The sequence below is a fragment of the Methylobacter sp. sgz302048 genome (assembly GCF_052162025.1).
Taxonomy (GTDB): Bacteria; Pseudomonadota; Gammaproteobacteria; order Methylococcales; family Methylomonadaceae; genus Methylobacter.
Genome location: NZ_CP197401.1, coordinates 3,999,254 through 4,056,924, shown reverse-complemented (window position 1 = coordinate 4,056,924; position 57,671 = coordinate 3,999,254). Strand labels below are relative to the sequence as shown.

Annotated in this window: 52 protein-coding genes and 1 other RNA gene (2 of these 53 running past the window's edge); 36 read left to right on the top strand and 17 right to left on the bottom strand. The window is 51.9% G+C overall.

Annotated features, from left to right (window positions below; genetic code table 11):
- Window positions 1-244, top strand: the final stretch of a protein-coding gene (locus ACTNE6_RS18175) for a CPBP family intramembrane glutamic endopeptidase (RefSeq protein ID WP_331821019.1). The gene continues 344 nt to the left of window position 1, outside the view; only the last 244 of its 588 coding nucleotides appear in the window; the start codon falls outside the window, past its left edge; it ends in the stop codon at window positions 242-244.
- Here the strand turns inward: ACTNE6_RS18175 and ACTNE6_RS18170 are convergent.
- Genes ACTNE6_RS18170 through ACTNE6_RS18160 form a run of 3 tightly spaced genes read right to left on the bottom strand, consistent with a single transcriptional unit; the run spans window position 207 to window position 7,949 of the window.
- Entirely contained in the window at window positions 207-2,420 is a 2,214-nt protein-coding gene (locus ACTNE6_RS18170) for an EAL domain-containing protein (protein WP_442497747.1), read from the bottom strand. The two genes, ACTNE6_RS18175 and ACTNE6_RS18170, sit on opposite strands and share 38 nt — an antisense overlap.
- 5 nt (window positions 2,421-2,425) lie before the next feature.
- Window positions 2,426-2,830 (bottom strand): response regulator, encoded by a 405-nt coding sequence (locus tag ACTNE6_RS18165; protein ID WP_194968133.1) that lies wholly within the window; start codon window positions 2,828-2,830, stop codon window positions 2,426-2,428.
- Entirely contained in the window at window positions 2,823-7,949 is a 5,127-nt protein-coding gene (locus ACTNE6_RS18160; RefSeq protein ID WP_442497746.1) for an AAA family ATPase, read from the bottom strand. Before ACTNE6_RS18160 ends, ACTNE6_RS18165 begins: the two co-directional genes overlap by 8 nt.
- 143 nt (window positions 7,950-8,092) lie before the next feature.
- On the opposite strand from ACTNE6_RS18160, the gene ACTNE6_RS18155 reads away from it, so the two are divergent.
- On the top strand, window positions 8,093-8,569 hold the full coding sequence (locus ACTNE6_RS18155; RefSeq protein ID WP_442497745.1) for a hypothetical protein: 477 nt from the start codon (window positions 8,093-8,095) through the stop codon (window positions 8,567-8,569).
- A gap of 250 nt (window positions 8,570-8,819) precedes the next feature.
- Here the strand turns inward: ACTNE6_RS18155 and speD are convergent, their stop codons facing one another.
- Entirely contained in the window at window positions 8,820-9,626 is an 807-nt protein-coding gene (gene speD / locus ACTNE6_RS18150) for an adenosylmethionine decarboxylase (protein ID WP_194968136.1), read from the bottom strand.
- Window positions 9,627-9,631: 5 nt separating this feature from the next.
- Window positions 9,632-10,051, bottom strand: a complete 420-nt coding sequence (locus ACTNE6_RS18145) for an OsmC family protein (protein ID WP_442497744.1) — start codon at window positions 10,049-10,051, stop codon at window positions 9,632-9,634.
- A 141-nt stretch (window positions 10,052-10,192) separates the two neighbouring features.
- Here ACTNE6_RS18145 and crp point away from each other — a divergent pair, with 141 nt between their 5' ends.
- Window positions 10,193-10,846 (top strand): cAMP-activated global transcriptional regulator CRP, encoded by a 654-nt coding sequence (gene crp, locus ACTNE6_RS18140; protein WP_194968138.1) that lies wholly within the window; start codon window positions 10,193-10,195, stop codon window positions 10,844-10,846.
- Between the two features lie 47 nt (window positions 10,847-10,893).
- On the opposite strand, the gene ACTNE6_RS18135 is transcribed toward crp, so the two are convergent.
- Window positions 10,894-11,838 (bottom strand): peptidoglycan DD-metalloendopeptidase family protein, encoded by a 945-nt coding sequence (locus ACTNE6_RS18135; protein WP_442497743.1) that lies wholly within the window; start codon window positions 11,836-11,838, stop codon window positions 10,894-10,896.
- A gap of 558 nt (window positions 11,839-12,396) precedes the next feature.
- Between ACTNE6_RS18135 and ACTNE6_RS18130 the strand changes: the two genes are divergently transcribed.
- The 22 genes from ACTNE6_RS18130 (at window position 12,397) to ilvA (ending at window position 36,813) form a co-directional block, all read left to right on the top strand.
- Window positions 12,397-13,296 carry a winged helix-turn-helix domain-containing protein gene (locus tag ACTNE6_RS18130; protein ID WP_442497742.1) on the top strand — a complete coding sequence of 300 codons (900 nt, stop codon included), beginning with the start codon at window positions 12,397-12,399 and terminating at the stop codon, window positions 13,294-13,296.
- Window positions 13,297-14,450: 1,154 nt separating this feature from the next.
- Complete coding sequence (locus tag ACTNE6_RS18125) at window positions 14,451-14,822, top strand: hypothetical protein (RefSeq protein WP_194968141.1); 372 nt, start codon at window positions 14,451-14,453, stop codon at window positions 14,820-14,822.
- A gap of 109 nt (window positions 14,823-14,931) precedes the next feature.
- Entirely contained in the window at window positions 14,932-15,297 is a 366-nt protein-coding gene (locus tag ACTNE6_RS18120; RefSeq protein WP_228778826.1) for a hypothetical protein, read from the top strand.
- 25 nt (window positions 15,298-15,322) lie between these two features.
- A complete protein-coding gene (locus ACTNE6_RS18115) occupies window positions 15,323-16,015 on the top strand; it encodes a C39 family peptidase (RefSeq protein WP_442497741.1) in 693 nt (230 codons plus the stop codon).
- Between the two features lie 24 nt (window positions 16,016-16,039).
- Window positions 16,040-16,513 (top strand): hypothetical protein, encoded by a 474-nt coding sequence (locus ACTNE6_RS18110; RefSeq protein ID WP_442497740.1) that lies wholly within the window; start codon window positions 16,040-16,042, stop codon window positions 16,511-16,513.
- A gap of 490 nt (window positions 16,514-17,003) precedes the next feature.
- On the top strand, window positions 17,004-18,332 hold the full coding sequence (locus ACTNE6_RS18105; protein ID WP_442497739.1) for a transporter: 1,329 nt from the start codon (window positions 17,004-17,006) through the stop codon (window positions 18,330-18,332).
- Between the two features lie 270 nt (window positions 18,333-18,602).
- Window positions 18,603-21,473 (top strand): bifunctional [glutamate--ammonia ligase]-adenylyl-L-tyrosine phosphorylase/[glutamate--ammonia-ligase] adenylyltransferase, encoded by a 2,871-nt coding sequence (gene glnE, locus ACTNE6_RS18100; RefSeq protein WP_442497738.1) that lies wholly within the window; start codon window positions 18,603-18,605, stop codon window positions 21,471-21,473.
- 40 nt (window positions 21,474-21,513) lie between these two features.
- The gene (locus ACTNE6_RS18095) at window positions 21,514-22,437 is read left to right on the top strand and encodes a branched-chain amino acid transaminase (protein WP_194968144.1); all 924 of its coding nucleotides are present in this window, start codon (window positions 21,514-21,516) and stop codon (window positions 22,435-22,437) included.
- A gap of 49 nt (window positions 22,438-22,486) precedes the next feature.
- A complete protein-coding gene (gene waaF, locus ACTNE6_RS18090) occupies window positions 22,487-23,449 on the top strand; it encodes a lipopolysaccharide heptosyltransferase II (protein WP_194968300.1) in 963 nt (320 codons plus the stop codon).
- Window positions 23,450-23,461: 12 nt separating this feature from the next.
- Window positions 23,462-24,460 (top strand): lipopolysaccharide heptosyltransferase I, encoded by a 999-nt coding sequence (gene waaC, locus ACTNE6_RS18085; RefSeq protein ID WP_442497737.1) that lies wholly within the window; start codon window positions 23,462-23,464, stop codon window positions 24,458-24,460.
- 155 nt (window positions 24,461-24,615) lie between these two features.
- A complete protein-coding gene (gene gspE / locus ACTNE6_RS18080) occupies window positions 24,616-26,319 on the top strand; it encodes a type II secretion system ATPase GspE (RefSeq protein WP_442497736.1) in 1,704 nt (567 codons plus the stop codon).
- Window position 26,320: 1 nt separating this feature from the next.
- Window positions 26,321-27,538: a type II secretion system F family protein gene (locus ACTNE6_RS18075; protein ID WP_194968147.1), complete on the top strand. Its 1,218-nt coding sequence runs from the start codon at window positions 26,321-26,323 to the stop codon at window positions 27,536-27,538.
- Between the two features lie 17 nt (window positions 27,539-27,555).
- Window positions 27,556-27,984: a type II secretion system major pseudopilin GspG gene (gene gspG, locus ACTNE6_RS18070; RefSeq protein WP_442497735.1), complete on the top strand. Its 429-nt coding sequence runs from the start codon at window positions 27,556-27,558 to the stop codon at window positions 27,982-27,984.
- Window positions 27,981-28,517 carry a GspH/FimT family pseudopilin gene (locus ACTNE6_RS18065; RefSeq protein ID WP_442497734.1) on the top strand — a complete coding sequence of 179 codons (537 nt, stop codon included), beginning with the start codon at window positions 27,981-27,983 and terminating at the stop codon, window positions 28,515-28,517. The genes gspG and ACTNE6_RS18065 overlap by 4 nt, the downstream gene beginning before the upstream one ends.
- Window positions 28,492-28,908 (top strand): type IV pilus modification PilV family protein, encoded by a 417-nt coding sequence (locus ACTNE6_RS18060; RefSeq protein WP_442497733.1) that lies wholly within the window; start codon window positions 28,492-28,494, stop codon window positions 28,906-28,908. Before ACTNE6_RS18065 ends, ACTNE6_RS18060 begins: the two co-directional genes overlap by 26 nt.
- On the top strand, window positions 28,905-29,654 hold the full coding sequence (locus ACTNE6_RS18055) for a prepilin-type N-terminal cleavage/methylation domain-containing protein (protein ID WP_434484622.1): 750 nt from the start codon (window positions 28,905-28,907) through the stop codon (window positions 29,652-29,654). Before ACTNE6_RS18060 ends, ACTNE6_RS18055 begins: the two co-directional genes overlap by 4 nt.
- Window positions 29,651-30,724: a general secretion pathway protein GspK gene (locus ACTNE6_RS18050; RefSeq protein ID WP_442497732.1), complete on the top strand. Its 1,074-nt coding sequence runs from the start codon at window positions 29,651-29,653 to the stop codon at window positions 30,722-30,724. The genes ACTNE6_RS18055 and ACTNE6_RS18050 overlap by 4 nt, the downstream gene beginning before the upstream one ends.
- Window positions 30,699-31,811, top strand: coding sequence for a PilN domain-containing protein (locus ACTNE6_RS18045; protein ID WP_194968151.1), 1,113 nt, complete (start codon window positions 30,699-30,701; stop codon window positions 31,809-31,811). Before ACTNE6_RS18050 ends, ACTNE6_RS18045 begins: the two co-directional genes overlap by 26 nt.
- Window positions 31,798-32,379 carry a type II secretion system protein GspM gene (gspM, locus tag ACTNE6_RS18040; protein WP_194968152.1) on the top strand — a complete coding sequence of 194 codons (582 nt, stop codon included), beginning with the start codon at window positions 31,798-31,800 and terminating at the stop codon, window positions 32,377-32,379. The genes ACTNE6_RS18045 and gspM overlap by 14 nt, the downstream gene beginning before the upstream one ends.
- Window positions 32,376-32,978, top strand: coding sequence for a hypothetical protein (locus ACTNE6_RS18035; protein WP_194968153.1), 603 nt, complete (start codon window positions 32,376-32,378; stop codon window positions 32,976-32,978). Before gspM ends, ACTNE6_RS18035 begins: the two co-directional genes overlap by 4 nt.
- A complete protein-coding gene (gspD, locus tag ACTNE6_RS18030; protein ID WP_442497731.1) occupies window positions 32,968-35,172 on the top strand; it encodes a type II secretion system secretin GspD in 2,205 nt (734 codons plus the stop codon). Before ACTNE6_RS18035 ends, gspD begins: the two co-directional genes overlap by 11 nt.
- A gap of 78 nt (window positions 35,173-35,250) precedes the next feature.
- A complete protein-coding gene (ilvA, locus tag ACTNE6_RS18025; protein ID WP_442497730.1) occupies window positions 35,251-36,813 on the top strand; it encodes a threonine ammonia-lyase, biosynthetic in 1,563 nt (520 codons plus the stop codon).
- Window positions 36,814-36,856: 43 nt separating this feature from the next.
- On the opposite strand, the gene ACTNE6_RS18020 is transcribed toward ilvA, so the two are convergent.
- The 4 genes from ACTNE6_RS18020 to ACTNE6_RS18005 all read right to left on the bottom strand — a co-directional run bounded on the left by ACTNE6_RS18020 (window position 36,857) and on the right by ACTNE6_RS18005 (window position 38,061).
- Window positions 36,857-37,315 (bottom strand): EVE domain-containing protein, encoded by a 459-nt coding sequence (locus tag ACTNE6_RS18020; RefSeq protein ID WP_442497729.1) that lies wholly within the window; start codon window positions 37,313-37,315, stop codon window positions 36,857-36,859.
- A 21-nt stretch (window positions 37,316-37,336) separates the two neighbouring features.
- Window positions 37,337-37,516, bottom strand: a non-coding RNA gene (ssrS, locus tag ACTNE6_RS18015) — 6S RNA.
- Between the two features lie 12 nt (window positions 37,517-37,528).
- Window positions 37,529-37,837 (bottom strand): cell division protein ZapA, encoded by a 309-nt coding sequence (locus ACTNE6_RS18010; RefSeq protein ID WP_434484615.1) that lies wholly within the window; start codon window positions 37,835-37,837, stop codon window positions 37,529-37,531.
- Window positions 37,834-38,061 carry a TIGR02449 family protein gene (locus ACTNE6_RS18005; RefSeq protein WP_194968158.1) on the bottom strand — a complete coding sequence of 76 codons (228 nt, stop codon included), beginning with the start codon at window positions 38,059-38,061 and terminating at the stop codon, window positions 37,834-37,836. Before ACTNE6_RS18005 ends, ACTNE6_RS18010 begins: the two co-directional genes overlap by 4 nt.
- A 188-nt stretch (window positions 38,062-38,249) precedes the next feature.
- Between ACTNE6_RS18005 and ACTNE6_RS18000 the strand changes: the two genes are divergently transcribed.
- From ACTNE6_RS18000 to ACTNE6_RS17980, 5 genes are all read left to right on the top strand, one after another.
- A complete protein-coding gene (locus ACTNE6_RS18000) occupies window positions 38,250-38,771 on the top strand; it encodes a UPF0149 family protein (protein ID WP_442497728.1) in 522 nt (173 codons plus the stop codon).
- A gap of 16 nt (window positions 38,772-38,787) precedes the next feature.
- The gene (pepP, locus tag ACTNE6_RS17995) at window positions 38,788-40,098 is read left to right on the top strand and encodes a Xaa-Pro aminopeptidase (protein ID WP_194968160.1); all 1,311 of its coding nucleotides are present in this window, start codon (window positions 38,788-38,790) and stop codon (window positions 40,096-40,098) included.
- Window positions 40,098-41,309: a 2-octaprenyl-6-methoxyphenyl hydroxylase gene (ubiH, locus tag ACTNE6_RS17990; RefSeq protein WP_442497727.1), complete on the top strand. Its 1,212-nt coding sequence runs from the start codon at window positions 40,098-40,100 to the stop codon at window positions 41,307-41,309. Before pepP ends, ubiH begins: the two co-directional genes overlap by 1 nt.
- Window positions 41,310-41,311: 2 nt before the next feature.
- A complete protein-coding gene (locus ACTNE6_RS17985; RefSeq protein WP_442497726.1) occupies window positions 41,312-42,547 on the top strand; it encodes a UbiH/UbiF/VisC/COQ6 family ubiquinone biosynthesis hydroxylase in 1,236 nt (411 codons plus the stop codon).
- Between the two features lie 163 nt (window positions 42,548-42,710).
- Entirely contained in the window at window positions 42,711-43,163 is a 453-nt protein-coding gene (locus tag ACTNE6_RS17980; protein ID WP_442497725.1) for a hypothetical protein, read from the top strand.
- A 37-nt stretch (window positions 43,164-43,200) separates the two neighbouring features.
- Here the strand turns inward: ACTNE6_RS17980 and ACTNE6_RS17975 are convergent, their stop codons facing one another.
- Window positions 43,201-44,550, bottom strand: a complete 1,350-nt coding sequence (locus ACTNE6_RS17975) for a sigma-54-dependent transcriptional regulator (protein WP_442497724.1) — start codon at window positions 44,548-44,550, stop codon at window positions 43,201-43,203.
- Window positions 44,547-46,175, bottom strand: a complete 1,629-nt coding sequence (locus tag ACTNE6_RS17970) for a sensor histidine kinase (protein ID WP_442497723.1) — start codon at window positions 46,173-46,175, stop codon at window positions 44,547-44,549. Before ACTNE6_RS17970 ends, ACTNE6_RS17975 begins: the two co-directional genes overlap by 4 nt.
- A gap of 157 nt (window positions 46,176-46,332) precedes the next feature.
- Between ACTNE6_RS17970 and sucC the strand changes: the two genes are divergently transcribed.
- From sucC to ACTNE6_RS17945, 5 genes are all read left to right on the top strand, one after another.
- Window positions 46,333-47,499, top strand: a complete 1,167-nt coding sequence (gene sucC, locus ACTNE6_RS17965) for an ADP-forming succinate--CoA ligase subunit beta (RefSeq protein WP_442497722.1) — start codon at window positions 46,333-46,335, stop codon at window positions 47,497-47,499.
- Window positions 47,496-48,365 (top strand): succinate--CoA ligase subunit alpha, encoded by an 870-nt coding sequence (gene sucD / locus ACTNE6_RS17960; RefSeq protein WP_442497721.1) that lies wholly within the window; start codon window positions 47,496-47,498, stop codon window positions 48,363-48,365. Before sucC ends, sucD begins: the two co-directional genes overlap by 4 nt.
- 52 nt (window positions 48,366-48,417) lie before the next feature.
- Window positions 48,418-49,215 carry a ceramidase domain-containing protein gene (locus ACTNE6_RS17955; RefSeq protein WP_442497720.1) on the top strand — a complete coding sequence of 266 codons (798 nt, stop codon included), beginning with the start codon at window positions 48,418-48,420 and terminating at the stop codon, window positions 49,213-49,215.
- Between the two features lie 102 nt (window positions 49,216-49,317).
- On the top strand, window positions 49,318-50,928 hold the full coding sequence (locus tag ACTNE6_RS17950) for an NAD+ synthase (RefSeq protein ID WP_442497719.1): 1,611 nt from the start codon (window positions 49,318-49,320) through the stop codon (window positions 50,926-50,928).
- A gap of 114 nt (window positions 50,929-51,042) precedes the next feature.
- A complete protein-coding gene (locus ACTNE6_RS17945; protein WP_442497718.1) occupies window positions 51,043-51,918 on the top strand; it encodes a M28 family peptidase in 876 nt (291 codons plus the stop codon).
- 41 nt (window positions 51,919-51,959) lie between these two features.
- On the opposite strand, the gene mgtE is transcribed toward ACTNE6_RS17945, so the two are convergent.
- Window positions 51,960-53,411 carry a magnesium transporter gene (gene mgtE / locus ACTNE6_RS17940; RefSeq protein ID WP_442497717.1) on the bottom strand — a complete coding sequence of 484 codons (1,452 nt, stop codon included), beginning with the start codon at window positions 53,409-53,411 and terminating at the stop codon, window positions 51,960-51,962.
- Window positions 53,412-53,747: 336 nt separating this feature from the next.
- Between mgtE and ACTNE6_RS17935 the strand changes: the two genes are divergently transcribed.
- Entirely contained in the window at window positions 53,748-53,945 is a 198-nt protein-coding gene (locus tag ACTNE6_RS17935) for a BON domain-containing protein (RefSeq protein ID WP_442497716.1), read from the top strand.
- Window positions 53,946-53,976: 31 nt separating this feature from the next.
- On the opposite strand, the gene ACTNE6_RS17930 is transcribed toward ACTNE6_RS17935, so the two are convergent.
- The 4 genes from ACTNE6_RS17930 to ACTNE6_RS17915 form a co-directional block, all read right to left on the bottom strand.
- A complete protein-coding gene (locus ACTNE6_RS17930) occupies window positions 53,977-55,020 on the bottom strand; it encodes an MJ1255/VC2487 family glycosyltransferase (protein WP_442497715.1) in 1,044 nt (347 codons plus the stop codon).
- Entirely contained in the window at window positions 55,017-55,541 is a 525-nt protein-coding gene (locus ACTNE6_RS17925) for a phosphatase PAP2 family protein (protein ID WP_442497714.1), read from the bottom strand. The genes ACTNE6_RS17930 and ACTNE6_RS17925 overlap by 4 nt, the downstream gene beginning before the upstream one ends.
- A 292-nt stretch (window positions 55,542-55,833) precedes the next feature.
- Window positions 55,834-56,652, bottom strand: a complete 819-nt coding sequence (locus tag ACTNE6_RS17920) for a general secretion pathway protein GspB (RefSeq protein WP_442497713.1) — start codon at window positions 56,650-56,652, stop codon at window positions 55,834-55,836.
- A gap of 1 nt (window position 56,653) precedes the next feature.
- On the bottom strand, window positions 56,654-57,671 hold the 3' portion of the coding sequence (locus ACTNE6_RS17915; RefSeq protein ID WP_442497712.1) for an AAA family ATPase. The gene runs 617 nt beyond the window's last position; 1,018 of the gene's 1,635 nt are visible here — the last part of the coding sequence; the start codon falls outside the window, past its right edge — the gene reads right to left on this strand; it ends in the stop codon at window positions 56,654-56,656.

Here is a 57,671-nt window from a genome sequence, read left to right as displayed (position 1 = left end):
TCAGCCCTGGATAGAGTCGTCGTGGGGCATGACCGCGGGGTTGATCGGCAGCAATATCATTTTCGGGCTGGTGCATGCCGTGACGCCGCTTTATGCGCTGTTGGCGGCGTTGGTGGGGCTTTATCTGGGCTGGTCTCTCGATTACGGCGGCGACAGAAACCTGGTGACGCCGATCATCATTCACGGGCTCTATGATTTTCTGGCTTTTATGGCGCTGATTCGCGCGTATAAGGGGCGTCAATAGTCACATCGATAAAAGATTCGGCGATATACGGGGTCTCCAGCGGGACGGGCTGGCTGATCCAGTAGCCTTGTGCGTAATCAATGCCTAAGGCTGCGATTTTGTCATAAACATCCTTGTTTTCGACAAACTCGGCGATCGTTTGCTTGCCCATCAGATGGCCGATCTCATTGATGGACTTGACCATGGCCAGATCGATTTCATCGTTGCAGATATCCTGGACAAAAATGCCGTCAATCTTCAAATAATCGACCGGCAGGTTTTTCAGATAAGCAAATGAAGACAGGCCGCTGCCGAAATCATCCAGCGCAAACTGGCAGCCGCTTTCCTTTAGCGTGGTAATGAACGTGGTCGCCATGTTCAGATTGGAAATCGCCGCCGTTTCGGTGATCTCAAAACAGAACTTATGGGCCGGCAGGGCGTAATAATCCAGCTGCCGCGTGATGGAGCCCAGAATGCCCTCGCTGCCCAGGGTATGGCCGGACAGGTTGATCGTGCACAGCGACAGCTGGGCCAGTTGATCGGGGTTATCGGCAAGCCAAGCGAACGTCTTCGCGATAATGTACTGATCGATTTTCGGCATCAAGCCGTAGCGTTCGGCGGCCGGAATGAACGCGCCGGGCGGGATCAGTGCGTTATTGTCTTCTATTCTGACCAGGATTTCGTAATGCTCGCCATCCTGTTCGCGGGTGCTTTTGATGTGGTGTTTATAGATCCGGAAATGATCTTTATCGAGCGCTTCATTGAGCTTGGCGATCCAGTGCATTTGCCCGGAGCGTTGCAGGATTTCCTCGGAGTTCTTCTGATACACATAAACGCGGTTGCGCCCCGCATCCTTGGCTGCATAGCAGCAGGCATCGGCGATCATGAGCAGGTCGTTGAGCGAGTGGAATTCCTCGTCGATAGCGATTAAGCCGATGCTGACGCCGATGCGGAAACTTTGGCGCTCCCAGCTGAACCGGTAATTGGCGATGATTTCGCGCAGCGAGTTAGCCAGCCGCTCGCCTTGTTCGATCGTGCAGTGCTCCATCAGGATGCCGAATTCATCGCCGCCCAGCCTCGCCAGCGTGTCGCGTACTCTGACTTCATGTTGCAGCAAGGTCGTGACCTGCTTGAGCAGTTCATCGCCGGCGGTATGGCCGCAGGTGTCATTGATGATCTTGAACTGGTCCAAATCCAGATAACAGAAGGCAAAATCGCCTTCGCCGTGGTTTCTCGCTTTCAGAACACGGTTGAGCCGGACTTCAAATTCACGGCGGTTCACGAGTCCTGTCAAGGGATCGTGCGCGGCCTGGTAGGCGAGTTCTTTCGACAGGCGCCGCGATGCCGTGACATCGCTGAATACGAGGACAACGCCTTGTATCTGGCGGTCCTTGTCAAGGATCGGGGCGGCGGAATCCTGAATCGAGTATTCAATGCCGTAGCGGTTGATCAGCAGCGTATCGTGGCTGACGAATTCGGTCTCATGGGTGGCCAGAACGCGAAAGACCGGATTGGGCAACGGTTTCCGCGTGATGTCATTGTAGATATTGAAGACTTCGTCGATGACGCGGCCTCTGGCTTCAGCTACGCGCCAGCCGGTCAATTTCTCGGCAACCGGGTTCAGGAATTCGATAATGCCGTTTCTGGAGGTGGTGATGACGGCGTCGCCTATGGACTTTAACGTAATCAGCGCGCGTTCTTTTTCCCGCCTTAGTTGCTCTTCAGCCTGCTGGCGATCGTTGATTTCCTGGCGCAGTTCAACCGTGCGTTCCGAGACCAGGTTCTCGAGCCGGTTGCGGTAGTCATCCAGCTCCTTTTCAGCCGCCTTGGCTTTTAAAACATTATTGATGGTGACCGATATCAGTTTCAGATACTGGCCGCTAAGATCCTTGGTCAGATAATCGGCGGCCCCCATCTTGAGCGCCCTGACGGCAATATCCTCGCCGCCGCTGCCGGTCACGAAAATGACCGAGGTCGTCTCGGGGATGAAGGCAAACAGGTCGAAGGCCGTGCCGTCTCCCAGGCCGTGATCGGCCAGGATGATCTCATAGTCGTTTTTTTGCAGAGCCTCGATCGCTTCTGCCACGGAGCCGGCAATGTCATAGTCATAAGGCAGATGCTCGCGTTTGACAAAGCGCTCGAAGCTCATCTGGTCGGTCAGGTCATCTTCGACTAATAACAGTTTTATGTCCGCCATGAGACTTATTTTTTTAGGGTCCAGTAGGAACTGAGTACCTGAATTGCGTCGATGAACTGATCGTACTCGACAGGTTTCAGAATATAGCCGGAAATCCCGAGGTCAAAGCTCTGGTTGACATCCTGCTGCTCCAGCGAGGAGGTCAGCATCACCACGGGGATGTTTTTGAAGGCGGGATGGCTCTTCAGTTGCTTCAGGCATTCGTGACCATTCATTTTGGGCATATTGATGTCCAGCAGGATCATGCAGGGCAGCTCTTCGTCCGAAGTTTCCAGATAATGCAAGGCTTCTTCACCATTATGGACCGTAACCAGTTTGTTGACGACGCCGAGTTTTTTTAGACCGCGCTTCACGGTCATGATGTCGACTTGATCATCTTCAACGAGCAAGATGGGTTGCATGCTATTCATATTCTTTTCTTTTAGGTATGGTAAAAATAAACGAGCTTCCTTTTCCTACTTCCGACTCAAGCCAGATTTTGCCGCCCCATGTCGTGACAATTTTCTCTATCACACTTAAACCAATACCTGTGCTTTCTGACTGGTCTTTAGGTTTTAAAGTTTGAAATAATTGAAATATTTTTTCCTGATATTTTTTATCGATGCCGGGACCGTTGTCGGTTACCGAAAATTGCCAGTCATGATCTTGTTCCATGCAGGTGACCGAGATAATACCTTTGTCCTTATCGTTATATTTGATGGCATTATCTAACAAGTTTTGAAAAACCTGAAACAGTCTCAGTCTTTCGCCGATGATGACCGGCAAATCGGCTTGAATATGCACTTCGATGTGCTCGGGCGGAGCGATCAGGCTGATTACTTCGGCCAGCAATTGCGAACAATCGATTCGCTCCTCGGGCTCCGCAACCCGGCCGACCCTGGAGTATTGCAGAATGCCGTCAATCATGTCGTGCATGCGTCTGGCTCGATCGCGCAGCAGGGCCATTTGCTCGCGGCCGTCTTCGTCAAAAGCGTCGGCGTAATCCTCGCAGATCCAGCCTGAGAGCTGGTTGATGGCCCGCAATGGCGCTTTCAGATCATGAGATACGACGTAGGCGAAATGCTTTAATTCTTCATTGGCGCTATTCAACGAGGCCGTGCGTTCTTCAACGCGCTGCTCCAGATCCGCGTTCAGGGATTGTATCTGTACCTGGCTGCGCTTCATTTCCTCAATCAGCAGGGTATTTTCCAGCGCGATCGCCGCTTGCGCGGTCAATAATCGGGTCAGTTCGATTTGTTCGCGCGTGAATGCGGAGGTGATCAGGTTGTTTTCCAGGTACAAGACACCCAGGGCATGCTGTTGCTTCAATAACGGCGCGCACAGTATCGATTTAAGGTGTTGATGTTGTACCGTATTGTCGGCTATGAAATCGCCTTCGCTGGTAGCATTGTCGATAACCAGCATTTCAGTGGTGCGAAAGACGTAGTTGACAATGGCCATGCTTAAGGTATCAGTGCTCAGGTTTGGGTCGCCTCGAAGTTGTACATCGACGAAACCATGTTTGATGCCTTTGGCCAATACAACCAGGTCTTGCGGTTCAGCGATGAGCAGATAGCCGGTTTTGGCCCCAAGCCGCTCCATGATCGATTGCAGAATGGCGCTTAGCAAGCCGTTCAGGTCCTGCTGTTGCGTGATGGTGCGTGTCGCCAGCAGCAAATAATTGACATCGAGCATCTGCGCGAGCGAGGTATCGGCGGACAGGCCTTCATCGGGCTGAAAGGTAATGGCGTAGTTTTCTATCAGCTGCCTGACTTTGACTTCCGCGCCGCAGTCATGGTAATGGCCCACTGCCCGGTTTAAATAGTAAGTGGCGTAGCTATGCTGGGTCTCTATCAGTATCTGGCCCAGCCGCTCATTCAGGAAGCCTTCCAACAAGGTGAAATGCTGTGGTTTGCACAGGTCGATCGCATCGAGACAGTGGCGGCGCGTTTCGCTGAAATCGCCGGCATGATTGGCCTGCTCCATCAGCATGAAGGTCAGGTAAGGCTTTAAGATCGGCCCTAGCGCGGCCCAGGTTTGCACCTGTTCCAGGCAGAGATCCAGCATCTCTTGCTCTTCGGCTGGAATGACCTTATGAAGTCTGAGTCCGTTGACATAGCGAAATACATACCACAGGCGATTGAGGATGTTGTCGCTCAGGCCGCGCAGATAAGGTTCCGCCTGATGCAGGTAGTCTGCCGCCTGTTCGTAATTGCCCAGGTAATGACTGCTGATGCCTTTCAGGGAGTAATAACCGCCTATCGAAACGACGTGTTTGTCGCTCTCCCATTTGTTGAGCTTGGCGGCTATGACCTGTTCACTGAAGGGCGTCCGCCCCGTATTCATCATATCCGCCCAGCCGGCCAGCGCGCTTTCGGCCAGCCCCAGGGACAAGGATAAATTGAATTTGTTGGAAAAATGGATGCATTCTTCGGCCACGTCGATCACTTGCCGCAAGTGAGCGCCTTGATGGATCAAATGCCAGATATACGGGCCGTAGGACAGGCCTGCATTGTATAAGTCGCCGCAGTTTTTGCCGCGGTGAATGTTTTTCTGGCACTGCTCGATAATATAAGCCGAATCGCTGCGGTTATGCATATTGGTCCATAAAATGCCGTTAATGCCTTTGGTTGCGCCAAACGTGTCGGGATAGCGGTGCGCCAGCGCCAGCCCCAGGTCTTCATAGCGGAAAGACAGCTCATACTGACCTTGGCGCTGCAGATACAAACCCACCATCGAGAAACCGTAAATGACCGATTCATCAACGCCGCCCGCCAGACAGTTCTGCGTCGATTGAATGGCCGACAAATAAAGCTGCGGCACCATGCCGGCCAGATAATAATCGGGGATCAGCTCGCTGTAGATGCCGGTTTCAATTTGAGTAGCTCTATCACTGCTGGGTTCAATATCGAGGATTTTCTGCCAGATATCCGTATCGCCCTGATGGATCTGTTTGATGATCGCGGCCGCCCGCTCCAGCGCTAGCTCATCATTTTCGGGAATGGCGCGGTTGAAATAGGCCAGGCCGCGATTGCCCAGGGCGATGGCCTGCTCGAATTTGCCCATCGAGGATAGGCCGGTCGTCTGTTCATATAAACAGTCGATGCGGTCGATATCGCTTTTTGCACGACTGATCAATGTATTAAGGATCTGCTCCGATTCCGGCTGGTTGCCCAGCGCCATTTCCGTCCTGGCCAGATATTTGTGCAGCGAGAACAAACAGCCATAATCGGTATCCCAGCTTTCTTTAGGGTAAAGACTCTTGCTTTGATGGAAAAAATAGTTGGCGTTGTCCATCGCCAGTGCTTTCATGGCTGCGATGCCGGCGTAGTAATTGAACTTCGCCTCTTCAATACGGCTTTCGGTGCTTTGATCGGGCTCCCGGCCGTTAGCCAGGTGTTCGACAATGGCGAACAGATTGTGCAGGGTCTCAAGGTCGGCGTTTTCGGGAATGGCGCTGATGAGCGCCTTGGCAATCTGTAAATGTACGCGCTGTTTCTTATCGGCATCAAGAAAGCTGGCGGCCGCCGCCTGGACCTGGTCGTGGAAAAACAGCAGCTGGTCCTTCTCCCTGAGTAAAATGTTGCTGTTGAATGCCGGCGTCAAGGCATGATAAAGAACCGGCAGCGTCATGGCCGTTGTCAACGCCAGATCGGATGCATCAAACCGCGCCCCAAGGCTGGCGGCAATGCTCAATAGTTCTCGAACGCGCTCCGGTAGCTTGGCAATTTTGTCCTTGAACAAGTCCAGCGCCGAATCGGGAATGGCGGTATGGCGCAGTTGTTCGTCATCCCATGTCCAGGCGCCGTTCTCAGTCAGGTGCAAATGCTTGTAGGTATGCAGCCAGCGCAGACTTTCATTGACGAACAGCGGATTGCCGGCCGAGGTCTGGTAGATGATTTTCGATAAGTCTTCGGTTCTGGACGGATAGGTGTTCAGGATATACGCGGTCATCTGGTTGACCTCGTTAAGCCCCAGCGCATCCAGACGGATTTCCTGCAGCGGCCGGCGCGCCTGTTTGACTCTGTGTATCAGGCGCATCAGCCGATGACTGCTGTCGACTTCGTTGTGCCGGTAGGCGCCTATCCAGAACAGGTATGGATAGTCCGTGGCATTGTCGAAAATCCGCTCGAGCAGATCGAACGTGGCGCCGTCGCACCACTGCAAGTCATCGATAAACAGGGTTAAGGGATGCTCTTTTGAAATCAGGCTGGCCAGGAATTTTTCGGCCGTGTCATTGAACCGGTTGCGCGCTTCAATCGGCGGCAGATCCGGCACTTCAGGCTGAGGGCCGATGATCAGATGCAGTTCGGGAACCAGATCGGTGATCAGCCGGCCGTTATCGCCCAGTTGCTCGCTGATGCGCTGGCGCCAATAAGCGATGCGCTCCCTGTCTTCGGTCAGGAAAGTTTTTATCAAATGGCTGAAAGCCTGGGTCAGCGTGCTGTAAGGGATGTGCTTTTTGAACTGGTCGAACTTGCCGGACGTGAAATAGCCGGCATGGGCAACGATTGGCAGCTGCAATTCCTGAATCAGCCGCGTTTTGCCGATGCCGGACAAGCCTGAAATCAGCGATGCGCGGAACACGCCGGCACAGACTTTGCTGTACTCGTCGAGCAGTTGTTTTTTTTGCGTCTCACGGCCGACCATTAACGAAGGAATCGTAATGCGGTTGCTGTAATCCTTCTGCTTCAGGATGAAACTGTTGATGTTCCGGTTTTGCTGTATTCCCCGTAAACAGTATTTCAGGTCCACTATCAAGCCGGCCGCGGTTTGGTAACGTTTTTCGGGCGCTTTTTCCAATAGCAGGGCGACGATTTTGCTGATGATTTCGGGGACGGCCGGGTTTAATTCGTGCGCGAATGCCGGTGTTTCCGCAAGGTGTGAGTGAATGATGGCAATCGGGTCCTCGAACAGGAAAGGCGGTTTGCCGGTCAGGCATTCGAAGAACAGCATGCCCAGCGAATACAGATCGGTCGTATAATTGACTGAATGCTTGATCCTGCCGGTTTGTTCGGGCGATAGATACGGCAGCGTCTGTACGCGAAAATGATCTTCATAGATAAAATGGCTGAGCTGGTTAATATCCAGCACCCTGATGTCATCGATGATCTGGACGGCCAGCGTTTCCGGTTCGATCAATATGTTCGTCGGTTTTATGCTCTTGTGTATATGTCCGGCCTTGTGGATGGCTTCCAATTGCTCGGCGATGGCGATGATAATGTTAAGTGTCGTCGTCAGATCGGGAGCGGCATGGGTTTCCAGCCAGCGGCTCAATGGCTGGGCCTCAATATACGGCTGTATCAGGCACAGGGTGTCGATAGCGGGATGATAGAGTTCGGGAATAATGCTGCGAGGCAGTTCAAGTTCGCTGAGCTGGTTGATCTGCTGGCGTATGTAGGAGGCTGCATCTTCGTTGCAAAATTGCGGCCTGATTTTCTTAACAGCCAGCAGTTTGTCCTGATCATCCAGGGCATACGCTTTGAACACGTCGGCATGCATGCTCTCGCCCAGTTTATCGAGGATTTTATAATTTAATAATGTTTTCATTGCAGCGGACTTAGCCAGAAAAATTACGTATAGGGACTATAGCACTTTTTCTGGAATGTAAGCGTGTGTTAGATACAAATGTAAGCCTATGTAGTAGGGTTTGCTATCATATTTGCCATTTATTGACCTAATCGGGAAACAAAATGCTGGACCGAGTTGAACGCGAAAAATCAAAATCCGATCTTATCCTGCCTTGGACGGTAGTCGCCATCATGTTTGCCATGCTGGTGGCTTATATCGTTGTCTGTCATAGCTTCGGAGAACAACTGCAACAGCCTCTGCCGCAAAATCAACGGGAACTGATCAGAACGATTTTATATGCCGTCGCCATCATCACTTTTCCATTAACCAATCTGATACGGCATATTCAAGTGCGGCTGAATCAAACCATGCCCGGCGATGATTCTAGCAAAAACCGTTATCTGCTAACTGTTATCGTTTCAATGGCATTGATTGAAAGTGTGGGAATCTTCGGTTTCGTCATGTTCATGCTGGGCGATGATTTCAATACGTTGTATATATTTACCGGCCTGTCGGCATTGGGCATGTTCTTGTACCGGCCGAAACCGGATGAGTACTATGCCATTATTGAGGAAAGAAACGCGCGAAAACATCAATAATTTACCGGCTGATACGGCGCGCCTGTACTAAATGCGGCTTATGTCTTTTTCGGCACGCTGGCCTAATGCTTCAGATGGCGGCTTTTAAATTCAAACAATATGAGTCAAGCATAACGGTCATGTCCGTTATTTCTGATATTTGAGCGGGGCTGGCCAGGATTAGTTCCATGCGATGGTTAATGAGGCGCATGGAGCATGGGAGGGGATGGCGCTAGCCGGCAAGGGCAATCGCCCTTGCCGGCCATCGGAATTATGGCTTGATTTCGTCGTAGTTGCGCTGGAAATTGTGGCCGTAAAAGATTTCGAACATCTCTTTTTGCAGCTTTTCCTGGATCTCGGCTTTCTGATCGTCCGATAAATCGCTTTCCTTTTCGAACAAGTAATTTTCCAGTTCGGTTTCCTTCAGCATCATCTTGGTGTGGAAAATATTTTCCTGATAGACGTTCACATCTATCATCTGATAGCTTTCCAGCGTGTCTTTGGCAATATAGTTCTGGATCGACGTGATGTTGTGGTCGATATAATGTTTCTTGCCGGAAATGTCGCGCGTGAAGCCGCGTACTTTATAGTCCATGATGACGATATCGGACTCGAAGCTGTGGATCAGGTAATTGAGCGCTTTCAGCGGCGAGATCTGGCCGCAGGTCGACACGTCAATATCGGCGCGGAACGTACTGATGCCGTTATCCGGGTGGCTTTCCGGATAGGTATGTACGGTGATATGGCTTTTATCCAGATGCGCCAGCACGGTATCCGGCAATGGCCCTGGAGACTGGCTGTTCATGCTGGGCGGCGGCGGAAGGTCGCCTTCCGAAATCAGCATCGTCACACTGGCGCCTTGCGGTTCATAGTCCTGATGGGCAATATTGAGGATTTGCGCGCCGATGATTTCCGCAACATCTTTAAGGATTTGCGTCAGTCTATCGGCATTATAGGCTTCATCAATATACTCAATATAAGCCTGCTGCTGCTCGGCGGGGGCATAACATACATCGTATATATTGAAACTTAGAGACTTCGTTAAATTGTTAAAGCCTTGTAATTGCAACTTTTTCAAAATGGTTAAACCTCGATAACTTCAAAATCATGGGTGATTTCCACCTCCGCCTTGCTCAGCATGATGGATGCAGAACAATATTTCTCCGCAGACAGCTTAACTGCCCGCTCGACCGCCGATGGCTTTAAATCACGACCTTTTACAACGAAATGCAGATGAATTTTGCTGAACACGCTAGGTATGGCATCGACCCGTTCAGCGGAGATTTCCGCCACGCAATCAACGATGTCATGCTTGCCTTTCTGTAAAATCTGTACTACATCAAATGATGAGCAGCCGCCCACCCCCAGCAGGAGCATTTCCATTGGCCGTATGCCCATGTTGCGCCCGCCGTGATCAGGCGGGCCGTCCATGACTACAGCATGGCCGCTGCCGGATTCACCGACGAACATCACTCCGTCAACCCATTTGACTGTCGCTCGCATTTTTTTCCCCGGTTAAAAAAATGTGGCATAGAGTAGCATATAATATGCAATTGACAGAGCTTCAATGTTGATTTTTTTGTTAAAATCCTGCACTGTTATTAAAGGCGTACATACAACATGGATATTGAATGAGTTTTTAATATGACACTAATTTCCCAAGAAAACTCCAATAAAAGGGCGTTGGAGCAGTTTTTAAATCTTTGCCACAAAAAAAAGTACCAGAGCAAAGCCACGATTATCAGGCCTGGAGATCCGGGGGATCGGCTGTATTATATCGTGGAAGGATCGGTCAGTGTCTGCGTGGAAGATGACGATGGGCATGAGCTGATTCTGGCCTATCTTAACAAAAATGAATTTATAGGAGAGATTGGTGTTTTTAAGGGAGTAGAAACGAGGAAAGTCACTATTAAAACGCGCAGTGAATGCCGGTTGGCTGAAATAGGCTATGACCGTTTCCGCCTGGCGCTGAAAAAAGAACTGCTCGAGTATGCGCCTGATCTGCTTTTCATGTTAGGCGAACAATTATCAGGCCGGTTATTGGCCGCCAATCGCAAGTTCTGCGATTTAGCCTTCATGGATGTGGAAGGACGAATCGCCCGGACTCTGCTGGATCTTTGCAAGGAGCCCGATGCCATCACCCATCCCGATGGCATGCAGTTGCACATCACGCGTCAGGAAATCAGCCGCATCGTCGGCTGTTCAAGAGAAATGGCCGGGCGCGTGTTAAAAGAACTGGAGGATAAAGGACTGATCAGCGCGCACGGCAAAACGATTGTTGTGTTTGGTACGCGCTAAGGCGCGAACAAGCAAAGGCGGCTCGGCAGGCCGCCCTTGCAGCAAGATTATTTAGCCGCTACGGAGGCCGCAACGCCTTTAAGCCGGGCTCCGGCGACCGGCTCTTCAGCGTGCCCCATGCTGTTCAAAAAGACAAAAGGCACGGAAGCCAACGTCATGCCTTTATTAATCTGTATGGCAAAATGCAAATGCGGGCCGGAAGTAAAGCCGGTGTTGCCGGAATAACCGATCAATTGCCCGGCAGCCACTTTCAGGCCCGGATAGACCTGGGCTTTATCCTCTTCCAGATGGGCATAAACCGCCATGGAGCCATCAGTGTGCAAAATCCTGATGCTATTGGCTTTTGAGTTATAGGTTTCGTCAATGCCGCCTTTATAGAAGTCATTGTCGACTTCCATGACCATTCCTGCTTTGGCTGCGTAAACAGGCGTGCCTATCGGCATGGCGATATCGACGGCATATTTGTTCTGCGCATCGGTATGGCTGAAACTGCCGCCAAAGGCCTGCGAGATTTGAAACGAGGCATCAGGCGCAATCGGCGGTAAATAGCTTTCCCTAGCCGTGTACTGTGGCAGAGGGCTGCCGGGCGTGTAACGGTATTGAAGAGCATATCCCGAGGATTCTTTTTCATTGATGCCGCCTACTTCAAAAAGTGTATCCGATTCTCCCGGCGCAATAACAAAACGCTGAGGCAGTTCAGGCATCGCGCGGACGTTTTTCTGTTCGGCAAAATTGACTTCGACTTCCACGGGACCTGCATAATCGTTGCGAACATAATATTTTGGCTGTCGTCCTTCGCCGGACTTCAACAGCCAGACCCGCTGCTTGCTCGCCACCTTCATCTGCCTGACAGTTACCTGTTGGCTGGTCTTGGGCGGCTGATCAGTAAAATGCCACGTACCTTGCTCATCCTGAAATTTATAAAGTTTTTTGCCGGCGACATTAAATGAAATGAGCGCTGACAGTATTAAAATTGGTAATCTAAATCTCATTTTTTAGTCGGGGTCAAAGTCTATTCTCTGTCCATAAGAGTTCTGTAGTTTTTGTAAGTTTAAAAATGCAGGGTCCATGACTCAAACAGTGGTTCGACCTTCGCGGCCGCAAATACTTTATTGGCCTGAAAAATCAATAATTATATGTACTTATATCTGTTTTTTAACATAAAAATGTTGGGCATGAATAAGCAATAGTACTGATTATTTTGTTGATAAGTTTCAGCTATGATCGCTATACACAAGTATTCCCAGCTGAGTTCGGGTGAGCGCAAACATAACACATGCAAAGGATAGTTATGATGGAAATCAGAGTATTTTCTGAATTGGCATGTCGATTTTATTTTCGTACAAATTTGTTAATGATTCCCAGGCAAACAGGTTAATTGGGCCGTAGCGAATTGAGAGTCCAGCAAGTGCCGGGTTTATTTATGAGCATCTCTTTTTTTGCGTTGTTATTTGAAGCTTAGTAGTAGAGCGAAAGACATGTCAGTCTTTTTCCATAAGTATCTGAACTTAAAGATAGTGAAGTGGCTTTAACGAAACGTGAGATTAAATATGAATGCAAATTTGCAAATTTTGTTTATTAGTACGGATCATTATTATCGGGGCTTGCTGAAAGGCTACTGCCATGCGCAGCAATTTACTTTTCTTGAATTGGCCGATGCTGTAACCATCAATAAGGAAGTCTTTAGTAATCACTTGGATCTGATTATCCTGGATATGCAGTGGGCTGTATCTTCATTGAAAAAAGAAGACTGGTTAGTATTGCAAGCGATGAGCTTCGCTCACCAGATACCCGTGTGCGCATTAGGGGACAAGGACTATAGTGATGCACTTGAAAGTAAACCAGACTCATGGATAGAGGCTTTTTTTGATGAGCAGCTCATTGTTGAACAATTGGATGGCTATCTGCTGAAGAAATTCATCCAGCATGCTCATGTGCACAGTGAAAGAAGGACTCAGGAAAGGCGCTCCACGGCCGATCGAAGGGCATCTTATCGGGATGCATCAGGGCATCTGTTAGAGGCGGCACAATATGAACCGATGCCGAAAAATGGCAATGGCGATCACGGCACAACAGTCGGTCCTTTTCAAATTGATCGTCGATTTAAAACTGTCTCATTGTATGGGAAAAACATTGACCTTACCCGCAAGGAATTTGAATTGTTCGAGCTGCTGTCCAGGGATGTTGATCGCGTACTAATGGCCGAAGAAATCATTCAGCATCTCTGGCCTGGAAATAATCGCGCGACAAAGTCGGATCTTTATCAATACATGCACCTGCTGCGCAAAAAGATTGAAAAAGACCCTGATAACCCGCAATGGATTCTGACCGTCAAGGGCTTCGGATACAGGCTTGATGTGAGCTCTTCTGCTGAAACAAAAGCCCCGGAAGAAAATTATGACAATCTGGTCGCATGGCCAGGGACAGCCATTGCCCCTGTGGCCCAATAAAAACCTGCTGAAAATTAAATTGCACGGCCATAGCATGTGCTGCCAGCGCATTTATCTGTCTGATAGACTGGGCTCAGGATAAATATTAGCCTGCGATCGAGCATCATATTGCTCGAGAGACAGGCTGGATAATGAAGCGGGTTCGTCGACGACGCTAAATCATGTTCAATCCGGCAGAACCTTTCAAATAGGCCAGGCCTCACCCAGCGATCCTCGAGATCAAATTGCTTGCCCTTATCATTGATCGACTTCCTCTATTCCTTTCATTTACGGCAAAAAACAATTTAATTTCAACCACCTGTCTTCGAATTGAGGCGGGCTGACAATTTGGGGCGCAAGAACTCCTTAAGGGTACATCATGCTCAGCACAGCCTGCAATATATGAATGAGTGATAAAAGCGCTTATTTTTCAGATTGCAAAAATCATGGCGCTGATTGAGCTGAATATCGAACGAAAATGAACCATCAATCAAACGAACAATGAAACTGATTAGCCGCCCATTTTAAAATCCAGCTGATTTTTGTTTTTTATTTATTAAAAAACGGGCAAATTCGCGATATCTACCATTTTCCTTCTTATTATCATCAAAGAGAACTCCAAAACCGAAGAGACTCTCTGATCCTTAAATAAAACGCCGGAACAGGTCTATTAACTTGTTCGCTTCTTCCGGATATATAAGGTATTCGGTTTGCGCCAATCTTAAATTTAAATATCAAACAATAATGAACCTTTTATCAATGCATAAGTATTTTTTCAGATTATGAGTATTTTTTGAGATTGGTTTTATGGAAATTTAAGGTCAGCTTGATCAAAACTAAAGCCGTGGTTGAGCTGGTAACTTCGCCGGAGCAGCATCCGGTTTTTCTGGCTGATCCAAGTGCATCAGAGAAAGTCTGATGATTTTTTATCTCATATGGAGCTGGAACCCCATCCAATAAAAAACCTTAGCAGCAAGAAAAAGCTCAATTGCTTCAAGCGTTTCTTCAGGTTTTGGGTATTGTTTGAATCGGTTCTATGGAAATTTAAGGTTAGCGTGAATGAAATTAAAGTAGGTGTTGAGCTAGAGGGATTGCAAATGTCATTCTGATTTTTCTAGTTCATTCAAATACATCAGAAAAATCTGATGATCTTCTATCTCGTAAGGAGTCATGACATGAAACATTTCAATAAAAAAATCTTAACTGCAGGCATCCTGTTGGCTTTGGGCTCAGTTTCAAATGCATGGGCGGACCCTGCTCTTATTGGCGTGAAAGCGCAATTGCCTTCAGCCGGTGATGGTTCTGTTTCAGCTATAGACGGAAATGCAACCTCTAACTATAAGGTTAATGACTCAACCTTGGCCGGTTCTGTTACCGGTACAACTGCCATTTCTATAACTGCGCTTGCTTCTGTTACACCTAACAACAGCATAGCCGGTTCATTCGTTAGTACAGCCGGCATTAACCAGAGCGTACAAAACCTTGGCGACAACGCACTGGTTCAACAGCAGATTTCTGTTCAAGGCAACGTAAACGTCAATCGGTAAGAGGGCTGTTTAAGCTATAGCTTAGCTTCATTTAATGAAGCCTGCCGATGAGTGAATGGCTGCTTACCGGCTTTTACTGACACAGTGAAAATAACGGAATCAGGAGAATATGATGGACACGATTTTAAAGGGTGGCTTATTGACTCTCCTTGTCGTAATGATCTCAAGCCAGGCAGCGGTTGCCGGCTCTGCTGAAGACCGGAATGGGCTGGCTTTTTCGCAGGCCGAAACTGCAATGCAGGATGAATTGGACAATGAGCGTGGAAAGGGCGGTGTAGATTACCTAACACTTAATGGCATGAACCTGAAGGCGGAGTTAAGCGGCAACGAAGCCAATAATACGGTCACCGGTTACAATGTTATTGACAGTGGCGCATTTGCTAACGCTGTCGGCATAAACTCGGTTATTCAGAATACAGGCAATAATGTTCTTATTCAGGATGCGACTATCGTGAATGTGACAATCATGCCTTGAGCTTTTTTATTGAGAAGGATGCGGTATGAAACGATTGATCGTTATGTACATCTTTTTTATGCTGCCTGCGTTGAACAGTTATGCCGGATCTATCGATTTTAACGGTCTCGCGGGAGCCGGAAACTACAATATACCGGTGACGAGTTTTGCAGAGCGCCGGTTCAAGACCGTTTACAAGCAGCAATATGATTTCAGCTGCGGCTCGGCAACATTGGCAAGTTTGTTGACTTATCACTATGACGATGTGGTCGATGAACAAAGTGTATTTGCCGATATGTATAACAACGGCGATCAGCAGTTGATACAGAAGAAGGGATTTTCGTTATTGGATATGAAGTTTTATCTGGAGAGACGGGGCTATCAGGCTGACGGATATAAAATCAAACTGGATCAGTTGATCGCAGCCAAGGCCCCGGCAATTACTATTATCGACAATAAGGGCTATCTGCATTTCGTGATCATAAAAGGGCTCAATGAGCGTGAGGTTCTGGTTGGTGATCCAGCCGTAGGCGTGAAAACGATCCCTCGCGATGAGTTCGAGGACATGTGGGGCAACCGTATTCTCTTTGTAATCCATAATCAACCGAATAGGGCGGCGGCACGTTTTCAGGCTCAGGAAGATTGGGAACTTCAGATTAAAGCGCCATTAGGATCGGCAGTCGATCGAGCCAGCTTGGGGGAATTCAATCTGCTGCAGCCGGGGCATTGGGATTTTTAACAGCTTGATTCAGGAGTATTTAAGATGAAAGCTTACCGATTTAATCGTTACCGAAAACTCCCCGCAGCTGCAGTTTGGCTATTGATCGGCTTCACCTCTCAAGCGCCGGCATCTGATCTGACGGCAGAGGCGGACAGCCCACTTGCTAATTGGGAAGCCGCATCCGATGCCGAGCTGGCCGAATCACGCGGCGGCTTCACTTTGCCGAATGGCATGATGATTGATGTCAGTCTGGAAAAAACAATTTATCTGAATGGCAAGGAATCTTTTTCCTCTGTATTTCAGTTACCGAGCAACGTTGCGCTTTCTCAGAGCGGTTTACAAAACTTATCACAAGTATTGACTGATTCTGGGCTGCACTCTGTTATCCAGAATAATCTGGACAATCAGATCATCAACGCTATTACTGAGATTAACATCACCTTGCGAAACCTGCCCTCAAATATCTCAACACTTGTTCCCGGTCTGCCAAACACCATTTCACTCATCGCAAATTAATAACCGATGTTGCGCGGTTGCAGGGTCGAATTCACTTGTGCCCTTTAGGGTATTCGACCCGGAACACTCGAGATAGACAGGCATTGCGAATACCCGCAAGGGGCACAAGTAAATTCGCGCTTACACGGCATATCGAATTCTCCTGAAGCGCTTACCGTTGGCATTTCATCAGCCAATAAGTAAATCTACTTAGGTAATATCACTAATTGTTCGTCTATATATTGTTCGTCAATATGTAATGAAATATAAAAAGAAAAACATATTTTAATAATAATAACTATTTAAAAATTGGTTTTCACAGTCTGCTCAACGTTTCATAGATAAACGTTAAGCCGATCTCCAAGGGGGCTCATTCCAGTCGTAGTTTTAGTCAGACAGTTCTTCATTAATTACCGATTGCAGTTTTTAGCGCTTGAAGTGGTTAGCCGTTTATTAAATCAGGGAAGGGCTGTTGTTTATTCGTGTCAGTGAAATAATGGAAATGAAGTAAATGAAGCTAGATAAAATTGGGGGTGTGGGATTTTCTCTCGTGGGAGTGCTTAACGGATTTGTCTTTAGCTCAGGTGTGCTGCTTAATAGCGAAGCTTTTGCCGAAAACGCAAGGCACCAGGAGAGTTCCATCGAGGAATACCGAAAACTTTTTCTGGAGCAGCAAAAAGAATTCGAGAAACAGCGGCGCATCATTACTGAGCAGGGTAAGGAAATCGAGATGTTAAAGGCGCGTCTCGATTCTTTAACAAACCCGGCAGCCGGAATTAAGCCGGCGCCGGTCAATCAGGCGGCCAAGCCGCCTGTAGTGGCCGCGAAAATGAATGCCGGCATGCAGTCACAAAATCCGCTTCCTTCCAAACCTGTTGGTGAAGCACCTCCGCAAACAAAAGAAAAAGCTAGACCACCCGAACTTCCTCGTTTGAGCGAGACTGTCGGCGGCGTGTTAACCAGAAAGGGAAATCTCGTCTTCGAGCCTTCATTGGAATACTCTTATATCGATAACAACAGGGTTTTTCTTGATGCATATACTTTCCCCGCTATTACTGTCGGCCTCATCGATATTCGACAGATTAAACGGCACAGTTTTATCGGCAATTTGGGCGCGCGGTATGGCATTACGGATCGCCTTGAACTGGAGTTCAAAGCACCTTATGTCTACCGTGAAGACACGCAACGTTCACGTCCTGCGGACAGTGGCGCAGGTATTGATGAAACATTCAATGCGACTGGAACTGATATAGGCGATCTGGAATTCGCTGCCCGCTATCAGCTTAGCGGCGGTTCCGGCGGATGGCCGATTCTCGTAGGCAACTTGGTGGCAACGGTTCCGACAGGAACAAGCCCGTTTGACGTGGAATATGCAATGGCTCAAGGCGTAGCTGGAGCGCAATTTCCGACCGAGTTGCCAACAGGCGTAGGCTATTTCAGCATTCAGCCCAGCATCACGGCGATGTACCCCTCGGACCCGGCCGTTTTTTTCGGGAATATCAGTTACAGTTATAACGCCGAGACGAGCGAGGCCGTTGGCAACTTTGATCCGGGCGATGCGGTAGGCTTAAGCTTCGGTATGGGCTTTGGCCTTAATGAACGCTCATCATTCAGTCTGGGGTACTCGCACAAACATGTCTTCAGATCTGACATTAACGGTGCGTCAGTGAGTGACAGCGAACTGGATATAGGACAACTCTTGGTTGGCTATTCTTTCAAGTACACTCCCAAAACGACTTTAAACTTGTCGCTCGGAATAGGCACGACAGACGATTCGCAGGATGTTAAGCTGAATGTCAGGGTGCCGATGACTTTTGATTTATTCTCATCAGGCTCATAATCCCGTTATTTATGGCATAGAGGGAAGGCAGGCTCTGACGCCATTGAAAAAGACAAAAATGTCTGGTCTCCGGGCGCCGCATTAAGGATGCGCTGGTTGAGAAAGTGAATAATGCTTCGTTCAAATCAGACAACTTATTTGATCCGTTGCCGATCATGGTCACGCTCTGCGTGTTGTCTTGATATTCTCAGGGCATTTCAGACAAATACATCTTATGCATCCGTTCACGGATTGGTTATCATGGGGGTTTTCCAGGTCTGTGGGTCGAGCATGTCGTTTATCAATCATCTTGAATCTGAACTTGAAGCATTACCCGAAGCGTTAAGCGCTAACGTAACATCATCCCTGAGTGCATGGTGTGGACGGCTTTCCGAATTGGAACTAACTTTTCAGGCAGCGCCGGAATTCGTGGCTTCACTGGTCAAGGTCTGGGGATCGAGTGATTTTGTTGCGGAAAGCTGTACGCGCCGGCCGGAAATCATCGTCGACCTGGTGAATTCCAACGATCTGTTCATCGCCTATGACGAGCAGGGCTATCATAGCCGAATGGCACAGCTGGCGGTCGATTCCGAAGCCTCGCTGATGTCTGAATTGCGCCGTTTCCGTCGGCGGGAAATGATCAGGATCGCCTGGCGCGATCTGGCCGGCTGGGCTGATCTGAATGAAACGTTGCTTGAATTGTCGCTGCTGGCCGATGCCTGTATTCAATATGCGCTGGACTTCCTGTATCAGAAAGCCTGCGACTTGCGCGGCACGCCTTTGCTAGCTGACGGCAGTCCACAGCAGTTGATCGTGCTGGGCATGGGCAAGTTGGGCGCCTACGAGCTGAATTATTCTTCCGATATTGACCTGATTTTCGCCTATGCCGAAGACGGCGTCCTGCCGGATCGCAAGGAAACCACTTATGGTGAGTTCTTTACTCGTCTGTGCCGGAGTTTGGTCAAGGTGCTCGATGAAATGACCGTGGACGGCTTTGTGTTCAGGACGGACATCCGGCTCAGACCGTATGGCGACAGCGGCCCCATCATCATGAATTTCGATGGCATGGAGATCTATTATCAAACCCAGGCCCGGGAATGGGAACGCTACGCCATGATCAAAGTCCGCCAAGTTGCGGGCGACTTTAAAACCGGCGCGCAACTGATAGCCATGCTGAAGCCTTTTGTGTACCGGCGTTACCTCGATTACGGCGCTTTCGAGGAATTGCGTTCGTTAAAGTTGCAGATTATGCAGGAGCTGAAACGCAAGGACCGCATGGAAAACGTCAAGCTGGGGCCGGGCGGCATACGCGAAGTCGAGTTCATCGGCCAGGCTTTTCAGTTGATTCGCGGCGGCAGTGAACGGTCGCTGCAGAAGCGCGGCATTCTGGATATTCTCCAGCGGCTCGGCGAACTGGAGTTATTGACTCAAAGGGACGCCGAGCAGTTAATTGCATCCTATCGTTTTCTGCGCCGGGTGGAAAACCATATTCAGGCATATCAGGACCGGCAAACGCATGATTTGCCTACCGATCCGATCGTGCGGGAAATACTGGCCTATTCGCTGGATTATGCCGACTGGCTTACATTTAAAGCCGATCTGGACCGCGTCAGAGCTCAGGTGCATGCCGTGTTTGGTCTGGTCTTCTCGCTGTCGAAACAGGCTGATGCCGACAGCATCAGCCAGAAAATCTGGAACTGCACAGCCGATGACGCCGAATTGGCAGACGACCTGAGCAAGTACGGTTTCGAGCGAACCGATGAGATGCTGGTCGCTATCAAGGCGTTTAAAAATTCGCTGGCCGTCAGAAAACTGACAGCCAAAGGCGCCGGCGTCCTTGACCGCCTGATGCCGCAATTGATAGAAGCCATGATGCAGGTCGACAATCCCGATGAAACCTTGATGCGCATTCTGAAGTTATTTGAAGCTGTCGTCGGACGGAATGTTTACTTGTCGCTGCTGGCTGAGAATCCGGGCGCGCTGGCTCAATTGGTCCGCCTGTCGTCGGCAAGCCCCTGGATCAGCGATTATCTGGCGCATTATCCCATTTTATTTGATGAGTTGCTTGATGCGCATTCGCTATTCGAGCCGCTGAAAAAAGCCGATCTTGATGCGCAACTGAGGGTTTTGCTGGCGCAAATCGAGATTCAGGACCTGGAGCAGCTGATGATCGTGCTGCGGCAGTTCAAGCAGTTGAATGTGCTCAGGGTCGCGGCGGCCGATATTATGGGCGTTATTCCGCTGATGGTGGTCAGCGATTATCTGACTTATATCGCCGAAAGCATCGTCGAACATGTTGTCGAGCGTGCCTGGCTGATGCTGACCGAAAAACATGGCTACCCGCCCGGCAGCAATGACAAGGCGATAGGCTTTGCCGCGCTCGGGTTCGGAAAGCTGGGCGGTATCGAGCTTGGCTATGGCTCCGACCTGGACATGGTGTTCCTGTATGACTGTGCAGACGGCAATGCGCCGACCGACGGCCCGAAGCCGATTCCGTGCACGCAGTTTTACGGGCGCCTGGGACTGAAAGTCCGGCACATTCTCGATACCAAATTGTTGTCGGGCGTGCTTTACGAGGTTGACATGCGGTTGCGGCCCAGCGGTCATTCAGGGCTTTTGGTTACCCATGTCAATGCGTATGAAGATTATTTACGAAACCAGGCCTGGACCTGGGAGCATCAGGCGCTGGTCAGGGGGCGCTTCATCGCCGGCGATCGGCGGCTGAAAGAGCAGTATGAAGCGATCCGGCGCCGAATCCTGAGTTTGCCGCGCGATACCGAGCAGTTGAAAAAGGAAGTCCGCGAAATGCGCGAAAAGATGCGCGCCGCGTTGGATTCGAGCGAAGCGGACAAGTTTGACTTAAAACAAAGCAAAGGCGGTATTGCGGATATTGAGTTTATAGTACAATTCGGCGTTTTAGATCAGGCGTCGAAAAACGTCGCATTGACCACCTATACGGATAATGTCAGGCTGCTGGACGGTTTGCAGGCGCAGGGTTTTATGACTAAGGACCAGGCGGAAACGCTTAAAGCCATCTACTGCGCATATCGTGATTATGGTCATAAACTGGTTTTACAGGGCGATCGCGCCATTATCGATGAAGCTGAAATTGCCGGAATGAAGGCGCAGGTCGAACAGATGTGGCACGATTTTATGGAATAATTATTAAGCAATTACAAACACTAATGGTGGAGAATAAACAATGACGATGGACGATAGAGACGGCGTTATTTGGCTGGATGGGCAATGGGTTGAATGGCGGGAAGCTAAAGTCCATGTGTTGACGCATACCTTGCATTACGGTCTGGGCGTATTTGAAGGTCTGAGAGCCTATCATACGAAAAGAGGCACAGCGATATTCAGAATGCAGGAACACACGGATCGCTTGTTCCGTTCGGCGCATGTCATGAACATGAAAATGCCTTTCGGCAAAGACGAAATCAACCAGGCGCATCGCGATGCGGTCGCTAAAAACAACCTGGACAGCGCGTATATCCGCAGTATGTGCTTTTTCGGTTCGGAAGGCATGGGGCTTCGGGCCGACAACCTGAAAGTCCATGTCATGGTCGCGGCCTGGTCATGGGGCGCCTATCTGGGCGCGGAGAGCATAGAAAAAGGCATCCGTATCCGCACGTCTTCCTATACCAAAAACCATATCAACAGCACCATGTGCAAAGCCAAAGCCAATGGCAATTACATCAATTCCATCCTGGCATTGCAGGAAGCGCTGGCTACCGGCTACGATGAGGCTTTGTTGCTGGACCATCAGGGTTATGCGGCCGAAGGCAGTGCCGAAAACCTGTTCATCGTGCGCAACGGCAAGATTTACACCCCGGAAACCACCTCGGCGCTGGAAGGCATTACCCGCGATACGATTATCGCGATCGCCAGAGAACAAGGCTTCGAGCTGATCGAAAAACGCATTACCCGCGATGAAATTTATGTCGCCGATGAAGCGTTCTTTACCGGTTCCGCTGCCGAAGTCACGCCGATCAGAGAACTGGACGGACGGGCTATTGGTACTGGCAGCCGCGGTCCTGTCACAGAAAAACTCCAATCCCTGTATTTTGACTATGTGCATGGCCGTCGGGACGATCATGCCGAGTGGCTGACTCCCGTTGCCTAAAAGTAACATCACAAAGATCCTGGTCGTCGGTCCCTCATGGGTCGGCGACATGGTCATGGCGCAAAGCCTGTTCATCACGCTGAAACAGGCTGATCCGCATTGCCAAATCGATGTATTGGCCCCGGCATGGACATTTTCATTGTTGGAACGCATGCCTGAAGTGACAACGGCCATCTCCATGCCGCTGAAGCGCGGGCAATTCGGCCTGATAAATCGCATAAAACTGGGCAGGCAGCTGCGTTCGGCAGGTTATGATCAAGCCTTTCTGTTGCCCAATTCCTGGAAGTCGGCCTTAATACCTTTCTTTGCCGACATTCCCAGGCGCACAGGATACATTGGGGAATGCCGCTGGGGATTGCTCAACGATGCCCGCAAACTGGATAAAAAACGGCTGACCATGACCGTTCAGCGGTTTGTGGCGCTGGGCTTGCCGAAAGCGGCAGTCTTGCCGCCCGAATATCCGGCGCCGCGGATCATGGTTGAACCGGACAGGCGGCAGCGCGTTATTGAAAAATTCAACCTTACCCGCTCGGAGAAAATCCTGGCCTTGTGCCCCGGCGCCGAATACGGCCCTGCCAAGCGCTGGCCGGCCGGCCATTATGCCGAGGTGGCGCGGCAAAAAATCGCTCAGGGCTGGCAGGTCTGGCTGTTCGGTTCCGACAAGGACAAAGACGTTGCGGAAGCCATCAATCAGGAAGCCGGCCGACTGTGCACTGATTTCAGCGGCCGCACCTCGCTGGCCGAAGCGGTCGATTTACTGTCGCTGGCCAGTACTGTCGTGACCAATGATTCGGGACTGATGCATGTGGCCGCCGCGCTCGACAGGAAAGTCATCGCGATATACGGCTCTTCGGACCCCGGCTTTACGCCGCCGCTGAATAAAAAAGCCCAGGTTGTCTCGTTGAATCTCGATTGCGCGCCCTGCTTCAAGCGCGACTGCCCGTTGGGCCATACGCGCTGTCTGACTGAAATCCGGCCCGACCAGGTGCTTGATCTGATCGCAGTGGATTAAAGGTCAGATATAGTGAGAATCGCCATTGTCAAACTGTCCGCGCTGGGCGATATTGTCCATGCCATGGTGGCGTTGCAATTCATCAAGGCCGCCTTGCCTGACAGCCGGATAGATTGGGTCGTGGAAGAGCGCTTTGCCGGCGTGTTGAAGGACAATCCCGATATTGACAACGTCCTGATGGTCAACCTGAAATCCTTGAAAAACAACAAGATGTCTGTTTTCAGACAGCTTAAAACAATTCGCGGTTATGCTGTAAATAACTACGATCTGGTTATTGATGCACAGGGTCTGATTAAATCGGCGGTTACGGCCAGATTCCTGGGCAAGCGCGTCGCCGGCTTCGATGCCGACTCGGTCAGGGAGAAAGCAGCCTCCTGGTTTTACGATGTCAAAGTGGCCTGCGCCTATGATGCTAATACTATCGACAGGAATGCCACGGTGCTGTCGGAGCCTTTAGGCATCCGCATCAGCAGGGAACAAATCCTGACCAAAAAGCCGTTTTTGTTTTTCGATCATGAAGATCAAAGCCTCTATACTTATTTGCGGCAAGATCGGCTCAATATCGTGCTGGTCATCGGCTCAACCTGGGAAAGCCGAAACTATCCGGCCGACAGATTTATAAAGATAGCCGAGGCGTTACAGCAGAACTGTCTGGTGATCTGGGGCAGCGAGCAGGAGAAAAACACCGCCGATTCGATGGCCTCGCAGTCGCGCTTTATCAACGTCATGCCGAAACTGGATTTAAACAGCCTGAAGGCATTGATCGCCAAGGCCGACCTGCTGATCGGCAATGACACGGGGCCGACACATATGGCCTGGGCCTTGAATAGACCATCCATCACGATTTTCGGCCCGACGCCGGTCAGCCGCGTCTATCAGACCGATATCAACAAAGTGGTGAAGTCGGCATCAAGCGTCAATCCTTATAAACTGAACAAGCAGGATTACTCGATCAGAGAGATCAGCGAGCAGGAGATTATCGGCAAGGCCAGAACTTTATTGAGGCTGTGACTCAATCACAGAAATAATAGTGCAGTTGTGGAACTAAAGGTTGAAAACCGAGTCACAGTTGGTTTATAAGAAAACCTATAAAGGTGCCAGGTTTAGTTAATAGCAAGGCTTTATTCTCGCAAGAACAGGTGGGATAGGCGGCAGATGGAATTTATATGACAGAGCAAGCAACCGCATACCATGATTTATTGAAAACGTTACAGACCAGGGACAAACTTTCGTCCGGTGAACTGAACAAAGTTGAGCGCATAAGAAAAACGGCCATTTCGGAAAATCTGCCTCAACTGCTAGTGAAGCTGGGCTTGTGCTCGGAACTCGATGTGGCCGACGCATTTGTCGAGTCAGGCGGGTTCGAGAAGATTACAGCCGATCAGTATCCGTTGGAGATGCAATTGCCGGAAAACATCTCATTACGTTTTTTAAAACAGAACCATGTGATCGGCATCAAAAACAGCGACGAGGCCATCACCATCACGATGATGGACCCTGAAGATCAGTTTGTGATCGATGCGCTGAGGCTGGCGACTGGCAAGGAGATCATTCCCAAGGTCGGCCTGCTGTCGGAAATCGATGCGGCGCTGGAAATCCAGTACGGCGAAGGCCGGTCGCAGATGGAAAGGATTGTCGATAATCTTCAGTTCGAAGATACCGGCGGCGAGGAAGATCTGGAGCATTTAAAGGATTTGGCCAGCGAAGCGCCGGTTATCAAAATGGTCAACCTGATCATGCAGCGCGCCATCGAAATGCGCGCCTCGGATATCCATATCGAGCCGTTCGAGCAAGCCCTGAAAGTCAGGCTGCGCATTGACGGCGTTTTACAGGATATCAATGCGCCTCCCGTTAAATCGACAGCTGCCGTCATTTCCCGCATCAAGATCATGGCCAAGCTGAACATTGCCGAACGCCGGCTGCCGCAGGACGGCCGCATCAAGGTGCAAATGCTCGGCAAGGAGCTGGACCTGCGTGTGTCGACCATACCGACGATGTACGGCGAAAGCGTCGTCATCCGTTTGCTCGACAAGGAAAGCACCGTATTCGATTTCGAGTCCCTGGGCTTTTCCGGCAGGCATTCGAAACAGTTCATCGATGTTCTGGCGCAGCCGCATGGCATTATCCTGATTACCGGTCCGACTGGTAGCGGTAAATCAACCTCGCTATATGCGGCGTTGAAGCTGTTGAATACGTCCGAGCGCAAGATCATCACGGTCGAAGATCCGGTGGAATATCAGCTGGAGGGCATCAACCAGATTCAGGCCAAACCACAGATCGGTCTGACTTTCTCCGCGGCGTTGCGCTCTATCGTTCGTCAGGACCCCGATGTCATCATGATCGGTGAGATGCGTGACCTGGAGACGGCGAAAATTGCCGTGCAGTCGGCGCTGACCGGGCACTTGGTGTTATCGACATTGCATACCAACGATGCCGCCGGCGGTGTAACGCGTTTGCTGGATATGGGGCTGGAAGAGTATTTGCTCACTTCCACCGTGAATGGCATATTGGCGCAACGGCTGGTCAGAAAACTGTGCCCGGAATGCAAGGAACCTTATGTCGCACCACCTCTCGTTGTCGAGGACAGGCATTTGCGGCGTTTCATGCCGGAAGGCGATATCGTACTGTACAAACCGGTCGGCTGCTCAGCCTGCGGCGGGCTTGGCTATCGCGGACGTCTGGCTATCATCGAATTTCTGCTGATGACGGATCCGATCCGTAAACTGATCATGGCGCATGAAGAAGCCGGCACCATTCAGAAACTGGCTATCGAACAGGGCATGGTCACGATGAGCGATGACGGATTGCAGAAGGCCTTGCAAGGCATCACGACTATAGAAGAAGTGATGCGCGTCACAACGGAAGGCTGATATGGCTTTGTTTTCTTATAAAGCCATCAACAGCCTGGGCGAGACTGAGGAAGGCGTTCGCGATGCCTCTGACGAGCAAGGGCTGATCGCGGCCCTGCAATCGGAAGGTTACATACCGATCCGCGTGGCGCCGGCCACCGCCAGATCGTTCCTCGGATTCAATCTGGGAGCCAAACAGTCGCGCCTGTCCCAGAAAGAGATCGGCCTGCTGACCAGCGAATTGGCGACCTTGCTGGAGTCCGGCCTGCCTCTGGACCGGTCGCTGTCAGTATTGATGGATTTGACGGCTGACAACGAGCGCCTGAACAAGCTGCTCGGACGGGTTCTGGAAAGAGTGAAAGGCGGCTCCTCCCTGGCCGATGCGCTGGAGAAGCAGGCCGGAGTCTTCAGCAAGTTTTATATTAATATGATCCGTGCGGGCGAGGCGGGCGGCAGCTTGGGCGAAGTGTTGACGCGGCTGGCGGATTATCTGGAACGTTCGCGCGAATTGAAGGATACGATCAGCACCGCGTTGATTTATCCGGTCATCTTGTTGGTGATGTCATTGGCGTCGTTGTTTGTGATGCTGACATTCGTCGTGCCGCAATTTACCGAAATGTTTGAGAGCGCCGGCAAGGCTTTGCCGGTGCCGACCCAGATCGTGGTCGGCCTGGCTGAATGGCTGCAAAGCTACTGGTGGATACTGGCGCTCCTCATGGTTGTCGCCTACGGCTATATGAATTTTCAACTGGCCGACCCGGTCACCAAGAAAGCATGGGACAGGCGCTTTCTGGCCATGCCTTTATTCGGCAGCATCATTCTGAACAAGGAAACCGCCAACATCAGCCGCACGTTGGGAACTTTGCTGGGCAATGGCGTTTCTATACTGACTGCTTTGGCGATAGCGCGTGAAACTGTCGACAACTTGGCCCTGGCCGAGGTCTGTGCCGATGCCGAGGAGCAGTTAAAGCAGGGCAGGAACATGTCGGACGCTTTATTGGAAAAAGGCGTACTGCCCAAAATGGCCATGCAGATGATAAAAATGGGCGAAGAAACAGGGAAGCTGGAAGAAATGCTCCTGCGCGTGGCAACTATTTATGATAAACAGCTTAGAGTAGCGATACAGCGTATGCTGGCATTGCTTGAGCCGGCTTTGATAATCACTCTGGGCGTTATGATTGCGGGTATTATCGTGTCGATTCTGCTGGCGATTTTGAGTGTTAATGACTTAGCTTTTTAATGGAAATTTTTTTTACGATGAAACAATATAGAAAACTTACAGAAACTGGCTTTACCTTACTTGAATTATTGGTCGTGCTGGGCATTATCGCCCTGTTGGCCGGCATAGTCGGGCCTCAGGTCATGAAACACATGGGCGAATCCAAAACCAAAGCGGCCCGCGTTCAAGTTGAAGATCTGTCCGCCGCGCTTGACATGTATAAGCTGGATCTGGGCAATTATCCGACAACCGAGCAGGGATTGAAGGCACTCATCGAATCGCCTGAAAGTGCAAAACGCTGGAACGGTCCTTATCTGCAAAAAGCCAAAATGCCGCTGGACCCTTGGCAGCAGGAATACCACTATGTATTTCCGGGCGAACACGGCAAATTTGATCTTTACACGCTAGGCGCAGACGGTAAAGAAGGCGGCGAAGGCGAAGATCAGGATATCGCAAGCTGGGAATGATGCATAAAACTGAAGGCTCAGGGTTGAGCTCAAAAAGAGCGGCGGGCTTGCGTCTCCCCGCTCATTGGGCATTGTCCAGGACTCAAGGATTTACGCTGCTGGAGCTAATGGTTGTGCTTTTTGTCATCATTCTGGGTTTTTCAATTGTCGCGTTCAATCTGTCATCAGGACGCGAATCGACGCAGCTTCGCGCCGCGGCAAGGGATATTGTTTCGGCGCTGCGTTATGCAAGAGGACAGGCTTTGCTCGCCCATCAGCAGACTACCGTCACCCTTGACCTTGGCGATAACAGCTATCAGGTAAGCGGCCGGGATAAGGTTTTTACGATTCCCGAGTCCATCGATCTCTCGCTGGTCACGGCCCAGGACGAATTAACCGGCGAAGGCCAGGGTAATATACGCTTTTTTGCCGACGGTTCGTCGACAGGCGGAAGAGTTACACTGGAGCGGGGCGGTTCCAAATGGCGCATCGATATCAATTGGCTGACCGGCCAGGTTGAGCTTGAAGATGCCAGCGAAGGTGCGCATGGGTAAACAACGAGGTTTTTCCCTGCTGGAAATCCTGATTGCGTTTTCAATACTGGCGCTTTCGCTGGGGATTTTACTGAAGATTTTTTCCGGGGGCGTCAATACGGCGTCTGTGGCCGATGAATACACGGCCGCTGTGCAGATCGCCGAATCGTTAATGGTTCAAACGGGGGTGGAAACACCGTTGCAGCCAGGAGAAAGGTCGGGAGTGGAAAATGAAAAATACCGTTGGCTGGTTTCAGTAAGTCCTTTTACGCCGACGATTGAAAATTTTGATCCGGCAACGTTACCCATATTGCTTTTCAAGGTTAACGTCATGGTAGCCTGGGGCGATGATCAGGCGAGCGAGCGACAGATTGAATTAACCAACCTAAGACTCGTCAATAAAGCATTATGAGAAGCTGGAGGCAAAAGGGAGCTTTTTCTGGTGATTCGCCATGTAACTCATCACATGGGTTTACGCTTATCGAAGTTCTTATCGCAATGACTTTGCTAAGCGTTATGGTTGTGCTACTGTTTGGCAGTCTGAAAATTTGTGCCCAAAGCTGGGAAATGGGCGAAAAGAAAATCGCCGAAGTCAATGAAGTGGCTGTCGTCTACAATTTTTTTCAACAGCATTTATCGGCCGCCAAACCTTTAAAGGATGACTTTGCGAAAGATGAGTCATCTTTACAGAATGACTTTACGGAAGAAGAGAGTAAGTTGTCTTTTCAAGGCGATGCGCAATCCTTGCAATTTGTTTCCGTATTTCCCGCCAGTGCCGGGCGGGCGGGCTTGCAGCTGTTTTCCCTGGCAGTGCAGGATGAAGGGCCGCAAGGGAACAGTAACGACGGCGCTGAAATAAAAGTGACGTTGACGCCGTTTTTTCCGCTTGCCGAAGGCGAGGAATGGCAAAAGGAGGAGGCTGTCCTGATAAAGCATGTGAGTCATTTTGCTTTGTCTTATTTTGGTCCGGATCAGGAAACCGGCGAGAGCCAATGGCGGGACGAATGGCTCAACAAAAATGCCTTGCCGCGCCTGGTAAAAATCCAGATCGAGCGGGAAGATGAAGTTTACTGGCCGGATATGGTCATCGAACTTAAGGTGGGCGGTGATTCGAGCACCTTAACAGGCGGTGCAGAAGATTCAGGGGTAACAGAGTGATACGCATCAGGAAGCAGGTAAGGCAGAAGGGATTTGCGCTGGTTCTTGTTTTGTGGATATTGAGCCTATTGACTATCATGGCAGGCAGTTTTGCGCTGACTATGCGCAGGGAAGCTGCCATTATTGAAGGCATCAAAAATAACGCGCAGGCCATGGCCGTGGCGGAATCGGGGATTGCCATAGCGGAAATGATGATGTTGATTCCCGATGCGGGCAGGCGTTGGCGGGCAGACAGCAGTGTTTATCAAATAAACTTCGAGAGTGGCAAAGTGCGCATACGGCTTTTATCCGAAACCGGCAAAATAGATCTGAACACGGCCGATCAGGCAGTGTTGCAGGCACTGGTAAGTCATGCCCCCATTGATGAAGGTCAGCAGGCTGGGCTCGTCAATGCCATTCTCGATTGGCGCGATGAAGATGACCTGGTGCGCGAGGACGGCGCGGAAAAGAAAGAATATCAGGATGCCGGTTTAAACTATCAGCCCCGAAACAAGCCTTTTCAGGACATCGAGGAATTGCAGTTGGTGCTGGGCATGAACGAAAGCGTTTATGATTGGTTGCAGGGTTTGATCACCGTTTATTCGAGAGGGTCTACGGTCAATCTGCAGTTGGCGTCTCCGGAAGTTTTGCAGGTGTTGCCGGACCTGGACGAAGCGGCGAAAGACGAATATATGCAAGCCAGGCGAGAGCGTTCAGTCGATGCTTTAAAGTCGGCATCACCTTTTAATGAATCATCTTCTTTGGACGAGACTGGAGAGAGTGCTGCTCCAGCCGCAGACAGCGGGGCGGTGACCATTATTTCCGAAGCGCAACTGGATGACGGCTCAACCGCTGTAATAAACGCGATAATAGCAAGATCAAACAGTGAACAACCATCCTTTGGCCAACAGCCTTTTGGCCAACAACCCTTTGGTCAACAATCCGCGGGACAGCAATCCATGGGCCAACAATCCTCGCCGTTTCAGATTTTGAAATGGCAACGCAACTACGCAGGCAATGACTCATTATTCTCTGATGAAATGAGCGAATTATTAGTGACAGAATATGCTGAACCTCAATTCGACAATTGAACTGGATTTCAAGAAGTTTTTTCGCTGGTGGGCGCGAGAACTTAGTTTCCTGGTACCGGAAAAAATCAAGCAGCTCGTCAGCGAGAAGCGGGGCATTATTCTGGTTAGACCAGACAACCACCACCTGGAAATGACCTATGTCCTCAACGGAAAAGTAGAGCCGATAGCCACGCTGGAGCGAAATGAACCCGATATGGCGGAAGTCAAGGCGCTATTAGCCAGAGACGAAAGATTTGCCAAGGCTGATGTCGTTATCAGGTTGACCCGGCAGGATGCTATTCAAAAAGAACTGACCCTGCCTCTGGCAGCAAAGGAAAACTTGGCTCAGGTTGTTTCCTATGAGCTGGACCGTTATACACCGTTCAAACCGGAGCAGGTCTATTTTGCCGTTAAGCCTCTGGCAGACGCCCATGAGCCCGGGCAAATCAATGTCATGCTGGTGCTGACTCCGCGGGAAGTACTTGAGGCGCTCTATGACGATGTAAGCGCGCTGGGTCTGTCGCCCAAAATTGCCGATTATGAGGATGCTGCCAATGATCTTGAGCAGGACTATGATTTTTACAATTTGCTGCCGGAGCAGTTCAGGGAGAAAACCAACAAAAACGCTGCATTGGTTCATGGAGCCTTGATCAGCGCGGTATTTGTCCTGTTGATAGCCGCTATAGCTTTGCCGGTCTGGTTTGAATACCGGGCGGTCAATGCATTAAGCGAACAGCTTGGCGGCATAGAGAAAGAGGCGCGTAAAATCGATGCCTCGCAGTCGGAAATCGACGCACTGGTGGAAGAGTCGCGCCGGCTAGTTGATGTCAAAAGCTCGGCGCCATCGGTTGTAGTCATGTTGAATGCGTTGAGCGCTTTAATAAAGGATGACACCTGGCTGACCTATGCGCAGTATTCGGATGGGCATCTGCAGATACAAGGAGAGTCACCGTCCGCTTCTGCCTTGATTGCCGTTCTGGAAGCCTCGCCATTGTTTGATAACGTCCGGTTTGTATCGCCGGTTACGCAAGACAAAATCAGCGGGCTTGAACGGTTTCAGATCACCGTGGATGTGACCAAAGCAGGAGGCATTAATGGCGGCGTATAACAAAACCCAGCGCTGGATTGCGGTAGGCCTCCTGGCGGCTGTGATAGTGATTTTTGGTGTTGTTGTTATTGCGCCCATTGTCAGCAAGGGTATGGAACTGCATGAAACCAAGAATGCGCTGGTTTTCAAGCTCCAGAAGTACCAGCGGATTTTAGCCAGGAAAGACGCCGTCACTGAAGGCATGGATAAAATAAAAGCCCAGCATTTGTCCCAAGGTTATTTTAATGCTCAAGGGACTGGCGCTCTGGCGTCCGCGGATGTACAGGAGTTTATTAAAAAGGCGATTGTCGATGCAGGCGGGCAGTTGACCAGTACTCAGGCGCTTCCTGTCAGCAATAAGGATGGCTTCAGCCGCATTATGGTCAAAGTCAGAATGACCGGCACTATTGAAGAGCTGCGCTCAGTGTTGTACAAAATGGAAACGTCGGTGCCGCTGATCATCGTCGATCAGATCGATATAAGGCCGGTGCGAGGCATAAGAAACAGGAAAACCCGACAGATTGAATCGAGCAATGAATTGAATGTGAATTTTCAGGCCGTTAGTTTCATGAGAATACCGCCAGGATGAATGTTAAATTAATTAAATTATTGGCCTCCGTTTGTACCGTCTTGCTGTTGATTATTACTGCCGAGTGGTTATATGCGAAGCATTCCAGAAAGCAACTGCAGAAATCGATTACATCCGTTGAAACCCAACCCTACAAAGTAGGCGACTTGCCAAGTCTGGTGCTGACGAAACAACCGGAGGACAAATACGCCGATCTGGTCACACGGCCCTTATTCATCAAAGGGCGGAGACCTGTAGAAACGGTCGAGGTTGAAGAAGCAACCGCAGTTGGAGGTTCCGATAGTTTTGAATGGCAGCTAACGGGTGTCTATACGAAAGGCAAACAGTTATCAGCCTTATTCAGCCGTGATAAAGCACCAGCCACGGAAAAAAAATACCTTAAAATAACTGAAGGCGATGATATCAGCGGCTGGACACTGGCCGAGATTCATACAGACAAAGTCGTACTCAAGCAAGGAAGTCATCAAAAAGAGCTTATGCTAAGAAAACCAAAATTAAAAGAATTACCCAAGAAAAAAAGCATACCCAACGCATTTACGCCTAAAGCAGAGGCGCCCAAAGCGGAAGACACGTCAGGAAATAGCGAAAATGAAGAATAATATAAAAAAAATAAAAAAAGCTTCCTGGGCTGTTGTTCTGGGGCTTTCGCTGTCAAGTTGCGAATTTATGGGGCCGCCGGTAGCCGTTAAAAAACCGCTGCCGCCAGTGCTCCCAGAGCAGCCGGAGGAACAGGAAGGGGCCGTTTTTAAACACTTGCAAAACAAGCCGCATCCTAGTGAAAAAGTGCGGCCGGCGGCGGAACTCTATCCTGGAACGGAACGGTTCGTGTCGCGGACGTCAACGCAGCCGGGCAGGGGCGCAGCCCGTGGCGAAGGCGCATACAGCCTGAACTTTGATGAAGCCGACCTGGGCGAAGTAGCGAAAGTGATTCTGAGCGACATACTTGGTGAAAACTATGTATTGAGCCCCAAGGTGGCCGGCAAGGTGACGCTGCAGACCACCCAGGCTTTAACGAAAGAAGAATTATTGCCTACCCTGGAGATGTTGCTGCGCATGAATAATGCGGCGCTGGTCAAGGACGGCCGCGTTTATCATATCGAGCCCGCGGCAGAGGCGTTATACAGCACCGACTTTGCAAGAGCAGGCGCGGCCGGTTACCAGGTGAAGGTCATACCGATCAGGAATGTGGCCGTACAGGATATCGCCGAAGTGATCAAGCCGCTGGTGCAGGAAAAAACCATCCTGCAAGTCGACGGCATGCGCAATCTGCTGGTTGTTTCCGGAACGGCCGATGAACTGGCGCGCATCATGGATATGGTCGCCACTTTCGATATCGATATCTTGAGGGGGCGTTCATTCGGTATTTTTCCTTTAGTGCATGCCGCGCCGGAGCAGATTATTGAAGAGCTGGATGCGGTGTTTAACAAAACTGAAAAAGATGAGAGCACCTTTTTCCGGTTTATAGAAATCGAGCGGTTGAATGCCATCCTGGCCATTACGCACCAAGCCTCTTATTTGCGAGATATTGAAAGCTGGATACTGCGGCTGGACCGGTCGACTACGGCTACCGGCGGCGGTGTGAATGTCTATAAGGTTCAGAATGTCGATGCCGTGGAATTGGCGGCGACATTGAATGAAATTTTTACCGGCGCATCGACAAAGAAAGATAAAGGCGCAAAGGTTGCTCCCGGAAAAAAAGCTGCTGAAATCACCAATAAGCAGGGGCAAGAGGCGGCAAAAGCGGCTTTCAGCAAACCCGCGGGATCGGAAGGCGGCGGCGTTGCCGAGGTGAGTAAGGAAGTCAGAATTATTGCCGATGAGATCAATAACTCGATCGTTGTTGTCGCGACGCCGGAAGAATATGAAAAGATTCGCGGCGTTATCGTTCAGCTCGATGTTATGCCGCTGCAGGTCTTGATCGATGCGACCATCGTATCGGTGAGCCTGACCGACAGTTTAAAGTACGGTATTCAATGGTTTTTAAGTCACCATAATGTGGGTGGCGAGCATGTCATTACTAATACTAACACGAGTGGATCAAATATAAGAGGATCATTAGCGGAAGCGCAGGCGGGAGGGACATCGCTCAGGGATATTGCCGCAGGTGCAGTATCAGGTGGCTTTGGCTATGCGTTCCTCAGTGATTCGGGCGATATACGCGCCGTATTAAATGCATCGGCCAATGACAATAAGCTTAATGTGATTTCTTCGCCATCGTTGATGGTGCTGAATAATCAGGAAGCCTCGATACAAGTCGGTGATGAAATACCGTTGAGAACGTCTCAGTCATCTGCTCTTCCCACTTCAGGCCAAACTTTCGACGCTAATAGTCTCGTGCAAACCAGTGGCATTCAGCAGCGTAAAACCGGTGTGAAGTTGAAAGTTAAGCCCCGGGTCAATGCCAGTGGTCTCGTGATTATGGATATCGAACAAAGCGTTGAAAGACCGCAGAAGACGACGGCCAGTAATATCGATTCGCCTACGATACAAAGCCGGGAAATTACCAGTAACGTAGCCGTACACAGCGGAGAAACGGTTGTGCTGGGCGGCTTGATCGATGAGAACGATACCTATAATCAAGATGGGATTCCCTTTTTATATAAGCTGCCTTTAATAGGCCCCTTGTTCGGCGGGACGACAAAAGAGAAACTTAAGACAGAACTGGTTGTGCTGATTACACCGCGCGTTGTTACAAGCAGGCAGGACGGCCGACTGATTACCGACGAGTTCAGACGCAAATTGACCGGCATTTATGAGATACCGCAAACTGAAGAGGTAACGAAAACGTATTAATGACTATAGCCAGCGCACCTTAAGTGGATAGTATGGGATAATAACCGGGTTAAAGAAGACCTCAGCCCATTTTCAAACATGCCGATAAAATACATAGAAAAAATATTACGCGCCAAAGTTTACGATGTTGCCATAGAAACGCCTCTGGATTTCGCATCCTCGCTGTCGGAGCGCCTGGGCAACAACGTCTATTTGAAACGCGAAGACTTGCAGCCGGTGTTCTCGTTTAAACTGCGCGGCGCCTACAACAAAATGGCCTTGCTGAACGAGCAGGAGCGGGCGCATGGCGTGATCGCCGCTTCAGCCGGCAATCACGCCCAGGGCGTTGCCCTAGCGGCCAAAAGATTGGGCATTAAGGCATTGATCGTGATGCCGAAAACCACGCCCGAAATTAAAGTCCAGTCCGTGAAAGCCAGAGGCGCCAAAGCGGTGCTGTTCGGCGATGCCTATGATGAGGCTTATGCGCATGCCAAGGAATTGGCCGAACAAAAAGACATGGTGTTCATCCATCCCTATGACGATCCCGACGTCATCGCCGGGCAGGGTACGGTAGCCATGGAAATCCTCCGGCAGCAGACCGACGGCTTGGATGCGATCTTTGTGCCGGTCGGCGGCGGCGGCTTGATTGCCGGTGTCGCGGCTTATGTCAAATTCGTGCGGCCGGAGATCAAGGTCATCGGCGTGGAGCCCGATGATTCTGATTGCCTGAACCGGGCTCTGAAAGCGAAGCGCAGAGTCACCATTAAACAAGTCGGCCTGTTTGCCGATGGCGTGGCGGTCAAGCAGATCGGCGAAGAACCTTTCCGCCTGGCGCAAAATTATGTTGATGAAGTCGTTACCGTCAATACCGATGAAATCTGCGCCGCGATCAAGGATATTTTTGACGATACGCGCTCGGTTGCCGAACCTGCCGGCGCCTTGGGTATTGCCGGCCTGAAGAAATATGTCGAGCGCGAGAAGATAACCGGGCAAACACTGGTCGCCATCGACAGCGGCGCCAATATGAATTTCGACCGGCTGCGCTATGTGGCCGAGCGCGCCCAGGTCGGCGAGCATCGCGAGATCCTGCTGGCCGTCAGCATCCCCGAAACGCCGGGCAGCTTTTTGCGATTCTGCCGCATGCTGGGCGGACGTAGCATTACCGAGTTCAATTACCGTTATTTCGATCCCAAACTGGCCCAGGTTTTTGTCGGCATCTCCAGCAGCGGGCTTGAATCGGATCGGGCCGATTTAATCCTGCAATTACAGGATCAGGGCTTTTCGGTTACCGATATGACCACCAATGATCTGGCTAAAGAGCACGTGCGTTATATGGTGGGAGGCCATGCGCCGCGTGAACTGAATGAGGTTATTTACAGCCTGGAGTTTCCGGAAAGGCCCGGCGCGCTATTGAATTTCCTGACGGCGCTGGGCGGGCGCTGGAATATCAGCCTGTTCCATTACCGCAATCATGGCGCCGCATTCGGCAAAGTCCTGATGGGCGTGCAGATGCCGAAAGCAGAGCGCAAGGAATTCCAGCAATGCCTTGATGGGCTGGGTTTTGCTTATCAGGAGGAAACCGATAATCCCGCCTATCGCCTGTTCTCGGGGGGCAGCGAGGTGAAAAACAAACAATCGGATGGTGCTGTTATCGAGGCATAGCTAGCACGGGCGGTCAGTGGCCGCCCTGTGTCGTCACTGCCGGTTATTCCAATGAGCGTATAAAATCCCATTGCTGTCTGGAGACCGGCATGATCGATAAGCGATTGCCGCGTCTTACCAGCGCAAGATCGGTCAACTCCTGCTTTTGCTTTAATTCCTGGAGAGTAATGGTGCGGGACAGTGTTCTGACATGCCTGACGTCAACCATGAACCAGCGCGGCTGGACCGGATCGCTTTTAGGGTCGAAATGTTTGTCATCGGGATCGAAAGCGGTAAAGTCCGGATAGCCTTCGCGGACCACTTCCATAATGCCGACAATGCCCGGCACATCGCAGTTGGAATGATAGAAGAAAACCTGATCGCCGAGTTTCATCTCATCGCGCATCATGTTTCTGGCTTGGTAATTACGCACCCCGTCCCAGTGTTCGGTCCGGTCGGGTTTGTTGCACAGGTCATTGATGCCGAACGCATCCGGTTCGGATTTCATTAGCCAGTAATTCATGGGGATTTTTATAAGAAAAAGGCATCTCCCGCCTGCGCCGTAATGCACTTTCGTCCTTGAACCAACGGTTCAAGTGGGGACGTGATCGGTAAATCAGGCTTCCCGTATAGAGCGGGCATGCACACCATCACCGTAATCTGCCCCCTGGGTAAAAATAGGTTCAGGAAACACCCAGTACACTCTCGAACGCTGCAGGAGATGCAAACTAATATTTTACTGTATTTCAGGATTTTCTAAAACGTTTTCTATTTTATGACGCATATTAGCCAGATTTTCATTGAGGCTCTGAGTCAGCATGGCATTCTGGTTTCTCATCACACGCAATTCGTGCGCCAGGTTGAGCGCTGCCATGACGGCGATTCTGTCCGCGCCGCTGACTCGTCCGGAATCCCTGATTTTGCGCATTTTTTGATCAAGTTCCTGGGCTGAATGGATCAAATCGTCCTTCTCATCAGGATCGCAGGCAATCCTATAGTCTTTACCCATGATAGTAAGCGCTACCGGTTGAGGATTTTTTTTCATGAGCCTTGCTCCATTGCTTTCAGACGAGTAATCATAGCTTCAACCCGGGTTCTGGCCAGGGCGGTTTTTTCAAGCAGTTTGGCTTTTTCCCGGACCAGGGACTCCTGCTTGATTTTAAGGGAACTGTTTTCGTTTTTTACCGAATTATATTGTTCGATAAGCTTGTCCAGTTTATCTTCGAGCTCTTTTAATTCTAAGGATTGAGTTGTTTCTGAATTCGTCATAGTAGTTAACTACATCATTGCAAATAATCAGCCGCGTGTTTAGTTAGGATTATCGGCGATATGTTCTAATACTGCTCATAGTCAGTCGCCCTGGAGCCAAGAAGAACAAATGTTATCCAAGTCGGGGATCAATGGTAGCATAAGCAGTATTTTTTTTTTAGCAGTAGTGAAATTATTATGTGGGTGTCATGGTTTACCAGGTAATCAATACGATATTAGAGCATAACGACGCGGATGTTTCCGCTGCCGAGGCTCATGGCATGGCGACAGGCATATTGTGCGTCAATGGCCAGGCCGAGAGCGCTCCTTGGCTGAAGGAACTGTTTAAGGACGATACCGATTTGAGCGATGAAGACAGGGCGGCTCTGATGAAGTTATTCGAGCAGACCCGGACATTGCTGGCTAGTGAAGCGTTTGAATTTGACTTGTTTTTGCCTGACGATGACGCTTTCCTGTATGAGCGTGTTCAGGCATTGAGCCGTTGGTGCCAGGGATTTTTATTCGGCATTGGTTCCGTGTGCACCGCAAAAGGCTGGCCCAATGATGTTTCCGAAATATTGAAGGATATTACGGAATTTACCAAGCTGGACGAAGAGGCCGAAGGCGAGGAAGACGAGAATGCCTATATGGAAGTTACTGAATACCTGAGATCCGCCGTTTTATTACTGCGGGATGAGTTAAATATCAATACCGACGGCACTGTTCATTAGGCGGTGGAACAAGCAAATGAAGCAAAGCGAATTCAAAAAAAGAAGAAAGCAATTAATGCAGCGGATCGGCAAGGGCAATATCGCGCTGATAGGCAGCGCCCCGGTTCGAACCCGTAACCGCGATGTCGATTATCCGTTTCGGCAGGACAGCGATTTTTATTATCTGACCGGTTTCAATGAACCCGATTCATTGGCTGTCTTTATACCTGGCCGCGAGCAGGGCGAATACATTCTGTTCTGCCGCGAATACGACGAAACCAAAGCGTTGTGGGAAGGCGCCCATGCCGGGCTTGAAGGCGCCACCCAGCACTATGAGGCCGACGACTCTTTCCCTATCGATGATCTGGGCGAGATCCTGCCGGGCCTGCTGGAAGACAAAGGCAAGGTTTTCTATCCGATGGGCCGGGATTCGGATCTGGATCATCGGTTGCTGGAATGGATCAACCATATCCGCAGCCAATCAAGAACCGGCGTGACAGCGCCGGGCGAACTGGTTTCGCTGGAGCATATACTGCACGAAATGCGCCTGTTCAAAAGCCCCGAAGAACTTAAGCTGATGCGCCGCGCGGCGGAAGTATCCGCCCATGCCCATGTCAAAGCCATGCAGAATTGCAAGCCTGGCCTGTATGAATATCAGATAGAAGCCGAACTTATTTATCATTTCATTCAGGGCGGCTTGCGCTCGGTGGCCTATCCCTCCATTGTCGCCGGCGGCAGAAACGCCTGCGTGCTGCACTATACCGAAAATTCGGACAAATTAAGAAGCGGCGATCTGCTGCTGATCGATGCCGGCGCCGAGTGCGATCATTATGCGGCCGACATTACGCGCACATTCCCGGTCTCGGGACGTTTCAGCGAGCCGCAGAAGCAGCTTTACCAGCTGGTTCTCGATGCGCAGGCGGCCGCTATCGAACAGATCAAGCCCGGCGTGCCCTGGCATCTGGCGCACGAGGCCTCGGTTGAGGTGCTGACGAAAGGTCTCGTATCTCTGGGACTGCTGAAAGGCCGCGTGCCCACGCTGATCAAGAACGAAAAGTACAAGCAGTTCTATATGCACCGGATAGGCCATTGGCTGGGCATGGACGTGCATGACGTGGGCGACTACAAGGTCGACAAGGAATGGCGGTTGCTGGAGCCCGGCATGGTGCTGACCATAGAGCCGGGGCTGTACATACCGGCGAACTGTGAAACTGTCGATGAGAAATGGCGCGGCATAGGCATCCGGATTGAGGACGATCTGGTGGTCACGGCGCAAGGACACGAGATTTTGACGGCCGGCGTGCCCAAAACCATAGCAGAAATTGAAGCGTTGATGCAGGCGGGCTGATGCAACAGGATTATGATTTACTCATTGTAGGCGGCGGTCTGGCCGGCAACAGTCTGGCGCTGGCGCTGAAAGACACCGGCTTGCGCATGGCCATTATCGAAGTGAATACGCGCGAACAGCTCTATGCCTCCCCGGCCGGCGACAGAGCGCTGGCCTTGGCCGGCGGCACGGTAAAAATGCTGGAAGCGCTGGGCATCTGGCAGGGCATACGCCAGGCGGCCACGGCGATAAAAAACATCCATATCTCGGATCGCGGCCATTTCGGCAAGACCCGGCTGTCTGCGCAACAGGAAAATGTCGATGCGCTGGGGTATGTGATTTCGGCGCGCGACATTGAAACGCATGTGGCCCGGCTTGCCGAAATGGCCAATATCGAGCTGATTTGTCCGGCCCGCGTTGTCGGCTTGATGTCCGGCGAGGATGCAATTCATGTCAGCCTGAAACGCGGCGATGAGTCGTTCAGCCTGTCGGCTAAATTGCTGGTCGGCGCCGATGGCGGCCAGTCATCGGTGCGTAAACTGTTGGACATCGACCAGAAAGCCACTGAATACGGGCAGACGGCGCTGGTCACTACGGTTAAAACCTCCGTGCCGCATAACAATACCGCCTATGAGCGTTTTACGGCTTCCGGGCCGCTTGCGCTGCTGCCGAGCGGCAACAGCGGGTGCGCTGTGGTCTGGACAAGAACCGATGAAGATGCGAAGGCGTTGATGGCCGGCAGCGAGAAAGACTTTCTGAACGAGCTTCAGGAATGCTTCGGTTACAGGCTGGGCGAGCTTGCTTTAGCCGCGCCCAGGCGGACTTTCCCGTTGTCGCTGATACGTGCGGAAAAAATGGTTTCAGGGCGGGCGGTCATTATCGGCAATGCCGCTCATCAATTGCATCCGGTGGCGGGTCAGGGATTTAACCTGGGGTTGCGCGATGTTGTGGCGCTGGCTGAAATGATTATCGAGCAGCATGGGGATGGTCAGGATATCGGCGCGGCCGATTTTTTAAATCGCTACGCTAAGGTCCGGCAAAAAGACCACAACCTTGTTATCGGCTTTACCGACAATGTCGTGCGGATTTTTTCCAATGAATGGCTGGCCCTGGCCTTGGTCAGGAACATCGGCTTGACGCTGCTCGATCATATACCGGCGGCCAAGGCGCTGCTGGCCCGGCAGGCGATGGGGCTTGTCGGCCGCATGCCGCGATTGGGCAGCAGGAGATAATCATGACTGAACGCTATGAAGTGATCGTCGTCGGCGGCGGCATGGTGGGTGCGGCGGCGGCCTGTGCCCTGGCGCACGGCGGCATCAGCGTGGCGCTGCTGGATAGGCGCAATCCTGAACGGCACTGGCCGAAAGAGCCGATCGATAACCGTGTTTCGGCGTTGACGAAAGCCTCGCAGAATATTCTAGAAATGCTCGGCGCCTGGCCGGGCATGGTGCAGCGCGGCGTATGCGCCTACCGGGATATGCGTGTATGGGATGCGCGCGGCGACGGCGAATTGCATTTTGACTGTGCCGATACCGAATTCAACGAACTGGGTCATCTGGCCGAAAACAGAGTGACGGTCGCGGCCTTATGGGACGTGCTCGATACGTTGCCCTCGGCTGATTGTCTAACGCCGGCGGCAGTCGCCGACATGCAGCTGACCGATAACGGCCGGCTGATCAGGCTGGAAGACGGCCGCCGCCTTGAAGCCGAGCTGGTGATTGCCGCCGACGGGCGCGAATCGGCGTTGAGAAAAATGGCCGGCATAGACGTGACCGGTTGGGATTATGATCAGGAGGGACTGGTCGCCACGGTCACGACCGAAAAAAGCCACCAGGCAACGGCGTGGCAGCGGTTTCTGGAAGAAGGGCCGCTGGCTTTTCTGCCGCTGGACAACGGCCAAAGTTCGATTGTCTGGACTTTGAGCACGAAAACGGCAAAAAAGTATCTGACCTTGAATGACGCCGATTTCCTCCAGGCGCTGGAACAGGCCTCGGGCGGCATTCTGGGCAAAATGCTGGCAGTAGGGCCCAGGGCCGCGGTTCCGTTGCGGTTTCAATATGCCAACCGTTATACCGACCGGCATCTCGCATTGGTTGGCGATGCCGCCCATGCCATGCATCCGTTGGCCGGACAGGGCGCAAATGCCGGCCTGCTGGATGCGGCGGCGATTGCCGAGCTAGTGATTGAAGCCAAACAGCAGCGGCGGCCATTGTCCGGTTCCGCTTATTTACGCCACTACGAACGCTGGCGTAAAGGCGACAATCTGATGATGATGGCGAGCATGGATGCGCTCAACAAAACCTATAAAGTGTCATCGCCGCCCTTTATTGGCCTGCGTTCGGCTGGCATGAACTGGGTAAACCACACGGCTGTCGTGAAAGCGTATTTCAACCATTACGCCATGGGCTTGCGCGAGGATTTGCCCAAATTAGCGAAAGCCCAGGCTTGCTGGCCAGTCGTTCAGAGTTAGCGACAAGTGCCGAAAAGCCCGCGTTTATGCGTATTTGGTATTTACCCTGCTCGCCGGCTTCTGGTATATTCCGGAATTAGCGATTTGGTTTGCCCGCCTACAGGCTGCGCTTATTTCAGGGCAATAAAATAATAAAAATTAACTTAAGAGGTGGAGAGGTGTTATGGCTGAAGTGTTGTTTATATTAACTACTATTTTCGTGGCTTATGTCGTTTATGCGGTTGTAAACGATCAGCGGGCTACGGCTAAATCGACAGTGCCGCAGGTAAAATCTGAAAAGCAGGAAGTAGCGGCGGTGCAGCCACAGGCCGCGGCGGCGCCCCAGAAAGAAGCGCCGGCGGCGAGAAGGGCGGCGGCCAGAAGAGCAGCTCCTGCGAAGCCTGCTGCTGCTCCAGCACCAGAGGCGGGCAAAGGCGAAGTGCGCAATCCGGCTACGGGAGAAGTCGTTTCAGCCCACAGCAATTACCGCTTTACCAAGCGTTGGGTAAAAGAGGCGCTGGTGGCGGAAGGTTTGCTTGATAAAATTTACAAGAATAATGAATTGGATGCCGCTGCCGAAGCGAAAATAAAAGGCGCTATGGCGAAGCTGGCATCCATGGATAAATATCAGGCTTAACACCGCCTGGGCTAACCGGCAGTGGTTCAGTTGCCGGTTAATTATCCAGATCCAGTTTCTTCAAACGATAGCGTAAGGATCGAAAAGACAGCCCCAGCTGTTTGGCGGCGGCCGTCTTGTTCCATTTGTTTTCTTCCAGGGCGATGACGATCGCCTTGCGTTCGATTTGCTCCAGATAATCTTCCAGCGATCCCTGAGCCGGGTCATAAGCCGGCGAGTCGGCGATGACATGCGCGCCTACCGGCAGGTTCAGGTCGTCGATTTCGATGCTTTTGCCGTCATACAAGGCCAGAGCCCGTTCCAGAATGTTCTCAAGCTCACGCACATTGCCGGGGAAATGATATTGCTGAAGTGCCGACAGGGCCGAGGCCGACACTGCAGGTTTGTTCAGGCCGCCAGCTTGCGTGAGCTTCGTCAATATGTGGTCGATAAGGATGGGTATGTCTGTGGCGCGCTCCCGCAAAGGCGGCACATACAGGTCGATGACGTTGATGCGGTAGTACAGATCCTGCCTGAACGTGCCGGCCTGGACCATATCGGCCAGGTTGCGGTAGGTGGCGCTGAGCAGGCGGACGTCGACGGGGATTTCCTGATGTTCGCCGACGGGGCGTATTCTCTTTTCCTGAATGGCGCGCAGCAGTTTTACCTGCAGGGATTGAGGCAGTTCCGCGATTTCATCGAGAAATAAGGTGCCGCCTTCAGCAGCCTGGAACAGGCCTTTCTTATCACTGACCGCGCCGGTAAAACTGCCTTTTTTATGGCCGAAGAACTCGCTTTCCATCAGTTCATGAGGAATAGCGCCGCAGTTTATGGCCACAAAAGGCTTGTCGCTGCGCGAACTCTGCTGATGGATGAGCCGGGCGACCAGTTCCTTGCCCGAGCCGGATTCGCCGCTGATATAAACTGGAGCCTGGCTGAGTGCCAGCTTGGTTATTTTGCTGCGGATGGCGCGCATGACCGGCGATTCGCCCAGCAATAGATGCCGGGTTCGCCTGTCTTTGGCGGGGTATGTCGTGGCGTTGGCAAGTTTCAGCGCGCTGCTCACCATTTGCCTGAGCGCCGATAAATCGACCGGTTTCGAGACAAAATCAAAAGCGCCTTTCTTCATGGCCTGAATCGCCGTATCCATATTGCCATGCGCGGTAATAACGGCAACCGGCATCGGGGCGCAATTCGAGTGTATATGATCCAGCAGATCAAGGCCATTGCCGTCGGGCAGCTTCATATCGGTCAGGCAAAGATCGAACGGATGCTGTTGCAGCAGGGCTTTTGCTTTGCCGATATTGTCGGCGCAGTGTGTCTGGATATCCATGCGGTTAAGGGTTATTTCCAGTAACTCGCAGATATCGGGTTCATCATCGACAATCAATGTCAGTGGTTTTTTCATATTTCTATTAACTTATTTTCCGCATCGGGCAGGCAGAGCTTGAAGCAACTCCGGTTTTTTTCCGTTAAATAATAGCTCAATTTTGCCTGGTTGAGTTCGGCCAGCTCCCGAGAAATATAAAGGCCTAGCCCGGTGCCGCTGGACGAAGTCGTGAAAAAGGGCTCAAAAAGATGACAGATCTGCTCAGGAGACAGGCCGGAGCCGTTGTCGATGATTTCTATGCACGGCGCCTGTCCGCTGATGCGGGCCTGCAGTATGATCTTTCCCAGCTCCGGCTTGCCGTACCGGAGGGCATTCAGGCACAGATTGTCCAGAATCTGCTTTAAGTGATCGGGGTCTATTAGGGCGTATAAAGGTTCAGTACTTACAGAGAGCTTGAAGGTGTCGGCAGCGATAGCCTGATCGAGTATAAAATTGTTCAGGTAATCGATCAGCCAAGGCTTCAACTGGATTTTTTTTCGCCTCGACGCGTTCCTCCTGGAAAGCTGCAGGATATCTTCAATAATGCGATTGACGCGGCCGGCGTGGGTCTGAATGATTTCGGTCAGGCGCTTGTCCTGGGCCGATAACTGAGGGTTTTCCGACAGCAATTGTCCGGCATGGCTGATGGCGCCCAGCGGATTGCGTATTTCATGGGCGATGCTGGCCGTGAGCCGGCCCAGGGATGCCAGTTTACTTTGCTGCAGGCGCTGATTATAAAGCGCGATGTCTTCAAACATGATCAGGTACAGGCATTCCTGCTGCGTCGGCAGCGGCATGAAACGGATATGAATTTCGGACCGGTTCGGCAGTTGCAGCTGTGCAATTGCCTGTTCAGGCTCGTTGAGCCAGATCTGAAAAGCCAGCCATAACTGTTCCGAAATATCGGCCAGCGTGGCCGGCATGGCTTGCAGATTGGCCAGGCGCAAGGCCGCTTCGTTGACCATCTGGATAGCCTGTTTTTTATTGGCGATGATGATGCCCGACTGCAGATGCTGGATAATGTAATGGTTCAACTCTTCCAGTTGCGTGATGGTCTGTTTTTGCTGATGAGCCAGTTGCACCGTCTGTTCACTGCGCTTCGCCAGCACATAGGACAACAGGGCGATCGTGAAGAACGAGGCTCCCAGCATGCCGGCGTATATGTAAGACGTTTTTTCAAAAAGGCCGGCCTGATCGGCATAAATCTGTTCGGACAGGACGGCCAGGCTGGCGACAGCGGCAAAATACATCGCGCAGCGGCCGCCGATCAACAGACCGCCATAGGCGATGGAGACGGCGAGCAGTATGCCTATGCCGCTATTGATGCCGCCGCAGGCATGCATCAGCAATGTGAGAATGATGATGTCGGTAAAAATAAGCAGCTGTGCCTGCAGCGTATAGCCGGTCAGCCGCCAAGCTATGCAGATGCTGGAGACGGCAGACAATATGACATAGCTCTGGCTGCTGTAAATATAGAGTTGGCGGTCGTATGATCCAAGCGAAGAGGGCCCTATCTGGCCTTGAAATAACACGATAAACAGCGTGGCCAGAATAAAACGGTAAGTCAGGAAAACCTTCAGCAGCAGCCAGGCTTGCTTGGCGGGAATGCCGTAGCCTTTGGAGAACGGGCAGGGGAAAATGGTCTCATGCGTATTATCTGACATGGGTGGTTTTAACAATAGCGTTTTGCAGGGACTTGGTTAGAATAGCAGATTTCCCCAGTTTTACTGGCGGATCGGATTGAACTGAACCATCATAGCATCGATGCAAAGGCTTGAGAAAATACCCTCCGGTCGTTGCCGGTCAAACCAGGAGCGATAAATGAACATTCATGAATACCAGGCAAAAAGGTTGTTTAGGGATTACGGCATCGCCGTCCCGGAGGGCCATCAGGCCGATACCCCCGAGCATGCCGGGCAGGTTGCCAGAGAACTGGGCGGCAGCGGCTGGGTTGTGAAGGCTCAGGTGCATGCGGGCGGCCGCGGCAAGGCTGGCGGCGTAAGATTGGCCCATAGCCATCAGGAAGTCTTGGACTTCAGCCGCGATATGCTGGGCAAGCGTCTTGTAACCGCGCAGACCGATAGTGCCGGTCTGCCGGTCGAGAGGCTGCTCATCGAGAAAATCTATCCGATCAAAAGCGAATTCTACCTGAGCGCCCTGGTTGACCGCGTCAGCAGCCGCATCCTGTTTATCGCTTCCGCGGCCGGCGGCATGGATATCGAAGCTGTCGCCAGGGATACGCCGGAACAGATCATCTCGCTGCAAATCCATCCGGCAGCGGGCCTGCAAAGCTATCAGTGCCGGAAAATTGCCTTCGCCCTGCAACTGGCCGGCGAGCAGATCAAGGCGCTGGAAACCATCATGCGCGGCATGTATCAGCTGCTGCTGGCTAAGGATGCCAGTCAGATTGAAATCAATCCCCTGATACTGACCGAGCAGGGCCAGTTGCTGGCGCTGGATGCCAAGATTAATTTCGACGACAACGCCGTCGCCATGCACCCTGACATTTTGGACATGCGCGATCCGGGCCAGGAAGACCGAAAAGAAAACAAGGCGCAGCAATACGGGCTTAATTACATCACGCTGGACGGTACTATCGGCTGCATGGTCAACGGCGCCGGCCTGGCCATGGCGACGATGGACCTAGTGAAGCTGAATGGCGGTGCGCCGGCCAATTTTCTCGACGTCGGCGGCGGTACGACGCCGGAAAGAGTCGCCGAAGCGTTCAAGCTGATACTGTCCGACGACAAGGTGAAAGCCATACTGATCAATATCTTCGGCGGCATCGTGCAATGCGACATTATCGCGCGCGGCATTCTGGCGGCGGTTAAAGAGGTGCATGTGACGGTGCCGGTCGTGGTCCGGCTGGAAGGCACCAATGCCGAGGCGGGCCGCCAGCTATTGGCCGATTCCGGCCTGAATTTGATTGCAGAAACAGATCTGGCGACCGCCGCAGCGCAAGTTGTCGCCTTAGCGGAGGCCGCATGAGCATTTTGATCGACAAGCATACCAGAGTGATTTGCCAGGGCTTTACCGGTAAGCAGGGCACGTTCCATTCCGAACAGACGCTGGCGTACGGCACGCAACTGGTTGGCGGCGTGACGCCGGGCCGCGGCGGCGACACGCATCTGGGCCTGCCGGTCTTCGATACCGTCGAGGACGCCGTCAGGCAGACCGGCGCCGATGCGACCATGATCTATGTGCCGCCTTTCTATGCGGCCGACGCCATTCTGGAAGCCGTCGATGCCGGCATCAGGATCATCGTCTGCATTACGGAAGGCATTCCGGTATTGCATATGCTGCGCGTCAAGGCCGCCATGGCCGGCACCGATGCCTTGCTGATCGGGCCGAATTGTCCTGGGGTGATTACGCCGGGCCAATGCAAGATCGGCATCATGCCGGGCCATATCCATCTGCCGGGCGCCATTGGCATCGTCTCGCGTTCCGGCACCCTGACCTATGAGGCCGTCAACCAGACGACCAAACAAGGGCTGGGGCAGAGCACCTGCGTCGGCATAGGCGGCGATCCTATTCACGGCATGAACTTTATCGACGTGCTCAGCCGTTTCGAGCAGGACGAACAGACTCGCGGCATCGTCATGGTCGGGGAGATAGGCGGCGGCGAGGAAGAGGATGCGGCCGACTATATCAAGGCGCATGTCACGAAACCGGTCGTATCCTATATCGCGGGCCAGACGGCGCCGCCTGGCAAGCGCATGGGCCATGCCGGCGCCATCATCACGGGCGGCAAGGGCACGGCCGCAGGCAAAATCGCCGCGCTTAAGGCGGCCGGCATCGAAGTCGTCAATTCACCGGCCGACATCGGCGTGGCGATGCAGCGCTGTCTGCAATAACGACCGGACGGATGATAGACAACACGGTACGCGAAGCACGCCAGGACAGCTTATGAACCGATCAGTCCGAAGCTTTATCGTTCTGTTCACTATTATCGCGTTGATTGCGGTTTTCACGCTGGTGCCTAAGATACCGCAGGATCTGAATTATCATGATTTCGGTGATCAGAAGCAGATTCTGGGCATTCCCAACTTCTGGAATGTCATGACCAGCCTGCCTTTTTTGATCGTCGGTTTGGTGGGCATGCGGCGGGTCACGGCTAGCCGGCTTGATGGCGGCTTGCCGCAATTGCGCTCGGCTTATTTGATGTTTTTCATTGGCGTCGGCCTGACTGGTCTGGGATCGGGCTATTACCATTTAAATCCTGACAACGGGACGCTGGTTTGGGATAGACTGCCGATGACGATAGCCTTTATGGCGCTGTTTTCAGCCATAGTCGGCGAGTTCCTATCCATTGAATGGGGCAGGCGGCTGCTCTATCCGCTGATTCTGATCGGCATGGCATCGGTAATTTACTGGCACTGGAGCGAGCAGCAGGGACTCGGCGATTTGCGCTTTTACGGCCTGGTTCAGTTTCTGCCTATGCTGCTGATTCCGGTCATGCTGATCTTCTGTCAACCGCGGCTTTCCGGCAATGGTTATTTGTGGGGCATCGTCGGCATCTATGTTGCAGCCAAACTGGCGGAAGCCGGTGATGCGGTCATCTACGAGCACCTGCGCTTTTTCAGCGGGCATTCGCTCAAACATCTGCTGGCTGCAGGCGGAGCCGGGTTGTTTCTGATTGCATTGCAAAAGCGCGTGCCGGTGCATAGGGCGGTTAAGTCAGAAACCGGTGTCATTGCCAAATAAGGTTTTGTTATGATCAGTCTATAGGCCTGATTTCGTACGTCTACAGATTTCTTTGCCGTTTTTGCAGTCAAATATTCAACCTCAGTTATTGTTAATCCATACATGTCTTTAAAAATAGCGCTTGCTCAAATCAACCCACTGGTCGGCGGTATCGATGCCAATGCCGACAAGATTATCGAAACGGCCATTCATGCCCGGGACCGGCTGCATGCCGACCTGATCGTCTTTCCCGAGCTGTCCGTGACCGGTTACCCGCCCGAGGACCTGTTGCTGCGGCCGGATTTTATCGCGCATGCGGCCCATGCTGTCGAGCGCATTGCCGCGCAGGCGACTGGCATCGATGTCGTGCTGGGCTTTCCCGACAACTATCAGGGCAAGCTCTACAATAGCGCGGCTGTGCTGCGCGATGGCGCCGTGCTGACTCGTTACAGAAAGAATGCCCTGCCTAACTATGGCGTGTTCGATGAAAAGCGCTATTTCTTCGAAGGCGATCAGACCGCTCTGTTTACATTAAAAGGCATCACGATCGGCATCACGATTTGCGAGGACGTCTGGCATCCTGGCATCCTGGCCCGGAACAGAGGCGCCGGCGCCGAGCTGGTCCTGACCCTGAATGCCTCGCCTTTCCATGCCGGCAAGATCCATGAGCGCGAAGACATCATCGTCAATCAAGTTAAGGCGCTGCAGCTGCCGCTGGTCTATGTCAACCAAGTCGGCGGACAGGATGAACTGATCTTCGACGGCGCTTCGTTTGTGGTCGACAGCAGCGGCGAAGTCGTATTTCGGGCCGAGGAATTCAGCGAGCAAGTCAGTGTGGTCGAATTTGAAGGCAATCGGCCCCTGAAAAGCTCTTGCGCGCCGCTGTACAACGAGGTCTCCAGCGAATACCGGGCCCTGGTGCTGGGCATCAGGGATTACGTCGCGAAGAACGGCTTTCAGGGCGCCATCCTGGGCCTGTCAGGCGGCGTCGACTCGGCGCTGGTGCTGGCTTTGGCCGTCGATGCGCTGGGAGCTGACAAAGTGGAAGCCGTGCTGATGCCGTCGCGCTATACGCAGGCCATGAGCCTTGAAGATGCGGCGCTGGAGGCTGAAGCCCTGGGCGTCAAATATCATACGATCCCGATAGAACCGGCCGTCAGCGCCTTCACGGACATGCTGGCTGGTGTGTTCGCCGGCAGGGCCAAGGACACGACCGAAGAGAACATCCAGGCGCGCTGCCGCGGCGTGATTCTGATGGCGATGTCCAACAAGTCGGGCAAACTGCTGCTGACGACCGGCAATAAAAGCGAAATGAGCGTCGGCTATGCGACTTTATATGGCGATATGGCCGGCGGCTTTGCGCCGATCAAGGATGTGCCGAAATTGCTGGTATACGAGCTGGCGCACTATCGCAATTCGCTGTCCAATGTGATTCCGGAGCGCGTGCTCACTCGACCGCCGTCGGCCGAGCTGGCGCCCGATCAGCTCGATGAGGATTCCTTGCCGCCGTACAATGTGCTGGATCCGATACTGGAGCGGTACGTGGAACAGGATCAGTCGGCTGAAGAGATTATCGCGGCCGGTTTCCGGCGCGAAGATGTCGAGAGGGCCATACGTCTGGTCGACAGAAACGAGTACAAACGCCGGCAGTCGCCGCCCTGCATCCGAATCACGCCCAGAGCGTTCGGCCGCGATAGGCGCTATCCGATCACTTCGGGTTACCGCGGGATTTAAAAACTTTCATCAAACTCGGTAGACGCTCTTATTATTGGGAGAACAAGCATTCATAGGGCGCCTAGCATTGATTGCCAATTGGCGCACTGTACTTCATTAGGAGGGACTTCTGACATGACAGCATCAGATCAGTACACTGCAAGACTGCGCGAAGACATCGGACGGCTTGCCCGTGATATCGGTGCGCGCAACGTCTACCATTATCCGCAGCTGGTTGAGGCCGCAGGACTCATTGAACAATGGCTGCGCGAAGCGGGCTATACTCCCGCGCGGCAGGAGTACGAGGCGAAGGGAAGATTATTCGCCAATATCGAAGTCGAAGTGCGCGGCCTTATTGCTCCGGAAGAGGTGATTATTGTAGGAGCTCACTATGATACGCATCGCCGATCACCGGGGGCTGACGATAACGGTTCCGGCATCGCCGCGCTGCTCGCGCTGGCCCGTGCGTTCGCGCATGAGACGATTGGCCGTACGCTGCGCTTTGTCGCCTTCACCAATGAAGAGAAACCGTTCCTGCGGACCCGGCAGATGGGCAGCCGGGTGTACGCGGCACGCTGCCGCGAGCGCGGCGAGAGCGTGGTCGGGATGATCTGCCTTGAAACAATCGCCTACCGGTCCGAAAAGTTCGGCAGCCAGCACCTGTCGCTGTTCGGACTGCTGGCGCCGGCCCGCGGCAATTTTATCGCGCTGGTCGGCAATCGCCGCTCGCGCGAACTCCTTGCTGACGCCGCGCAGTCGTTCCGGCGAAATTCACCGGTTCCTTGCGAAACGTTCACGCTGCCGTCCAATTTTCCCGGCGCCTGGAGTTCGGATCATTGGTCCTTCTGGAAGGAGGACTATCCGGCGATCATGGTCACGGATACAGCCCCGTTGCGCTATCCTTATTACCATAAGTCCAAGGATACCATTGAGCGCCTGGATTACGAGTTTCTGGCCGCTGTGACCGGCGGCCTGCACGACGTGGCCGCCGATCTGGTCGGAAAAGTGTAAAAAAATAACAAAGGCGACTTTGGAATCGCTGGGAGTCCGGCTCAAGGCCGGTCCAGCAGGAATACGCTGGCCAGCCCCAGGAAAATAAAAAAACCCATGGCATCAGTGATGAAGGTGAGCATGACGCTGGTGCCGACTGCGGGGTCCTTATCGAACTTGTGGCGCAGCAAAGGGATGCCGAGGCCGACGAAGACGGCGACTTGCAGGTTGATAAACATGGCGATGCCCATGACCAGGGCAAGGTCCTGGTTCTGATAGAACAGCCAGACCAGTCCGCCGACCAGGCTGCCCAGCAGCGTGCCGTTCAAGATGGCGAGGCTCAGTTCCTTCATGATCAGATGACGGACATTGGCCCGGGTAATCTGCCCAAGCGCCAGTGAGCGGATGATCAGCATACTGGTTTGGTTGCCGGTATTGCCGCCTGTCGAGGCGATGATCGGCATCAGCGAGGCCAGCGCCACCAGATGCAGAATCGTGTCTTCGAATAGGCCGATGATGCGCGTTGCGGCAAAGGCCGTGGCGATATTGATCAACAGCCAGCCCCAGCGGTTTTTGGCGCTCTTCCAGACACTGGAAAATATATCCTCCTCTTCTTCGACGCCGGCCTGAATCAGCAGGTCTTCGTCCGTTTCCTCTCGGATATAATCGACGATGCTGTCGACGCAAAGCCGGCCCAGCAATCGGTCTTCATGGTCGACGACCGGCGCCGAGATAAGGTCGTAACGTTCGAAAGCCCGGGCGGCTTCGGTGAGATTTTGATCGACTGAAAACGCGATAAAATCGGTCACCATAATGTCCGCTACTTGCTGGCTGGGCGGATGGGTCAATAATCGCTGCAGCGGCAAAACGCCCTTTATTTTATTGCTTTGGTCCACGACGAACAATTTGTCGGTATGGCCCGGCAGTTTGCCGCGCTTGCGGATATAGTCGGCTATGGCTTTCAGGGTCAGATCGTCCCGGATCTTGATTGTGCCAAAATCCATGCGCGAGCCGACTTGATCTTCCCGGCAGGCCAGAACCGCATCCAGATCCTTGCGTTTTTTGCGATTAAGGGACTTCAGAATGCGCTGCATGGCATTTTGAGGCAGGTCGGCAGCAAGGTCCGCGATCTCGTCGCTTTCCAGTTTACCGGCGACGATGGCCAACTCTTCGGGCCCCATGTCTGCAATCAGCGTTTGCCGCACCGCGTCGGAGACTTCCAGCAGCACTTGCCCGTCAATATCGGTTCTGATAGCGTTCCAGATTGTACGGCGATGATCCAGCGGCAGCGACTCAAGAATATAGGCGATATCGGCAGGATGAAGCTGGGCAAATTCTTCCTGTAAAAGGGCCTGCTGCTGCTTGTGCCGAGCGATTTCGACCAACGCCTGCCGGGTTGCCGGGCCTTTTTGCACCAGGGATTCTTCCCGATGCTGTTTTTCGAGCAAAGTGATGACACGCTGCAGGAGCTGCTGAAGAAACTGCTCGGAATGGCGTTTGTCAGGGGATTCCATGGTTAAAAAATAGTTTAAAGGCCGTAAGATTTGTTTTTATTAAAATATGCTTTTTACAGAGACAATAAGCCTAATTAAAATTTCCGGCTCATTTATGAAAAACATGGAAATGAAACGCTGGGCGATATTTTTATAGTATATGAAATAATATCTTAATTAATGCGGGTTATAATTAACGGCTAAAACCCTATCTATTTATCGACGTTATATAAATATATGATGAATCAATTCAGTTTGATAATACGTTTTTTATCAGTTGTATTATTGGTGTTGTCGCTTGCCGGCTGTGCGGGAAGCAGAAGGCATGAAAGTACCGGCGAATATCTTGACGATTCTGTGCTTACGACCAAAGTAAAAACGGCCATATTCAATGATCCAAGCCTGGAAGTGCTGGATATTAACGTGAAGACATTTAAAGGGGTCGTACAACTGAGCGGTTTTGTCGATTCCGAAAAAGCCGCTAACAAAGCAGTTGAGCGGGCGAGAGCGGTAAGCGGCGTTAAAATGGTCAATAACAGCCTGATCGTTAAGTAGCTGAAACGAAGAGATTGAAATCAGGCAGGCTTTATCTCAATTGAGTCTGTAGCACTTCCACCTTGTTCCAGACGGCATCGACAAAAGCCTTGTCCATTTCCGGCATGCCGTCTTGAATCCATTGAACCAGTATCTTGGCGGTATTGGGATAAGTGACCTGGACGGCATGATCATCATGCAGCCAGCGCTCAATTACCGCCGGTTCCATATCGTTCATGACATAGCCGTAACCCAGTTGCTGCAATGCGGCGGCATTGGAAATTTGCTCCATTTGCGCGTGCAGCGGTTTCGCCAGAATCTTTTTGCCCAATCTCAGCGATTCACTGGCGAGTTCAAAGCCGGCATTGCTGATGATGCCGGCGCAATCCAGTAAATTCTTCTGAAAGCCTTCGCGGGAGAGCGGATGGCAAATGATATGATTGAATTCAGACTGCACGGTTTCCGGCGCATAGACATGAAAGATAAAATGTCTGAAAGGTGATAACAGCCTGATGACTTCGCGTTGGTCTTCAAAAGGCAGATAAACAATAATTTTATTCTGGATAGTATTGGCGGGCGTCCCGGTCGTGTCGATAATGGGAGGCAGAATGGGTTGGCCGAAATGGTGCCAATGCAGGCCGACGCCGACATCGGCCGGCGCGAAATATTTCATGATCTCTTTGGCGACTGGATTGGAACCCGCCTTGGGGATTTTGTGGTTGAACGCATATTGATGGCCGATACCCAAAACGGTCTTTTTTTGTTTTTTTGCCGCCCAGGCAGTAACTGGCTCAAAATCGCTGATCACCAGGTCGTAAGCGCTCAAATCCAGTGACGCGACATCCTTGATGAAAGTCAGCGGTTTGGCTTTGCAAGCGGTCTTCAGGTAATTGACCTGGCCCTTGTCGGTATTAAAGGTCAGGCCGGTACGCACCTGATAGTCGTTGAATATCGCCATTTCGAAATATTTATCGGCAGGACGACCGGTAAACTGAAAACTAACCTCCATGCCGACCGCATAAAGTTCCTTCGCCATGACGCGTGCGCGAGTGATGTGGCCGTTACCGGTGCCCTGTACGCCATAGAAAATTCTCATGGAATAATTTGCCCCAGACTGAAAAGCGCCGTGCTGATGCCCAGCATGGCGCCGACCAGCGTGTCGGTCGGGAAGTGAACGCCCAGCACGACGCGCGAGAAACCGACCAATGCCGCCCAGCAATAAAGCGGAATCATGAGAGCGGGAAAAAAATAGCCGATCAGCGTCGCCATCATGAAGGCAGCCGAAGTATGGCCGGACGGGAAGCTGAATTGATCGGACGGCGTGATGACGCTACGGAAGTTTTGCAGTGCGGCAGCCGGACGGTTGCGCTTGAGGCTGTTCTTGAGTATGAAATAGATCGGCCTCTCGAGCAAAAAGCCCAGCAAAATAGCCTGGAGCAGAAGACTTTCAATACCTTGTCGCCAATACAGCAAACAGGCGATCAACAGATACAGTGGCCCATCTCCGGTCTTTGAAACGTACCGGCTGAATTTTGCCAATGAGCCGTGCATTTTGACATTGATCAGCCAGATGAGCATGAACACATCGTACTTATGTATCGAATAGAGCAGTTTCATTTTCTTGTCCTCTCGGCGTTTTGCAAAAGTCGGCCGCGGTCGGCGCAGAGCCGAACGATCGCGGATTTTCCTTTTGAATTAATTCCTGCCTTCGGGGCAAAGACTAAAACTCTTTTGTGACAAAAAAATGAAGGTTTGTTTAAGGTTTTGTGACAGAGGCTTTAGCAGGGCTTTACTTGAAAGGGCTGCCAAAGCCTGAGATAGAAAGGTTCAGGTGCGAATGAATCCGCACCTTGCAATATGCATTGTTGGAGGCGCCAGAAAAAGGCGCATCCGAAACAGGCGTTAAGTCTTAAGGGCGCTTGATTTTGAACAGGCGATTGTTGTAATTGACGACAAGGCTGTCGGGCCGTATATCCTTGAGTTCCAGCTGGTCTTTGATGAGTTGGCCCGGTGTATATTTGACCATGTCGATCATGACAAAACGTTCGGCTGGCACCGGTGAATAGACAAAGACATTGATAGGCAGCTTGGGTACCGTGCGGCGAAATTCGGCAGGCAGCTCATTTAAGAAAGGCAGGTCGTCCTTTGCCGGCAGCGCGGCCGGGGCCGGTTTTGCAACAGCAGTCACGACAGGCTCGATCGGTTCTACAGGCGTCGGTTTACTCACTATGACAGGCAACGGCTCAGGTTTAATGACCGCGTTTTTGACCGGTTCGGCTTTTTGCGGAGCCGGCTTCGGCAACGCAACCACCGGCTTAACAGGCTCAATGGCGGGGTTGTTTGCGACGACAGGTTTGGCCGGGGGCTGAGAGGCCGGCACAGTTCTGGCTTCGATGATCTCGGCAATCGATGCGTCTTTAGGTTCCGGCAGTTTTGTCTCGGGCTTGGGCGCCATTATTTCAGCCGGCGGTGCTACGGGCGGCTTAACCACGGGCACAGCAGGCTGTGTATCGGCTGGCGGCAGGGCGGCGACAGGCTGTGTTTTCTGTGTGAACCAGAGGAAACAAGCCAGAATAATCAGGTTGCTTATGATCAGCGCGGCGATCAGTTTGGTGGAGCGCTGATGTTGCGGCGGCTGGGGAATAAGGATTCTGTTTGCTACCGTATCGGGCTCGATGGCTTGCCGTTCCCGCTCTGATTTTCGCAGTGCATTCAAGATATAAGACATATTAATCCATGATCTCCAAGTGTGGCGAGTCTTTGGCGCCGATGCTGTTGTCCAAGTGAATCAGGGTGCGGGCGCCCGCTATGCCGTCAGCCGTTAAATGATGCAGGCGCTGAAAGTCAATCACCTGCTTTTTAAGCGCCTCATCAAAGAACATCGGCTCATTAACACTGGTGCGGGTTCCCGTTACGGCGCTTAACTGCTGGCGCAGCCAGAGCACGTTGGCCGACGTCTGCTGCGGGACGATGTCCGCCATATCCGGGCGCGGCGGCTGCCAGAGCATCAGATAATAGCCGTCCCATAGGCTCAGTACATCGGCCAGAGGAAACGCCAAATCCTCATTAAAGCGGATGACGGGCTGTCCCTTGCGGATACCGGTCAGCAGGGCATAGCGTTTTTTCTCATTGGCTAACGAGAACTCCAAAATAGCAGGGCGGTCAAGTTCCAGTATATCCTTCCAGTTGGCCTTGTCGAACAGGCAGCGAAGGCCCACCGTTTCCATATAATGGCAATCGGCCCGGTTATTGGCCGGCACGGCTTTTTTCCAGGCTTTGAGCGCCTGGATCATGGCCGAGTTCAGCGACAGCGCCGGATTTTCAAGCCAGGCGTTAAAAGTCTTCGCTTCGGCTTTCGGCGCTACGGGTTCAGGTTTGAGCGCCGGTTGCGGGCTTTTTATGGCCGGCTTTGAAGCCGGTGCCGGAAATTGGCCTGACAATACGAGCTTGGCCTGATGGTCTGCAGGTTGATGCTGGCTGAAAAAATAAATGCCTGCGGCAATGCTGCTGAAAAGCGCCAGCGCTATCGCTGCTTTAGCTTGGCGATGAGGGCTTTCGAGCGCCAGCGTCTCCCGGGCGGCTCGCGTAATGATGTCGGGCGTAATGGCATGGGCATTGGTCGCGTAGGCGCCGAGCAAGGCGCGATCGCAGAGAATATTGATGAGTCTGGGAATGCCTGAGGAAAATTGATAAATTTTGCGAACGGCGCGGTCCTTGAAAAGGTCGGGGTTGCCGTTGCAGACGGCC

Excerpts from the sequence above, each read along its gene's own strand:
- mgtE (WP_442497717.1), bottom strand. The coding sequence starts at position 53,411 with ATGGAATCCCCTGACAAACGCCATTCCGAGCAGTTTCTTCAGCAGCTC.
- ACTNE6_RS18145 (WP_442497744.1), bottom strand. The coding sequence starts at position 10,051 with ATGCGAGCGACAGTCAAATGGGTTGACGGAGTGATGTTCGTCGGTGAA.
- ACTNE6_RS17930 (WP_442497715.1), bottom strand. The coding sequence starts at position 55,020 with ATGAGAATTTTCTATGGCGTACAGGGCACCGGTAACGGCCACATCACT.
- ACTNE6_RS18165 (WP_194968133.1), bottom strand. The coding sequence starts at position 2,830 with ATGAATAGCATGCAACCCATCTTGCTCGTTGAAGATGATCAAGTCGAC.
- glnE (WP_442497738.1), top strand. The coding sequence starts at position 18,603 with ATGTCGTTTATCAATCATCTTGAATCTGAACTTGAAGCATTACCCGAA.
- gspG (WP_442497735.1), top strand. The coding sequence starts at position 27,556 with ATGAAACAATATAGAAAACTTACAGAAACTGGCTTTACCTTACTTGAA.
- ACTNE6_RS18060 (WP_442497733.1), top strand. The coding sequence starts at position 28,492 with ATGCCAGCGAAGGTGCGCATGGGTAAACAACGAGGTTTTTCCCTGCTG.
- ACTNE6_RS17920 (WP_442497713.1), bottom strand. The coding sequence starts at position 56,652 with ATGTCTTATATCTTGAATGCACTGCGAAAATCAGAGCGGGAACGGCAA.
- ACTNE6_RS18120 (WP_228778826.1), top strand. The coding sequence starts at position 14,932 with ATGATGGACACGATTTTAAAGGGTGGCTTATTGACTCTCCTTGTCGTA.
- ACTNE6_RS18170 (WP_442497747.1), bottom strand. The coding sequence starts at position 2,420 with ATGGCGGACATAAAACTGTTATTAGTCGAAGATGACCTGACCGACCAG.
- ACTNE6_RS17945 (WP_442497718.1), top strand. The coding sequence starts at position 51,043 with ATGACAGCATCAGATCAGTACACTGCAAGACTGCGCGAAGACATCGGA.
- ACTNE6_RS17955 (WP_442497720.1), top strand. The coding sequence starts at position 48,418 with ATGAACCGATCAGTCCGAAGCTTTATCGTTCTGTTCACTATTATCGCG.
- ACTNE6_RS18160 (WP_442497746.1), bottom strand. The coding sequence starts at position 7,949 with ATGAAAACATTATTAAATTATAAAATCCTCGATAAACTGGGCGAGAGC.
- ACTNE6_RS18130 (WP_442497742.1), top strand. The coding sequence starts at position 12,397 with ATGAATGCAAATTTGCAAATTTTGTTTATTAGTACGGATCATTATTAT.
- ACTNE6_RS17975 (WP_442497724.1), bottom strand. The coding sequence starts at position 44,550 with ATGAAAAAACCACTGACATTGATTGTCGATGATGAACCCGATATCTGC.
- ACTNE6_RS18095 (WP_194968144.1), top strand. The coding sequence starts at position 21,514 with ATGACGATGGACGATAGAGACGGCGTTATTTGGCTGGATGGGCAATGG.
- gspD (WP_442497731.1), top strand. The coding sequence starts at position 32,968 with ATGAAGAATAATATAAAAAAAATAAAAAAAGCTTCCTGGGCTGTTGTT.
- pepP (WP_194968160.1), top strand. The coding sequence starts at position 38,788 with ATGAAGCAAAGCGAATTCAAAAAAAGAAGAAAGCAATTAATGCAGCGG.
- ubiH (WP_442497727.1), top strand. The coding sequence starts at position 40,098 with ATGCAACAGGATTATGATTTACTCATTGTAGGCGGCGGTCTGGCCGGC.
- ACTNE6_RS18155 (WP_442497745.1), top strand. The coding sequence starts at position 8,093 with ATGCTGGACCGAGTTGAACGCGAAAAATCAAAATCCGATCTTATCCTG.
- ACTNE6_RS17985 (WP_442497726.1), top strand. The coding sequence starts at position 41,312 with ATGACTGAACGCTATGAAGTGATCGTCGTCGGCGGCGGCATGGTGGGT.
- ACTNE6_RS18105 (WP_442497739.1), top strand. The coding sequence starts at position 17,004 with ATGAAGCTAGATAAAATTGGGGGTGTGGGATTTTCTCTCGTGGGAGTG.
- gspM (WP_194968152.1), top strand. The coding sequence starts at position 31,798 with ATGGCGGCGTATAACAAAACCCAGCGCTGGATTGCGGTAGGCCTCCTG.
- ACTNE6_RS18045 (WP_194968151.1), top strand. The coding sequence starts at position 30,699 with ATGCTGAACCTCAATTCGACAATTGAACTGGATTTCAAGAAGTTTTTT.
- ACTNE6_RS18110 (WP_442497740.1), top strand. The coding sequence starts at position 16,040 with ATGAAAGCTTACCGATTTAATCGTTACCGAAAACTCCCCGCAGCTGCA.
- gspE (WP_442497736.1), top strand. The coding sequence starts at position 24,616 with ATGACAGAGCAAGCAACCGCATACCATGATTTATTGAAAACGTTACAG.
- waaF (WP_194968300.1), top strand. The coding sequence starts at position 22,487 with ATGGTCATGGCGCAAAGCCTGTTCATCACGCTGAAACAGGCTGATCCG.
- ACTNE6_RS17980 (WP_442497725.1), top strand. The coding sequence starts at position 42,711 with ATGGCTGAAGTGTTGTTTATATTAACTACTATTTTCGTGGCTTATGTC.
- ACTNE6_RS17925 (WP_442497714.1), bottom strand. The coding sequence starts at position 55,541 with ATGAAACTGCTCTATTCGATACATAAGTACGATGTGTTCATGCTCATC.
- crp (WP_194968138.1), top strand. The coding sequence starts at position 10,193 with ATGACACTAATTTCCCAAGAAAACTCCAATAAAAGGGCGTTGGAGCAG.
- ACTNE6_RS18010 (WP_434484615.1), bottom strand. The coding sequence starts at position 37,837 with ATGAAAAAAAATCCTCAACCGGTAGCGCTTACTATCATGGGTAAAGAC.
- sucC (WP_442497722.1), top strand. The coding sequence starts at position 46,333 with ATGAACATTCATGAATACCAGGCAAAAAGGTTGTTTAGGGATTACGGC.
- ACTNE6_RS18135 (WP_442497743.1), bottom strand. The coding sequence starts at position 11,838 with ATGAGATTTAGATTACCAATTTTAATACTGTCAGCGCTCATTTCATTT.
- ilvA (WP_442497730.1), top strand. The coding sequence starts at position 35,251 with ATGCCGATAAAATACATAGAAAAAATATTACGCGCCAAAGTTTACGAT.
- ACTNE6_RS18075 (WP_194968147.1), top strand. The coding sequence starts at position 26,321 with ATGGCTTTGTTTTCTTATAAAGCCATCAACAGCCTGGGCGAGACTGAG.
- ACTNE6_RS18115 (WP_442497741.1), top strand. The coding sequence starts at position 15,323 with ATGAAACGATTGATCGTTATGTACATCTTTTTTATGCTGCCTGCGTTG.
- ACTNE6_RS18000 (WP_442497728.1), top strand. The coding sequence starts at position 38,250 with ATGGTTTACCAGGTAATCAATACGATATTAGAGCATAACGACGCGGAT.
- ACTNE6_RS18035 (WP_194968153.1), top strand. The coding sequence starts at position 32,376 with ATGAATGTTAAATTAATTAAATTATTGGCCTCCGTTTGTACCGTCTTG.
- ACTNE6_RS17950 (WP_442497719.1), top strand. The coding sequence starts at position 49,318 with ATGTCTTTAAAAATAGCGCTTGCTCAAATCAACCCACTGGTCGGCGGT.
- ACTNE6_RS18125 (WP_194968141.1), top strand. The coding sequence starts at position 14,451 with ATGAAACATTTCAATAAAAAAATCTTAACTGCAGGCATCCTGTTGGCT.
- ACTNE6_RS17970 (WP_442497723.1), bottom strand. The coding sequence starts at position 46,175 with ATGTCAGATAATACGCATGAGACCATTTTCCCCTGCCCGTTCTCCAAA.
- ACTNE6_RS18055 (WP_434484622.1), top strand. The coding sequence starts at position 28,905 with ATGAGAAGCTGGAGGCAAAAGGGAGCTTTTTCTGGTGATTCGCCATGT.
- ACTNE6_RS18020 (WP_442497729.1), bottom strand. The coding sequence starts at position 37,315 with ATGAATTACTGGCTAATGAAATCCGAACCGGATGCGTTCGGCATCAAT.
- ACTNE6_RS18005 (WP_194968158.1), bottom strand. The coding sequence starts at position 38,061 with ATGACGAATTCAGAAACAACTCAATCCTTAGAATTAAAAGAGCTCGAA.
- ACTNE6_RS18065 (WP_442497734.1), top strand. The coding sequence starts at position 27,981 with ATGATGCATAAAACTGAAGGCTCAGGGTTGAGCTCAAAAAGAGCGGCG.
- sucD (WP_442497721.1), top strand. The coding sequence starts at position 47,496 with ATGAGCATTTTGATCGACAAGCATACCAGAGTGATTTGCCAGGGCTTT.